Annotated in this window: 53 protein-coding genes and 1 pseudogene (2 of these 54 cut by a window edge); 27 read left to right on the forward strand and 27 right to left on the reverse strand. The window is 60.7% G+C overall.

The features are described from left to right. From AB4N82_RS25850 to AB4N82_RS25860, 3 genes are all read right to left on the reverse strand, one after another. Window positions 1-761: the 5' end (the start) of an amino acid ABC transporter permease/ATP-binding protein gene (locus AB4N82_RS25850; protein ID WP_122765102.1), read on the reverse strand. It extends 784 nt beyond the left edge of the window; 761 of the gene's 1545 nt are visible here — the first part of the coding sequence; the start codon lies at window positions 759-761; the stop codon falls past the left edge of the window. 50 nt (window positions 762-811) lie between these two features. Continuing rightward, entirely contained in the window at window positions 812-1603 is a 792-nt protein-coding gene (locus AB4N82_RS25855; RefSeq protein WP_122765101.1) for an ABC transporter substrate-binding protein, read from the reverse strand. A 109-nt stretch (window positions 1604-1712) separates the two neighbouring features. Continuing rightward, window positions 1713-2468, reverse strand: coding sequence for a class II aldolase/adducin family protein (locus AB4N82_RS25860; RefSeq protein ID WP_122765100.1), 756 nt, complete (start codon window positions 2466-2468; stop codon window positions 1713-1715). Between the two features lie 176 nt (window positions 2469-2644). Here AB4N82_RS25860 and AB4N82_RS25865 point away from each other — a divergent pair, with 176 nt between their 5' ends. Continuing rightward, entirely contained in the window at window positions 2645-3541 is an 897-nt protein-coding gene (locus tag AB4N82_RS25865) for a LysR family transcriptional regulator (protein ID WP_032891518.1), read from the forward strand. A 130-nt stretch (window positions 3542-3671) separates the two neighbouring features. On the opposite strand, the pseudogene AB4N82_RS25870 reads toward AB4N82_RS25865, so the two are convergent. From AB4N82_RS25870 to AB4N82_RS25880, 3 genes and pseudogenes are all read right to left on the reverse strand, one after another. After that, window positions 3672-3839: pseudogene (locus tag AB4N82_RS25870) on the reverse strand (DDE-type integrase/transposase/recombinase); the annotation flags it as partial. A 72-nt stretch (window positions 3840-3911) separates the two neighbouring features. Continuing rightward, window positions 3912-5105 carry a GGDEF domain-containing protein gene (locus AB4N82_RS25875; RefSeq protein ID WP_122765099.1) on the reverse strand — a complete coding sequence of 398 codons (1194 nt, stop codon included), beginning with the start codon at window positions 5103-5105 and terminating at the stop codon, window positions 3912-3914. Window positions 5106-5213: 108 nt separating this feature from the next. After that, the gene (locus AB4N82_RS25880; RefSeq protein ID WP_122753263.1) at window positions 5214-5696 is read right to left on the reverse strand and encodes an Lrp/AsnC family transcriptional regulator; all 483 of its coding nucleotides are present in this window, start codon (window positions 5694-5696) and stop codon (window positions 5214-5216) included. 164 nt (window positions 5697-5860) lie between these two features. Here AB4N82_RS25880 and AB4N82_RS25885 point away from each other — a divergent pair, with 164 nt between their 5' ends. Then, entirely contained in the window at window positions 5861-6901 is a 1041-nt protein-coding gene (locus tag AB4N82_RS25885; protein WP_122765098.1) for a zinc-dependent alcohol dehydrogenase family protein, read from the forward strand. 103 nt (window positions 6902-7004) lie between these two features. Here the strand turns inward: AB4N82_RS25885 and glyA are convergent, their stop codons facing one another. Both glyA and AB4N82_RS25895 read right to left on the reverse strand, forming a co-directional pair. After that, complete coding sequence (glyA, locus tag AB4N82_RS25890) at window positions 7005-8270, reverse strand: serine hydroxymethyltransferase (RefSeq protein WP_122765097.1); 1266 nt, start codon at window positions 8268-8270, stop codon at window positions 7005-7007. A gap of 83 nt (window positions 8271-8353) precedes the next feature. Then, entirely contained in the window at window positions 8354-9649 is a 1296-nt protein-coding gene (locus AB4N82_RS25895; protein WP_241089568.1) for a benzoate/H(+) symporter BenE family transporter, read from the reverse strand. 282 nt (window positions 9650-9931) lie between these two features. Between AB4N82_RS25895 and pdxR the strand changes: the two genes are divergently transcribed. Then, window positions 9932-11428, forward strand: coding sequence for a MocR-like pyridoxine biosynthesis transcription factor PdxR (pdxR, locus tag AB4N82_RS25900; RefSeq protein ID WP_122765096.1), 1497 nt, complete (start codon window positions 9932-9934; stop codon window positions 11426-11428). A 150-nt stretch (window positions 11429-11578) separates the two neighbouring features. Here the strand turns inward: pdxR and AB4N82_RS25905 are convergent, their stop codons facing one another. Continuing rightward, complete coding sequence (locus AB4N82_RS25905) at window positions 11579-11707, reverse strand: hypothetical protein (RefSeq protein ID WP_241152346.1); 129 nt, start codon at window positions 11705-11707, stop codon at window positions 11579-11581. 138 nt (window positions 11708-11845) lie between these two features. Here AB4N82_RS25905 and AB4N82_RS25910 point away from each other — a divergent pair, with 138 nt between their 5' ends. The 7 genes from AB4N82_RS25910 to AB4N82_RS25940 all read left to right on the forward strand — a co-directional run bounded on the left by AB4N82_RS25910 (window position 11846) and on the right by AB4N82_RS25940 (window position 20076). Next, on the forward strand, window positions 11846-13102 hold the full coding sequence (locus AB4N82_RS25910) for a cystathionine gamma-synthase family protein (protein WP_122765095.1): 1257 nt from the start codon (window positions 11846-11848) through the stop codon (window positions 13100-13102). A gap of 111 nt (window positions 13103-13213) precedes the next feature. Further along, the gene (locus tag AB4N82_RS25915; RefSeq protein ID WP_032891407.1) at window positions 13214-14638 is read left to right on the forward strand and encodes an amino acid permease; all 1425 of its coding nucleotides are present in this window, start codon (window positions 13214-13216) and stop codon (window positions 14636-14638) included. A 47-nt stretch (window positions 14639-14685) separates the two neighbouring features. Beyond that, window positions 14686-15576, forward strand: coding sequence for a LysR substrate-binding domain-containing protein (locus AB4N82_RS25920; RefSeq protein WP_122765094.1), 891 nt, complete (start codon window positions 14686-14688; stop codon window positions 15574-15576). A gap of 17 nt (window positions 15577-15593) precedes the next feature. Further along, complete coding sequence (gene thrC / locus AB4N82_RS25925) at window positions 15594-16973, forward strand: threonine synthase (protein ID WP_122765093.1); 1380 nt, start codon at window positions 15594-15596, stop codon at window positions 16971-16973. A 22-nt stretch (window positions 16974-16995) separates the two neighbouring features. Continuing rightward, window positions 16996-17433, forward strand: a complete 438-nt coding sequence (locus AB4N82_RS25930) for an Lrp/AsnC family transcriptional regulator (RefSeq protein WP_032891403.1) — start codon at window positions 16996-16998, stop codon at window positions 17431-17433. Window positions 17434-17609: 176 nt separating this feature from the next. Beyond that, window positions 17610-18659, forward strand: coding sequence for a homoserine dehydrogenase (locus tag AB4N82_RS25935; RefSeq protein ID WP_122681046.1), 1050 nt, complete (start codon window positions 17610-17612; stop codon window positions 18657-18659). 4 nt (window positions 18660-18663) lie between these two features. Continuing rightward, window positions 18664-20076, forward strand: a complete 1413-nt coding sequence (locus AB4N82_RS25940) for an aldehyde dehydrogenase family protein (protein WP_122765092.1) — start codon at window positions 18664-18666, stop codon at window positions 20074-20076. A 60-nt stretch (window positions 20077-20136) separates the two neighbouring features. Here AB4N82_RS25940 and AB4N82_RS25945 read toward each other — a convergent pair whose 3' ends face one another. The 6 genes from AB4N82_RS25945 to hpaA form a co-directional block, all read right to left on the reverse strand. Continuing rightward, window positions 20137-21585, reverse strand: a complete 1449-nt coding sequence (locus AB4N82_RS25945) for an amidase (protein WP_122765091.1) — start codon at window positions 21583-21585, stop codon at window positions 20137-20139. Window positions 21586-21601: 16 nt separating this feature from the next. Next, a complete protein-coding gene (locus AB4N82_RS25950) occupies window positions 21602-22834 on the reverse strand; it encodes an MFS transporter (protein ID WP_460103754.1) in 1233 nt (410 codons plus the stop codon). A 10-nt stretch (window positions 22835-22844) separates the two neighbouring features. Then, window positions 22845-23777, reverse strand: a complete 933-nt coding sequence (locus AB4N82_RS25955) for a SphA family protein (protein ID WP_122765090.1) — start codon at window positions 23775-23777, stop codon at window positions 22845-22847. A gap of 68 nt (window positions 23778-23845) precedes the next feature. Further along, a complete protein-coding gene (locus AB4N82_RS25960) occupies window positions 23846-24838 on the reverse strand; it encodes a helix-turn-helix domain-containing protein (protein WP_122765089.1) in 993 nt (330 codons plus the stop codon). Between the two features lie 153 nt (window positions 24839-24991). Then, entirely contained in the window at window positions 24992-25414 is a 423-nt protein-coding gene (gene hpaR / locus AB4N82_RS25965; RefSeq protein ID WP_032891392.1) for a homoprotocatechuate degradation operon regulator HpaR, read from the reverse strand. Between the two features lie 183 nt (window positions 25415-25597). Continuing rightward, on the reverse strand, window positions 25598-26503 hold the full coding sequence (gene hpaA, locus AB4N82_RS25970; RefSeq protein WP_032891391.1) for a 4-hydroxyphenylacetate catabolism regulatory protein HpaA: 906 nt from the start codon (window positions 26501-26503) through the stop codon (window positions 25598-25600). A gap of 181 nt (window positions 26504-26684) precedes the next feature. Between hpaA and AB4N82_RS25975 the strand changes: the two genes are divergently transcribed. Genes AB4N82_RS25975 through hpaI form a run of 8 tightly spaced genes read left to right on the forward strand, consistent with a single transcriptional unit; the run spans window position 26685 to window position 33927 of the window. Next, entirely contained in the window at window positions 26685-27344 is a 660-nt protein-coding gene (locus AB4N82_RS25975) for a fumarylacetoacetate hydrolase family protein (protein WP_095184844.1), read from the forward strand. An 11-nt stretch (window positions 27345-27355) separates the two neighbouring features. Next, window positions 27356-28126, forward strand: coding sequence for a fumarylacetoacetate hydrolase family protein (locus AB4N82_RS25980; protein ID WP_095184845.1), 771 nt, complete (start codon window positions 27356-27358; stop codon window positions 28124-28126). A 5-nt stretch (window positions 28127-28131) separates the two neighbouring features. Further along, window positions 28132-29592, forward strand: a complete 1461-nt coding sequence (hpaE, locus tag AB4N82_RS25985) for a 5-carboxymethyl-2-hydroxymuconate semialdehyde dehydrogenase (protein ID WP_122765088.1) — start codon at window positions 28132-28134, stop codon at window positions 29590-29592. 48 nt (window positions 29593-29640) lie between these two features. Continuing rightward, window positions 29641-30498 carry a 3,4-dihydroxyphenylacetate 2,3-dioxygenase gene (gene hpaD, locus AB4N82_RS25990; RefSeq protein WP_032891387.1) on the forward strand — a complete coding sequence of 286 codons (858 nt, stop codon included), beginning with the start codon at window positions 29641-29643 and terminating at the stop codon, window positions 30496-30498. A 45-nt stretch (window positions 30499-30543) separates the two neighbouring features. Further along, on the forward strand, window positions 30544-30936 hold the full coding sequence (locus AB4N82_RS25995; RefSeq protein ID WP_099602413.1) for a tautomerase family protein: 393 nt from the start codon (window positions 30544-30546) through the stop codon (window positions 30934-30936). 52 nt (window positions 30937-30988) lie between these two features. Further along, the gene (locus AB4N82_RS26000; RefSeq protein ID WP_099602412.1) at window positions 30989-32293 is read left to right on the forward strand and encodes an MFS transporter; all 1305 of its coding nucleotides are present in this window, start codon (window positions 30989-30991) and stop codon (window positions 32291-32293) included. A 12-nt stretch (window positions 32294-32305) separates the two neighbouring features. After that, a complete protein-coding gene (hpaH, locus tag AB4N82_RS26005; protein ID WP_460103763.1) occupies window positions 32306-33109 on the forward strand; it encodes a 2-oxo-hept-4-ene-1,7-dioate hydratase in 804 nt (267 codons plus the stop codon). Window positions 33110-33123: 14 nt separating this feature from the next. Continuing rightward, window positions 33124-33927: a 4-hydroxy-2-oxoheptanedioate aldolase gene (gene hpaI, locus AB4N82_RS26010; RefSeq protein ID WP_122765087.1), complete on the forward strand. Its 804-nt coding sequence runs from the start codon at window positions 33124-33126 to the stop codon at window positions 33925-33927. Between the two features lie 101 nt (window positions 33928-34028). Here the strand turns inward: hpaI and hpaR (AB4N82_RS26015) are convergent, their stop codons facing one another. After that, window positions 34029-34451, reverse strand: a complete 423-nt coding sequence (hpaR, locus tag AB4N82_RS26015; protein ID WP_032891381.1) for a homoprotocatechuate degradation operon regulator HpaR — start codon at window positions 34449-34451, stop codon at window positions 34029-34031. A 238-nt stretch (window positions 34452-34689) separates the two neighbouring features. Here hpaR (AB4N82_RS26015) and AB4N82_RS26020 point away from each other — a divergent pair, with 238 nt between their 5' ends. The 6 genes from AB4N82_RS26020 to AB4N82_RS26045 all read left to right on the forward strand — a co-directional run bounded on the left by AB4N82_RS26020 (window position 34690) and on the right by AB4N82_RS26045 (window position 39563). Continuing rightward, window positions 34690-35988 (forward strand): NAD(P)/FAD-dependent oxidoreductase, encoded by a 1299-nt coding sequence (locus AB4N82_RS26020; RefSeq protein WP_122765086.1) that lies wholly within the window; start codon window positions 34690-34692, stop codon window positions 35986-35988. A 31-nt stretch (window positions 35989-36019) separates the two neighbouring features. Further along, window positions 36020-36385 (forward strand): cupin domain-containing protein, encoded by a 366-nt coding sequence (locus tag AB4N82_RS26025; RefSeq protein WP_032891378.1) that lies wholly within the window; start codon window positions 36020-36022, stop codon window positions 36383-36385. Window positions 36386-36441: 56 nt separating this feature from the next. Beyond that, on the forward strand, window positions 36442-37101 hold the full coding sequence (locus AB4N82_RS26030; protein WP_122765085.1) for a LuxR C-terminal-related transcriptional regulator: 660 nt from the start codon (window positions 36442-36444) through the stop codon (window positions 37099-37101). Between the two features lie 84 nt (window positions 37102-37185). Beyond that, on the forward strand, window positions 37186-38007 hold the full coding sequence (locus AB4N82_RS26035) for a molybdenum cofactor biosynthesis F family protein (protein WP_122765084.1): 822 nt from the start codon (window positions 37186-37188) through the stop codon (window positions 38005-38007). Continuing rightward, a complete protein-coding gene (locus AB4N82_RS26040) occupies window positions 38000-38800 on the forward strand; it encodes an SDR family NAD(P)-dependent oxidoreductase (RefSeq protein WP_460103770.1) in 801 nt (266 codons plus the stop codon). Before AB4N82_RS26035 ends, AB4N82_RS26040 begins: the two co-directional genes overlap by 8 nt. Beyond that, on the forward strand, window positions 38793-39563 hold the full coding sequence (locus AB4N82_RS26045; protein WP_099602406.1) for an SDR family oxidoreductase: 771 nt from the start codon (window positions 38793-38795) through the stop codon (window positions 39561-39563). Before AB4N82_RS26040 ends, AB4N82_RS26045 begins: the two co-directional genes overlap by 8 nt. Before the next feature lie 62 nt (window positions 39564-39625). Here AB4N82_RS26045 and AB4N82_RS26050 read toward each other — a convergent pair whose 3' ends face one another. The 6 genes from AB4N82_RS26050 to AB4N82_RS26075 all read right to left on the reverse strand — a co-directional run bounded on the left by AB4N82_RS26050 (window position 39626) and on the right by AB4N82_RS26075 (window position 45954). Further along, window positions 39626-40225 carry a TetR/AcrR family transcriptional regulator gene (locus tag AB4N82_RS26050; protein ID WP_122757271.1) on the reverse strand — a complete coding sequence of 200 codons (600 nt, stop codon included), beginning with the start codon at window positions 40223-40225 and terminating at the stop codon, window positions 39626-39628. A gap of 15 nt (window positions 40226-40240) precedes the next feature. Then, complete coding sequence (feaR, locus tag AB4N82_RS26055; protein WP_122753246.1) at window positions 40241-41203, reverse strand: transcriptional regulator FeaR; 963 nt, start codon at window positions 41201-41203, stop codon at window positions 40241-40243. 118 nt (window positions 41204-41321) lie between these two features. Beyond that, entirely contained in the window at window positions 41322-41906 is a 585-nt protein-coding gene (locus AB4N82_RS26060) for a DUF3156 family protein (RefSeq protein WP_122765244.1), read from the reverse strand. Continuing rightward, window positions 41887-43386: an APC family permease gene (locus AB4N82_RS26065; RefSeq protein ID WP_122681059.1), complete on the reverse strand. Its 1500-nt coding sequence runs from the start codon at window positions 43384-43386 to the stop codon at window positions 41887-41889. The genes AB4N82_RS26060 and AB4N82_RS26065 overlap by 20 nt, the downstream gene beginning before the upstream one ends. 409 nt (window positions 43387-43795) lie before the next feature. Then, window positions 43796-44728 carry a p-hydroxyphenylacetate 3-hydroxylase reductase component gene (locus tag AB4N82_RS26070; protein ID WP_122753245.1) on the reverse strand — a complete coding sequence of 311 codons (933 nt, stop codon included), beginning with the start codon at window positions 44726-44728 and terminating at the stop codon, window positions 43796-43798. A 56-nt stretch (window positions 44729-44784) separates the two neighbouring features. After that, a complete protein-coding gene (locus AB4N82_RS26075; RefSeq protein ID WP_032891364.1) occupies window positions 44785-45954 on the reverse strand; it encodes a p-hydroxyphenylacetate 3-hydroxylase oxygenase component in 1170 nt (389 codons plus the stop codon). Between the two features lie 262 nt (window positions 45955-46216). Between AB4N82_RS26075 and AB4N82_RS26080 the strand changes: the two genes are divergently transcribed. From AB4N82_RS26080 to AB4N82_RS26090, 3 genes are all read left to right on the forward strand, one after another. Next, on the forward strand, window positions 46217-47704 hold the full coding sequence (locus AB4N82_RS26080) for an aldehyde dehydrogenase family protein (RefSeq protein ID WP_122765082.1): 1488 nt from the start codon (window positions 46217-46219) through the stop codon (window positions 47702-47704). Window positions 47705-47841: 137 nt separating this feature from the next. After that, on the forward strand, window positions 47842-48903 hold the full coding sequence (locus tag AB4N82_RS26085; protein WP_122765081.1) for a Rieske 2Fe-2S domain-containing protein: 1062 nt from the start codon (window positions 47842-47844) through the stop codon (window positions 48901-48903). Window positions 48904-48932: 29 nt separating this feature from the next. Beyond that, the gene (locus AB4N82_RS26090; RefSeq protein WP_032891362.1) at window positions 48933-49883 is read left to right on the forward strand and encodes a PDR/VanB family oxidoreductase; all 951 of its coding nucleotides are present in this window, start codon (window positions 48933-48935) and stop codon (window positions 49881-49883) included. Between the two features lie 5 nt (window positions 49884-49888). Here the strand turns inward: AB4N82_RS26090 and AB4N82_RS26095 are convergent, their stop codons facing one another. From AB4N82_RS26095 to AB4N82_RS26115, 5 genes are all read right to left on the reverse strand, one after another. Next, entirely contained in the window at window positions 49889-50602 is a 714-nt protein-coding gene (locus AB4N82_RS26095) for a GntR family transcriptional regulator (protein WP_095184855.1), read from the reverse strand. A 55-nt stretch (window positions 50603-50657) separates the two neighbouring features. After that, entirely contained in the window at window positions 50658-52358 is a 1701-nt protein-coding gene (locus tag AB4N82_RS26100) for an acyl-CoA dehydrogenase family protein (RefSeq protein WP_122765080.1), read from the reverse strand. A 34-nt stretch (window positions 52359-52392) separates the two neighbouring features. Continuing rightward, window positions 52393-53634, reverse strand: a complete 1242-nt coding sequence (locus tag AB4N82_RS26105; protein WP_122753241.1) for a thiolase family protein — start codon at window positions 53632-53634, stop codon at window positions 52393-52395. Next, on the reverse strand, window positions 53631-55505 hold the full coding sequence (locus tag AB4N82_RS26110; RefSeq protein ID WP_122753240.1) for a feruloyl-CoA synthase: 1875 nt from the start codon (window positions 55503-55505) through the stop codon (window positions 53631-53633). The genes AB4N82_RS26105 and AB4N82_RS26110 overlap by 4 nt, the downstream gene beginning before the upstream one ends. Before the next feature lie 62 nt (window positions 55506-55567). Next, window positions 55568-56709 carry the 3' portion of an aldehyde dehydrogenase gene (locus AB4N82_RS26115; protein WP_032891356.1) on the reverse strand. 307 nt of this gene lie beyond the right edge of the window, so 1142 of the gene's 1449 nt are visible here — the last part of the coding sequence; its start codon lies beyond the right edge, outside the window; the stop codon is at window positions 55568-55570.

A 56709-nucleotide genomic window follows, 5' to 3' on the forward strand; every position in this document is an offset into this window, starting at 1 on the left:
TATGAACGGCGCAGGCTTTCCTGTTTAAAGTTCTCCGTTGCTTTTCTTAAAGCGTTGGCCTGGTCACTACCCAGGGTATGCGGCTTACGCAGGCTAAGATCCAGTGAGCGCTCGAAACGCTCAAGCATGTATCCGAACACCGTAACGATTAACACGTAATACACCGCAACAGCTGCCAACGTCTCCATCACCAAAAAATTCTGGGAGTACAAGCGCTGACCGACCGTGAGAATCTCTGTGAGGGAGATGACGGATGCCAGCGATGTCAGTTTTACGATGGTGACGTATTCGTTGATCATCGTCGGCAGCGATATACGAATGGCCTGAGGGATGACAATAAGCCATTGCGCGCCGACCGTACCGATGGCCAGCGCCTTTCCGGCCTCCTTTTGCCCCTTGGCAACAGAAATCAGTCCCCCTCGATGAATCTCAGCCATGTACGCCGCTTCGGTGATCACCAGGGCAATGAGGCCCGAATAAAACGGATTCGAAAGCAGTCCACCGGAAGAAGGAATCAGTTGCGGTAGGTTGTAGGTAAAAACGATCAAGACCAACAGGGGAACGCTGCGGAAAAACCATATGTACACCGAAGCTGAGCCGCGAAGTAATGGGGAACTCGACATCTTGGCCAATGCCAGAAGAAACCCCAGAAGACCGCCCAGCAGCCATGCCGCAGTACTGAGCTTGATGACCTGAAGACAGGCTACCCAAAACGAATCCACCGCGAAGAGGGAGACGAAGTAACTCCAATCAAATGACATAGTTGCCCCTTGATAACGCCACCGCTATAAACAGCGGTGGGCTATGCTTGTTATTCTGAGATGGGTTCAAGGCTGTACTTTTTGAGGATGATCTCGTATTCGCCGCTTGCTCTGCTTAGCGACAATGCTTTCATCAGAGCTGCGTGCGTGGCGCTGTTGCCTTTCTTGACGAAGATCCCCAGAGTTTCAGGGTAAATGAGTTCTTTAGAGCTGATGACTACTCGACCTTTGGTTCGCTCGGAAATGATGTGAGCCGCACCTGCGATCTCTACTTGAGCCTGCACGTTGCCGGAAAGCAACGCTTGGGTCGCCTCTGGCGCAGATGGATACTCGCTCACCATCACTGCGGCTTTATTATTGGGTATGCAGTATGCCTCAGACAGTTTTTGCAGCTTCGGAAGCCACGAGTTCCCTTGCTCCAATCCAATCTTTTTGCCACATAGATCTTCCGGAGATTGAGGCTGAAATACGCTGTCCCGTGCCACTAAAATGGCTGATCCTGTTTTGGCGTAGGGAATGACCAGCGCCTGGGTCTGACGCTCGGCTGTGATGTACATACCTGAGATAATCGCGTCGTATTTTCCCGCGTTGAGTCCGTTGATCAGGCTCAGAAACTTTGTGTCGATGAACTCCACTTTCCTGTCCAAAGACTTTCCTATCGAAGCGGCAAGCTCAGGGTCCGCCCCCACAATATTGTTCTCGGCGTCGTAGTATTCAAACGGTGGGTAGGTGATCTCCATGCCAAACTTCAAAGGAGATTGTTCTTCAGCGTGGACTAGCGGCACTCCAAATCCAATGACTGCAACTAAAGAAAAGCTTTTCACGAGGGTGTGCTTGTTCATGGCGCTTCCATTATTGAGAGGGCAGGAACGAAAAGGGCTCTTATATTTTTCTTGTTATGCGCAATAACGGATATAGCAGAAGCCTATTTTTAAACCTATCACTACGCAATCAACGACAGTAGTAATCTTTTTGAGAGGAAATTATGTGCAACCCACCCTGCCAGGCCAGTTCCACGATCCCGTGATCATAATCGCCTGCAAACGTATCATAAGTTTTTTTACACATATGCGGATCCGGAGTAACAATATTTTTATTCATACTGCGGATTTGCACATGTATCTGGCAGGCGCGCTCTAACATATAAATACTGTGAAAAGCTTCGCCAATAGTCCGCCCGCCGACGATGATTCCGTGATTTCGCAAGAGCATGGCGTTGGAATCACCAAGGCTATTAATCATATTTTGCTGTTCCAATTTGGTATCTATGAAAGAGCCGTAGGTGTGGTATTTGAGTTGCTCGTAAAACTTCATTGCATGCTGAGACAATGGCGGTAACCCTTCTTCAAGTGCCGAAACTGTAATTCCTGCCGCAGTGTGGGTATGTATTACGCAGGCCATATCGGGCCGGGCATTATGAATCGAAGAGTGGATCAAGGCACCTGCGATGTTCATCGCTTCGGACGTACCATTGGTACCAACACACAGTCCATCGAATCCAACTTTCACAAGATCACTCGCCTGCATCTTTTCAAACGGCACACCGTAGCGATTGATGAGAAAGACTCCCGGTTCTCCAGGAATGCATGCCGAGGCATGGGAGTCGACGAGGTCTGTCATGCGGTAGTAGGCCAGTAGACGGAAAAGAGCCGCAAGGTCACAACGAGTTGACCACTCCTGCGCGCTGATACCTTCGAGTATGTTCATTTATTGGGCGCTCTCACAGTGTTGTTATTGGCTGACACCATATGAAATTAACTTTTCAGTGCCTATTCGCATTTTGTTATATTGGGTATTGGGCAAACCAATACGAGTACTATTTCATGGGTTTCCGACCGACCACCGCGATAAATTCCGGCGAATTGCGTTCTGTGAGCGAACGAATGGACTGGAATCTGCTGAAAACATTTTGTGTCGTGGCGATCGAGAAAAGCATAAGCAAGGGAGCAGCACGGCTAAATTTGTCTCAGCCCGCCGTGAGTCAGGCGATCAAACGCCTGGAGGAACAGCTTGGAGCTACGTTGATCGAGAGGGATAGTCACAGATTTGAAATTACCGAAGTAGGAATTTCGCTTTTAAAGATCGCTCTAGCGGCCAGAAAAAATATTCAGGAAGTTGATGCAGTCCTGAATGAAAAACGAGGCAACATTAAAGGCGCCATACGCATACTCACGGTCAGCGGTGTAAATTCCCCACTGTACGACAAAGTTTTACGAGAAATGCATTCGGACTTTCCAGAGGTCACATTCAACATTGAAGTTGCAACCACTCAGGAAATAATCAGCGCAATACAACGCAACGTAGTTCCGTTTGGCATTGGAATCAGTCAGCCCGGGGAGGTTGACATAAAACAATCCATACTTACCCGCGAGGAGACATTCTTCTACTGCAGTAACTATCACCCACTTTTCAACGAAGAGTCGGTGACACTTGATCAAATCAAAGCCACAAAACTGGTCAGTTTTTCAGGGGAGTCCTTGGGAGGCACCCTATCTAAGTTGTCTGAGCACTATGGCAGTCATTATATACACCAGCAGATATCTGCCTCATCAGCGAATACGGCAGAGATGTTGCGGCTTGTACTGGCGGGGATAGGGATAGGTTCTCTCCCCGAGCACCTAGGTAGGGAGTATGAGGAGCGAGGGCTTCTGCGAAAGCTCCTACCAGAAACGAGCGTTTGTGAGGTCTTGATTGTAATGATGTGGAGCCCCCACCAAGTACACACTGAAGCCGAGGCTATTTTTCTCGACAGAATGCGGGCTGCATTAAACTTGGAGTGATATCGGCAATATCAGAAATAAGCCATGGATCATCAAGCTTTGCATATTGGCTCAACTTGCATAAGCCGCAGAAGTCGACGACGCTAAAGTAGTCGCAGCCGTGTTTTCATTAAGGGCGGCGCCTCAAAGCGACCTCCTGCTTCGCTTTACGTCTCCAAACCGCCATCAGTAACCCATCAATGACCAAATCGCTGGTCATCTGCGACGTCATTGACCAGCCAACGACTTAACGAGAAAACAGATCCAGCACCACAGCCAAATATAGGCAGCGCTCATACGTGCGAATGCAGGTGATGTCCGGCGATCCGGACAGTCTCCAGGCTCCCTCAGGCACGCTGTTCATCTGATCATTTCCGCCTTGGCCTGCCGTTCAATACTCAATGATATCCATGGCGGCAGTTTCCCCGCGATGCACCTGCGGCGCTGCCAAACACAAGGTATTGCGCCCCAGGCCCTTGGCTTCATACAGAGCGGCATCTGCCCGCGCAAGCAGGCTGGCCGTGGTGTCATCCGGGTTTGGCACCACGCAGCAGACTCCGATACTGATGCGCGCCGAGATGGCTGCCTCGCCAAACCGAGCCGGTGAATCAGCGACCGATGCGCGCAATTCGTCCAGAACCTTCACCGCGTCTTCGGGGCTGGTGCGGGGAAGTAACACCAGGAATTCCTCACCCCCATAACGACCAATACTGTCGGACTCACGAATTCGCTGGGTGAGATGATTGACGCAATGGCAAATCACCTCATCGCCCGCCAGGTGTCCATACACATCATTGATCTGCTTGAAATGGTCGATGTCGACCATCGCCACGGCCAGGTAGGCAGCGTCTCGGCACGCGCGCTCCAACTCTTTGGAAAACTGTTCCAGCACGGCTCTGCGATTGAGAATACCGGTCAGCACGTCGCGTAACGCCAGGCGCTGAAATAACGACTCGCTGCGTTCTTTGGCCAGCAGCACCAGTCCGAGGGAGATCATCATCGCGGTGAACGTGCCGATACTGACGGAGATGGTTTGCTTGAGGTTGCTGACGTCATAGCGCATCTCGGCGGCTCCCCCGCCGATGATGGCGACCACCCGCATGCCAAGGCCGATCAGGCTGATACTTGATCCGATGATCAACAACATGCGCGCGCGCCCCTGAGCGGGTATGTAGCGGCGCGTCCAATAGATGATCAAGGCGCATTGCACCATCAACACCAGCGTGGCGGCGAGCATGCGCGGTTCCAAGGTGTCGATCAGGCTTGCCATCAAGGCAAGCATCAAGGCAGCAGGCGCAAATATCCGCCACCAGGAGACGCGCAACTCAACGATCCGAAAGATGCTGGCCCCATAAAAAGCCAGCGCCACCGCCAGCAATGTGTTGGCAGCCCCATAGGTCAACCACAACGGGGCGTGGCCGAACAAGGTGTATCCAATGTAAGCCAGGGCATGTGCCGCCAAACCAAAGCCAATGGTCAGCAAACCGTCGCGCTGGTTGAACTGGCCGACCAATATCAGACAAAACGCCATGATCGTCGCCACTAAGGCGACGCAGGCAAAAAGCGTGGGGGTATGGGCAATCATGACGTCTCACCAGTCGCTGTCAGGAGCAGCTCTGGTGCAGTTTAGTTGAGTAGGCTGTCAGTTTGTCGGCCATCTGCAGCCTTGTCTTCGCGCCTGTCAGGGCAGCGCTTAGATACTCAAGAGCTCGGCTACGGGCAGTCGATTGGTAGTCTTCACTTCTCGCAGGGACAGGTTCGAGCGAATACTCGAAACGCCAGGAAGCTTCCTGAGTACTTTTTCGACAAAGCGGCTGTAGCTGTCCAAGTCCCGTGCAACCACCTCAAGTAGAAAGTCCGCCTCGCCTGTTGTGTTATGGCAACTCAAAACCTGAGGTGCCGCCTGAATAATCTTTTCAAACGTTGCCGTGGCTTCTTCGCTGTGATCGGTGCAAGAGATCTGGACAAACGCCTTCAGGCCCAGCCCTAGTTTCTTTCGATTGAGAATGGCTTGGTATCCCTCGATAACCCCGCACTCTTCAAGCCGGCGTTGCTTGCGCCAGCAGGACGCTTCGCTGAGGGACAGCTGCTCAGCCAGCTTGACGTTCGACAGCTTGCCGTCGCGCTGCAACCGTTCCGATATTGCAATGTCCGCCTTATCAAGCTGCTCAAGCATGAAATAACTCCTCAAATTAAGACTTAAAAATGAAGGTTAATTTCAATTTCCGGGTGACGTCAATTGCAACTTGAAGGGCAATTTCAAGGGGTTCATCCATAATAGAAATGCCTGGATCGTGACACTTCAACGTCACATCGCCCATCCAAACATAGGTCATTTGAATGAAAGCAGTCGTCTACGAAGCCTTTTCCAAGCCGCCGCGCCTGATGAACGTGGCAGACCCGTCCCCGGAACGTCATGGTGTGGTTATCCAGGTGCTTGGCACAGGGGTATGTCGCAGCGACTGGCATGGTTGGAAAGGTCATGACCCCGACATTGAGCTGCCCCATGTACCGGGTCATGAGCTGGCAGGCATCGTGGCCGAGGTGGGCAACGACGTCACGCAATGGAAGGTCGGCGACCGTGTGACCGTGCCGTTCGTGGGCGGATGTGGTGCCTGCGCCGAGTGCAATAGCGGCAATCAGCAGGTATGCCACACGCAGTTCCAGCCAGGCTTTACTCATTGGGGTTCTTTTGCCGAATACGTCGGTATCCATCAGGCCGATCTGAACCTGGTCGCGTTGCCTGAGAGCATGGATTTCGCTACCGCTGCAAGTCTGGGTTGTCGATTCGCCACCTCGTTCCGCGCAGTCGTTGACCAAGGAAAAGTCAGTGCCGGTCAATGGGTCGCGGTTCACGGTTGCGGAGGCATAGGCCTGTCTGCCGTGATGATCGCCCAAGCCATTGGCGCGAACGTGATCGCCATCGATATTTCCCAGGACAAACTCGACCTGGCACGCGCGCTCGGCGCTGTCGCCACGATCAATGCCCAGTGCGTGGCGGACGTCGCCGAAGCCGTGCTGGAAATCACTCAGGGCGGTGCCCACGTATCGCTGGACGCATTGGGCCACCCAACCACCTGCTTCAACTCCATCAACAACCTGCGCCGTCGCGGCAAGCACGTTCAGGTGGGGCTGATGCTCGCTGATCACGCCACGCCGGCAATCCCCATGAGCAAGGTCATCGCCCACGAACTTGAGATCTACGGGAGCCACGGCATGCAAGCGCACCGCTATGACGCCATGATCGAAATGATCACCTCCGGCAAGCTGGCGCCTGAAAAACTCGTGGGCAAGACCATCAGCCTGGAGCAGTCGATCGATGCATTGATCCATATGGACCGGTTTGAGACGGCGGGCGTCACCGTCATCACCGAGTTTTAATGCATGGCGCCACGTTGAGCCGCGCTGAAATCACTAAAAACCCAGCGTTCACATGGGTGATCGCGCCCGCTGAAAACACGCGGACACCCTCCCCCTTACTGACTCAGCGATAGACCGGAAAACGACGGCACAGCGCGACCACGTGTTCGCGCACACGCTGCCCGACCTTGTCGCTGTCGCCGTTTTCCAGTGCGTCCAGCACGTCGCACAACCAGCCAGCCACTTGCTTGCAAGTCTCCACGTCAAACCCGCGGGTGGTCACCGCCGGGGTGCCGATGCGAAGGCCGGAGGTCACAAACGGTGAGCGCGGGTCATTGGGCACCGAGTTTTTGTTGGTGGTGATGTAGGCACGGCTCAGCGCCACGTCGGCGTCCTTGCCGGTGTAGGGTTTGTCGGACAGGTCGATCAGCATCATGTGGTTGTCGGTGCCGCCCGACACGATTTTGTACCCGCGCTGTTGCAACACTCCGGCCATGGCCCTGGCGTTGATTACCACGCGGGTCTGGTAGACGCTGAACTCCGGCGTAAGCGCCTCCTTGAATGCCACGGCCTTGGCCGCGATCTGGTGCATCAGCGGGCCGCCCTGCACGCCGGGAAACACCGCGGAGTCGAGCTTTTTGTAGAAGGTTTCATCCTGACCTTTGGACAAAATCAAACCGCCCCGTGGCCCGCGCAGGGTTTTGTGCGTGGTGCTGGTGACCACATGCGCATGGGGAAGTGGGTCCGGGTATTCGCCCGCAGCGACCAGCCCGGCGACATGGGCCATATCGACCCAGAAAATCGCCCCGACCTTGTCGGCAATGCTGCGCATGCGTGCCCAGTCCTTGTAGCGCGAATACGCGGAAAAACCACCGATCAACATTTTGGGGCGCGCTTGCAGCGCGATTCGCTCCATCTCGTCATAGTCGAGAAAGCCGGTTTCCGGGTTCAGTCCGTAAGGCACGATGGTGTAGTGACGCCCCGAGAAATTGGCGGGGTTGCCGTGGGTCAAATGACCGCCCTGGGCCAGGTTCATGCCCATCACCGTATCGCCGGGGTTGATCAGTGCGAGGAAGACCGCCGCGTTGGCCTGGGCGCCCGCATGGGGTTGCACGTTGGCGTAGTCGCAGTTGAACAGCGCCTTGACCCGCTTGATGGCAAGCCGCTCGGCGACGTCGACGTACTCGCAGCCGCTGTAATAGCGCTTGCCGGGGTAGCCTTCGGCGTACTTGTTGGTGAGCACCGAGCTCTGCGTTTTCATCACCAGCGGGCTGGCATAGTTTTCCGAGGCTATCAGCTCGATATGGTCTTCCTGACGATGTGCTTCGTTCTGAATGGATTCATACAGCTCAGGGTCGAAAGCGTTCAGGGTCAGCGTCGAGTCGTACATGTGCAAAGTGTCCTTGGTCAAGAATTCAAACGGTCGGTGACAGCAGGCGCGTGATGCGTACGGCGATGTCGTCGATCTGTGCGTCATTGCAGGTCAGCGGTGGCATCAGGCGCACGGTGGTGGCCCGTCTGACGGTGATCAGCAGACGTTGTCGCAACCGTTTCGGCCTGTGGGGCCGCCGTCTTTTCACGGCGCGGCAACTGCCCATTGAGCACGGCGTAGGCCGCCAGGCCGATGACCAGGCCCCAGAACGCGCCGCCGATGCCCAGCACGGTGATATTGGCCGCGCAGGCCAGAAAGGTGATCAGCGACGCTTCCCGGGATTTCACGTCCGCCATGGCATTGGCCAGGCTCGCGCCGAGTGTGCCCAACAGCGCCAGCCCGGCCAGGGTGGTGATGAAGGTCGCCGGGAAGGCCATGAACACCGCGGCCAGGGTCACGCCGAAGATCCCCACCAGGATGTAGAAGATGCCCGCGGCCACGCCTGCGACCCAGCGCTTGGACGGGTCTTCGGAGGCTTCCTTGCCCGTGCAGATGGCGGCCGTGATGGCGGCGATGTTGAAGGCATGGGAACCGAACGGCGCCATCAGCAGAGAACCCAGCCCGGTCACGCTGAGGATCGGGTTGGCACTGGTGTTGAAGCCGTCACTGCGCAGCACCAGCATGCCCGGCATGTACTGCCCCGTGAGGGTGATCAGAAACAGCGGCAGCGCGACGCTCAACAACGCATTGACCGAGAACTCGGGGCGTGTGAACACCGGAGTCGCGAACTCCAGCGCCAATCCCGTGAAGTCCACGCGCTCCTGCATCAGCAAAAAGCCAAGCCCCAGCACCAGAATGCCGACCACCGCGTAGCGCGCACTCAAGCGCTTGAACAGGATGTAGGCGCCGATCAACACACCGACCAATAGCGGGTCGACGCTCATGCTGGCGAACGCACCGATGCCAAACTGCAGCAGGATGCCGCCCAACAAGCCCGCTGCCACACCTGGCGGGATCAGCCGCACGGCTTTCTCAAAGTAACCGGACACGCCCAACAGCACGAACGCTGCCGCCGAAATCATGTAGGCGCCGATGGCCTCGGCGTAGGGCGTGGTCCCCAGGGCGACGATCAAAAACGCCGCCGCAGGCGTCGACCAGGCGGTGATGATCGGCTCGCGGCTCACCCCACTGAGAAACATCCCGGTCACCCCTACCCCGATCGACACAGACCAAACCCACGACGCCGTCAACTCAGGGCTGAGCCCGGCAACCTTGGCGGCCTGAAACACCAGGATGAACGTGCCGCCGTAATTGACGATCACTGAAATCAACCCGGCAACCACCGGGTGCAGCAGGTCCCGCAGATGCACGGACGAGGGGGATTGAGTAGATGACATAGGTCTTGGCTCCTTGCTGGACGATGTATCCATCCGGTCGCTGTTAAGCGGTCATTTATAGCGTTTGAATGGCAGGTTTAACCCCTACGCTTTAGCGCAGCCGACCAGACCACTTGGCGTGGTCCGTCAAGCATGCTCTCGCGCAAACGCGCTCATGAACCCCCATAACGCCTCGAACGCCGGCACTGAAACGGCGTTGAAACCGTGGGATGGCGAGGGCCAGAGTCTACGGATAAACTGGCCTGCCACTACCTGCCATTTCATGGAATGAGAGCAGACCACATGGCAAAGACCTTCGAGCTTGAAACCCTGAAGATGCGCCTCAACGACGCCGAGTTTCAGCTGCTGGATCTGCACCAGCGGATCCAACGTGCATTACGTGCGCTGATCCTCGACGGCGCCCTCGGCCCCGGCTTGAAACTGCCCGCCACGCGGGTGCTGTCCAAGTCATTGGGGTGCGCACGCGACACCGTTGAGAACGCCTATGTGCAGCTGCATCGGGACGGGTTTATCGTGCGCCGCGAAGGCGCCGGCAGTTACGTCTGCGACACGGTGGGCGTCGAATTGCGCGGTGCCGGCCGCCGACGCCTCAAGGCTCAGGAAACCAGGAGCAGCGTCGCCGCACCGGGCGCCGAACTCAGCCAGCGCGGGCGGATGATCTTCGACACCGGCGGCGTGCGCGATCAGCAAGTCATCAAGGCATTCGCCACCGGCCTGCCGGAAACCCGCAGCTTCCCGACGGATGTGTGGGAGCGTTTGCAGCGCCAGGTCATGAAGGACTATCGCGCCAGCGTGCTGCTGCATGGCGACCCACAAGGCGCCGAGCCCCTGCGCAAAGCGATTGCCACCTACCTGAACCTCGAACGCGGCGCCAAATGCTCACCCGACCAGGTGCTGGTGTTGAGCAGCACACGTCAGGCGTTGTACCTGTGCGCGCAATTGCTGGTGGACGCCGGCAAGCCGATCCTGCTGGAAAACCCCGGCTATTACGGCGCCCGCAAGGCCTTCCAAATTGCCGAAACCAAGGTGATGCCCATTGATGTCGATGAACACGGCATCCGCACCGACCTGCTTTATGCCGACCGCAGCGGAGCCAACTGTGTGTATGTCACGCCCTCTCACCAGTACCCCACCGGCGCGACCTTGCCCCTGGAGCGGCGACTTGAGTTGATCAATTGGGCGGCGCAAAAAGGCAAGTGGATCATCGAGGATGACTACGACAGCGAGTTCCATTACGACGGGCAACCCACGGCCTGCGTGCAGGGCCTGGACAAGTATCAGCGCACGCTCTACATCGGCACCTTCAGCAAGACCCTCTACCCCGGCCTGCGCATGGGGTACATGGTGCTGCCCTCTGCGCTGGTGAAGCCCTTTGCCTATGCCCGCAGCATGATGGACGGCCACACACCGCAAACACTGCAACTGACTCTGGCGCGTTTTATGGAAGACGGTCATTACAACGCCCATGTGCGGGCCATGCGCAAGCTGTATGCCGGACGCCGCTCGATCATGCACGACGCGATCGGCAAGTACCTGAGCACCGTGGTCACCGCCGAATTGCCGCCGGGCGGGTTGCAGATCCCCTGCCTGCTGAAAGCCGGATGGTCCGAGGAGAAAACCATCCGCCAGGCGGCTACTGCCGGCGTGCAACTGTCCGGCCTCAGCGGCTTGTACGCGGGCGAACCGAAGCAACAAGGCTGGCTGCTGGGCTACTCCTCCCTGACCGCGCATGAAATAGAAGCCGCCATGTTGCGCCTGGCCAGCGCCCTGAAAATCTAATGGCCCAGCGCGCAGTTCAGCAGCAGTTGCCGGGCTTGTGCGGCCATCCGCGCGCGCCGGGGTAAGCGCCTGGGCAAGCGCCTGGGATGATCAGGTGTGGACGTTCCTGTCGGGCGATCTGCTCGACCTGATCCAGGTCGACCCTGCGCGTCACCGGATGTACGCCATAGTTGAGGGCCTGGAGAAGTTGAACGCAGCGCCATGGGACAAATGCCCACCTGACTTGAGGTCCAGGCCCAGGATCTTGTCCCCCGGTTCCAGCAAAAACAAAACCAGCATATCCCCCCGCCAACCATTAAAAAAAGCAGCCCTTTGGCACCGATAACATCGTTTCTCGGGGGCACCGCTTATCCCTATATTGATCCGCACTATCTGTGTGAACGACTCAACGTTCACCCCTCAGTGCGAGTAGTCTCAATGAACAAAAAACCTGACAGCGCAGGGCTTGATAATGCGGGCGCCGGGACACGGGCGGTCTGGGGTGGAGAGCAAGTCAGGCATCCCTATAACGCCACGCAGGCGCCTATTGTGCTCAGTGCGGCGTATGGTTACGACGATATCGACGTCTGGTACGACGTCGCCATGGGTAAAGCCCCGGGCTTTATCTATAGCCGCATGAGCAACCCGACGGTCGAGACCCTCGAAGCCAAGATTGGTGAGTTGGAGAATGCCGAATCCGCAGTCGCATTCAGCAGTGGCATGGCGGCTATCAGCAGTGTGCTTTATACCTTCCTGGCCCAGGGTGACCGCGTGGTGTCGACCAAGGACAGTTACGGCGGCACCAACAAGATTTTCGAGGAGTTCCTGCCGCGCACGGGGGTGGAGGTGACCTTGTGCGAGACGTTCGATCACGAGGCGATCGAACGGGAAATCGCCAGGGGCTGTAAGGTGGTGTACCTGGAAACGCCGACCAATCCGACCCTGAAGATCCTTGATATCCAACGCCTGGTTGCGGCGGCCAAACGCGTGGGCGCGCTAGTGGTAGCCGACAACACGTTTGCCACACCACTCAATCAAAACCCCTTGGCCCTGGGGGTCGATGTGGTCATTCACAGCGCGACCAAATTCCTCAGTGGTCATGGTGACGTATTGGGCGGCCTGGTCTGCGGCAGTGAAGCCCTGATGGCCAAGGTTCGGCATTACCGTGAAATCAACGGTGCCACCCTTGATCCACTCTCGGCTTACATGATCATTCGCGGCATGAAAACCCTGGTGCTGCGCATGCGTCAGCAGCAACACAGCGCCCGTGCCCTGGCAGAATTTCTCTGCACAGAGCCGCTGGTGGCTTCGGTCAATTATCCCGGCCTGGCCGACCACCCGAACCACGCGGTGGCGTGTGCGCAGATGGGCGGTTTTGGCGCCATTGTCAGCTTCGTACTTGTTGGCGGCATGGACTCGGTCAAGCTGCTGCTGCCACGCCTGCGATTTGCACACTGTGCGGGCAATCTCGGTGCGGTGGAAACCATTTACGGCCCTGCGCGCACCACCAGTCATGTGGAAAACACGCTGGAGGAGCGCCAGGCGCTGGGAATCTCGGAAGGATTAGTGCGGGTTTCGGTGGGTATCGAAGACACCGACGATCTGCTCGACGATTTAAAGCAGGCGTTCGCATTTGTCAGGGGTTTGCGCGATGAAAAAAGTCAGCAGCCCGCCTTCAGCGAGGGCGTGAACTAACCTTTCAAACCTCACGACAGGGCCGTCTGTGAGGCGTTTCATGAAGAGGAATAATAATAAAACTGTGTGGCGACGCTTCTATCTGCCCTCACTACTTTCATGAGAACAACCATGTCCATAACAGAAGAAAAAACCAACACGCGTGCCGGCTTCAAACAGGAAATGCAGACGCGCCACATTGTCATGCTGGCCTTGGGTGGCGTGATTGGCACCGGACTCTTTCTAACCTCCGGCTATACCGTTAACCAGGCAGGCCCGCTGGGTGCGGTGATCGCCTACATCATCGGCGCACTCATGGTGTACATGGTGATGATGTGCCTCGGCGAGCTCGCAGTGCAGATGCCGGAAACCGGCTCGTTCAGCACGTACGCGACCCGTTTTCTCGGCCCAGGCACCGGCTACACCGTGGCCTGGCTGTATTGGCTGACGTGGACGGTGGCGATTGGTTCGGAGTTCACCGCCGCCGGCATCCTGATGACGCGCTGGTTTCCTGACACGCCCGTGTGGATCTGGAGTGCATTGTTTGCCGGGGCGGTATTTTTTACCAACGTGGTCTCGGTCCGTTTGTTCGCCGAGACTGAGTTCTGGCTGTCCCTGATCAAAGTGGTGACGGTCGTGGTGTTCCTGATCATCGGCGGCGGCGCCATTCTCGGCCTGCTCAATATCGATCAGGCCCACAGTATCGGCCTCGGTAACTTCACACGCGAAGGCTTGTTCCCCACCGGTTTCATGTCGATTGCCATGACCTTGCTGGCGGTTTCGTTCGCGTTTTCAGGCACCGAACTGATCGGTATCGCCGCCGGTGAAACCAAGGACCCGCAACGCAATGTGCCACGGGCCATCCGCACCACCGTGCTGCGCCTGGCTATCTTTTTCGTCGGGACCATTTTCGTGCTGGCGACGTTGCTGCCGCGTGAGCAGGCCGGTCTGGTCGAAAGCCCCTTCGTCACCGTGTTCACCTACATCGGTATCCCCTACTCCGCCGACATCATGAACTTCGTGATCATCACCGCGCTGTTGTCGGCGGCCAACTCCGGGCTGTACGCCGCCTCACGGATGCTCTGGACCCTGAGCGACCAAGGGCACCTGCCCAAGCAGTTCTCCCACTTGACCCGCATGGGCACCCCATTGAACGCCATCGTACTGAGCATGGTCGGTGGCGGCGCATCCCTGCTCAGCAGCGTGTTTGCCGCCGACACGGTGTACCTGGCGCTGGTGTCGATTTCCGGGTTGGCGGTGGTGGTGGTGTGGATGAGTATCGCCGCGAGTCAAATTGCATTCCGCCGTCAGTTCGTGGCCAATGGCGGCGACGTGCGCGACCTCAAATTCAGGGTCCGGGGTTACCCGTGGGTGCCTTTGGGCGCACTGGTGTGCTGCAGCCTTGCTTGTGTGGGGATCGCGTTCGACCCGGAACAGCGCGTCGCGTTGTACTTCGGTTTGCCCTTCATCGCCTGGTGCTACTTCGTGTATTACATTACCCGTAACAGCCGCGAACGACGCTTGTCGCTCGCCACCACGGTTCAGCCGTCCCCCTAGACGGTGTGGGCAAGCGTGCTGAGTACCGCGTCAATAAGGTCCAGACCATGAAGCAAAAGCCGCTCCCTCCGTTGAACTGGCTGCGCGCGTTCGAGGTGTCCGCCCGGAGCCTGAACTTTACTCACGCCGCCGACGAACTGTGCCTGACCCAGGGCGCGGTCAGCCAGCAGATCCGCCAACTGGAAAGTCATCTGGGCGTGGCGCTGTTCAAGCGCCTGCCCCGGGGACTGGGGCTGACCGAAGAAGGCCAGGCTTATCTGCCGGTGGTGCAGGATGCAATTACACGGCTGGCGGTGGGCACCAACGAGATTTTTGGCCAGCACAAACGGCGGCCGATCAAGGTGCGCGGCAGCCTGGCGTTTTTCGTCCACTGGCTGGCGCCCAAGCTGGTGGACTTTAGTCAGGCTCACCCCCACGTCGATATCCGCTACATCAGCAATATCTGGATCAAGGAACTGGATGGCGAAGACGATATGGAAATTCGCTGGGGCCATGGTCAATGGCCTGGCCTCGTGTCCCAGCGGCTGACCTGGGACACCTTGTTCCCGGTCTGCTCACCCGCCCTGATGGCGCGATCACCGCTGACGGTGGCGAGCGACGTTGCGCGGCATACGCTGTTGCATGTGCTGGGTTACGAAGAGGGTTGGGGATACTGGCTGAAGATGGTCGGCGCGGACGACGTCGATTCGTCCCGTGGCATGCAGTTCGACACATTGATCTCGACGTTGCGCATGGCCGAACTCGGGCAAGGGATTGCGCTGGCACGCTCCTCAATGGTTGACGAGATGCTCCAGGACGGGCGTTTGATCGAGCCCTTCGACCAGCGCATCGAAGCCAGCGAGTCGTTCTACCTGGTACGCGGCTCCGGGGCAGACCAGCACCCCGACGCCATGATGTTTTCTACCTGGCTGGTCGAGCAGGCTCATCGCTACAAATAAATGGCCGGAGCCAAACCATGCACTACATAAGCACTCGAAGTTCGACCGTGCAGGCCGACTTTGAAAAGGTCGTGTTGTCCGGCCTGGCCGACGACGGCGGACTGTTCGTACCCACCGACCTGCCGCTGTTCGAGCCCCAGGATATCGCCAACTGGTCAACCTTGCCCTACGACGAACTGGCGTATCGGATCATACGTCCGTTTGTTGGCGGGACCATCCCCGAAGCGGACCTCAAGCGCCTGCTCAAAGAAGCCAGCAGTCAGTTCAAGCACCGTGCGGTGGCGCCGCTGCATCAGGTCGATCGCAACGAATGGGTGCTTGAGCTGTTCCACGGTCCGACCCGCTCCTCGAAGGATTTCGCCGCGCAGTTGCAGGCGCAACTGGTGCAGTACTTTCTGCATAAGCACCCGCGACGCGCAGTGGTGCTCGGCGCCACCAACGGAGACACTGGGCTCGCGGCGATCGATGCGTTCAAACACAGTAACGACACCCACGTGGTGCTGCTATACCCGGAGTCCGCGGTCGCACAGCATCAACTGCACGAGTTGCAAGGGGTTGCGCATCCCAATGTGCATACGTTCGCAGTCGCCGGTAGCTTTGACGACTGCCAGCAACTCGCGAACCGCTTGTTCAGGCATTGGCCCAACCCGCGCCATGAGGCGATCAGCTTCAATTCCAGCAACTGGGTCAACGTGCTGGCGCAGCTCGTGTTTTATTTCTACGCCGTGCTGCAATTGGGCGCAGGTCAACGATCTGTCGGCTTCAGCGTGCCGGCGGCGAGTTTCGCCGAAGTCTACGCAGGCTACATCGCGCAAAAAATGGGCCTGCCGATTACCCAAATCATCGTCGCGACCAACAAAAATGACGCCCTGCATCAGTTGTTCCTCAAGAACCATTACAGCCGCCAGCGCGCTGACAAGACCCTGTCACCGGCCATGGACTTGTCGATTTTCTCCAACCTCGAACGTTTTCTCTGGGAGTTGTATGGACACGACGCTGCGGCAGTCAGTGCGCTGATGGCCGAATTCGAAGCCAGCGGCGAGATGACCATCGCCAACGACTGCTGGTTGCAGGCCCGGATGATCATCGACTCCTATGCGGTCAGCGATGAAGAAACCCTGGCCGAAATCGCCTCGCTCTACCGTGACACGGGCTACCTGATTGACCCCCACACGGCCACCGGAGTACTCGCCGCAAGGCTTTATCGGCGCAGCCTGGTCGCGCCAATGGTCACCCTCGGGGAAACTTCACCGGCCAAATCCGCTGCGCTGCTCAACGAACTGGGCATCAATGTGCCGGGGCAACACGGCCAGGCGACAGCGCACTTACACGCGCAGCGTTACCGGATAACGCCCGACGACGCCGGCCTCCTTTATCAACTGCTCGATACGCTGTGAACGACGGGAGGCAGGGGGCCACATGAAGCGCATTCTGGATCCGCTCGATGAGCGCATCATCGCCGAGTTGCGGCTCAATGCCCGCGCCGCCCACGCTGAGCTGGCGGCCAAGGTCAACCTGTCCCGCAACGCCGTGCGCCAACGGATCGAACGGCTGGAACGTGACGGTGCAATCCTGGGCTATACGGTACTGACCGGCGACGGGCGCCAAGCCTCATCCCAGATCAACGCAGTGATTTTCGTCTATCGCTATGACCGCATGCGCGGCGAGGATGTCTTGCAGGCCCTGCGGGCAATTCCTGAAGTGATCCAGTGCGACGTCATGAGCGGCGAATTCGACCTGATGCTGCGCGTCGGCGCATCAAGCCCGCAGCGGGTGCATCAGGTCTGGACTCAAATCTCGGCCCTGGCGGGGGTGGAAAATACCGTGACGTCATTCGTTCTATCGTCCGTTGTCTAAACCGGTTTCGCGGTAAAAAAAAGCCAACGATCGTTGGCTTTTTTTGTTCCCCACGCAGCACCTACCCCTTGGTCAAAACGCCCATGAAATAGAGCAAATTGGCATATTTCACTGCCATGGTCGCGCCCCTAATCTTATGCCAGACCACTCATCACACAGATCAAGGGCATAAAAAAATGACTGAATATAAAATTGCGCTGGTGGGCTTCGGTGGCGTCAACCGAGCGTTGGCCCAGTTGATTGCCGAACGCAACGAAGACTGGAAAAACGCACTGGGTTTTACCCTGAAAATCGTCGGTGTCACCGACCTCTTCCTCGGCTCACTGATCAACCGCCAAGGGCTGGATGCCGCCTCACTGGCCGCGCTGCCGGTGACCAAGGGCGCCCTGGCAAACCTACCGGGGGGCGACGCGGTCGCGCGCACTGAAGCCGTGATCAAAGACTCCGGCGCAGACATCATTGCCGAAGCGACCTTCACCAACCCGGTGGACGGCGAACCTGCGACCACGTTCTGTCGCTGGGCCCTGGAAAACGGCCAGCACGTGGTGACCACCAACAAAGGACCGATTGCCCTGCACGGCGCGGCGTTGAAGGCCCTGGCTCAGCGCAACCACGTGGCGTTTGAATACGAAGGCTCGGTGATGAGTGGCACGCCTGTGATCCGCCTGGCCAGGCAATTGCTGGCCGGCAGCAGCATCAACAGCTTCGAAGGCATTCTCAACGGCACCTCCAATTTCGTCCTGACCCGCATGGAAAATGGCCTGGGCTTTACCGAAGCCGTCGAGCAGGCGCAGGCCCTGGGGTACGCCGAAGCCGACCCGACGGCGGATGTCGAAGGCCATGATGTACGTCTCAAAGTGGTGATCCTGGCCAACGAGCTGCTGGATGCATCACTCACCGTCAGCGATGTGCGCTGCAACGGTATCAGCGCCCTCACCCTTGAGGACATCGATCAGGCCCGCCAGAACAATGCACGCTGGAAACTCATTGGCGCCGCCACACGGCATGCCGATGGCTCGGTCAGTGCCAGCGTCGAACCGCGCCTGTTGGGCAACGATCATCCGCTCTCCAGCATCGGCGGCGCCACGAATGCAGTGTCGTTCAGCAGCGACCTGATTGGCACGGTGACGGTTTCGGGACCGGGTGCCGGTCGTACAGAAACAGCCTTTGCGCTGCTGTCGGACATCATCAGCCTTCATCAATCCGCTGCACAGGGTCGGGAGTAAGCCAATGAACGTATCGAATTTGGCCCGTACGGTTGGGGCAGCACAAATACAGGTGTTCAATCCCTTTGACGGTGCGCTTGTCGGCAGCGTAGCCGACGTGTGTGCGTCCCAGGTTCCGCACTTGCTGGAACAGGGTCGCCAGGGCGTTCGGGCCAGTGCGGGCTTGCCGCGTTATCGCAGGGCACAGATTCTCGAACAGACGGCCTTGAACATCGAACGCGATGCATCGGCATTTGCCCGACTGATCGTCGACGAAGCCGGCAAGACCCTCAAGCAGGCGCAAAAAGAGGTCAAGCGCTGCGTCAACACCCTCAAGCTGTCAGCCGAAGAAGCCCGGCGCAATGCCGGCGAGGTGATCCCTTTTGATGCCTATGAAGGTTCAGAGTCTCGCCAGGGTTGGTTCTCCCGCGAGCCCCTTGGCTTGATCGTCGCCATCACGCCATACAACGATCCCTTGAACCTGGTGGCGCACAAGCTCGGCCCAGCCATCGCCGGCGGCAACGCGGTGATTCTCAAACCGTCGCAATTGGCGCCGTTGTCAGCCATGAAACTGGTGGCGTACCTGATCGACGCTGGCTTGCCCGAATCGGTGGTCACGGTTGCCACCGGTGGTGCCGAACTGGGCAAAGCCCTGGTCGCGGCGCGTGACGTGCGCATGATTTCCTTCACCGGAGGCTTTGTCACCGGTGAGCAGATCTCCCGCACCGCAGGCTTGAAGAAACTGGCAATGGACTTGGGCGGCAATGCGCCCGTAATCGTCATGGACGACTGCGACCTTGAGGCCGCAGTGGCGTGTTGCGTGTCCGGCGCCTTTTGGGCGGCAGGACAAAATTGCATCGGCACTCAGCGACTGCTGGTTCATGGGTCCGTTTATGCCGCGTTCCGCGAACGTTTTGTCAGCCAGGCCCAGGCCCTGTTGGTCGGCGACCCGTTGCTTGCCAGCACCGATATCGGCCCGATGATTACCCGACAAGCGGCGCAGAATGCCGAGCGCGTGGTAGCCGACGCGTTGGCCCAAGGCGCAACCTTGCTGTGCGGGCACACACGACAGGATTCGTGTTACGCCGCCACCGTATTGGAAAACGTCGATCACGCCAGCGCACTCTGGCGCAACGAAGTCTTTGCGCCCGTGGTGGTATTGCAACGGGTTGAGTCCTTCGATGAGGCCATCGCGCTGGCCAACGAGCCTGACTACAGCCTGCACGCCGGTATCTTTACGAGCGACCTGGCGACGGCCTTGAGCGCCGCCCGCAGGATTGAGGCGGGAGGTGTGATGATCAACGACTCGTCCGACTATCGCTTTGATGCAATGCCCTTTGGCGGTTCCAAATACGGCAGCCTCGGCCGTGAGGGCGTGCGTTTCGCCTACGAGGAGATGACCCAACCCAAGGTGGTGTGCCTGAATATCCGCGCTTGATCGATCCACGGTAGTCAGCAGTGGGAGCGGCTGCCTCCCATTGCCAACCGTCCCAGGCACTCACCGCTGACAGGCATTGATCGGCGGTACTCGCCGACGCCAGGGTTGCGCACGCTCCAACTGCGCAGCGAGGGCGAACAGCGTACTTTCCTCGCCAAAACGGCCCGCGAAGTGGGCGCCCATCGGCAGGCCGGCGGCGCTCCAGTACAGCGGCACCGACATCGCCGGTTGCCCGCTGGCGTTGAACAACGCGGTAAACGGTGAGTAGCTGTGAAACTGCTCAATCAGTTCATCCAGGCTCAAGCGGTCGTCCTGCACATCCAGCTCGCCAATCGCTGCCGGCTCACGGGCCAGGGTCGGCGTGAGGATCAGGTCGTATTCCTGCATGAACATCGCCAACTGCCGGCCCAAGCCATGAATCCACTCCACCGCGCCCGCGTAATTTGCCCCGCTGACATCGCCCTTGCTGCGCAAAATGATCCGGGTGCGCGCCTCAAGCTCCTCGGGCTGCACCGCAAAGCCGCGCATCTGTCCCAGCACGTCGAGATAGTGACGGGTACTGGCGCCAATGATGGTGAAGACCTGATCGAGAAATTCCGGCAGTGACACCGGCAACTTCACCGGCTCAACCCGATGGCCCAGGGATTGGCACAATCTGGCGGCCTCCTGCACCGATGCCAGCGCTTCGCTGGACGTGGGCCAAGGCCCGAGTTGCTCCACCAGTGCGATGCGCAGCGGCCTTGGGTCACGCTGTAACGCCGAAACATAGGGCTGCACCTGCACCGGTGCGGCATAGGGTGCGCCGAGGTCGATCCCGGCCGTTGCATCCAACAAGGCGGCGCTGTCACGTACCGACAAGGTGATCCCATGGGGCGTGCCCATGCCGGCCCAGCCTTCGCCGACCATCGGCCCTGATGGCAACAACCCGCGACTGGGCTTGAGGCCAAACACCCCGCAGCAGGACGCCGGCACGCGCAAGGAGCCGCCGCCGTCGTTGCCATGGGCAAACGGGACGACACGCGCCGCCACCAAGGCGGCCGCGCCACCGCTGGAGCCGCCCGCACTGTGGCCGGTGTTCCAGGGGTTGCGTGTGGCGCCAAAGCGCGTGGACTCGGTGGAGTACGATGTGCCGAATTCGGGCGAGGTACTGGTGCCGGCAATCACGCAACCGGCACGGCGCAAACGGGTCACCAGTTCGGCTTCAAAATCTGCGCGAAACCCTCCCAGTGCCTGGGAACCGTTGGTCATCGCCGCGCCGTTGACTGGCGAAAACAGATCTTTGATCAAGGTCGGTACGCCCGCGAATACGCCGTGGCCGGGCTGCACGGTGCGTGCAGCTTCACGGGCCGACGTGTACAGCCGTTCGGCCACGGCATTGAGCTGCGGCTCGACCCACTCAATCCGGTCAATCACCGCTTCAAGCAACTCGCCGGGGTGCACTTCGCCACGGCGGACCCACTCGGCCAGGCCGGTGGCATCCTCGCTGTCCAACAGATTCTGGATGTTCATGTTTATCTCCTTTTAGTTACGAATGACTTGACCGGAAGGCACCCGGAGCCCCTTTACGTCGGGCGTGCAGGCCTGCCAGCGCCCAGATCGCCGCCGAGGCAAAGCTGGCCAGCGCCAGCCACTGGATGGAGGTGCGCAGGTCACCGGCGTAGACACTGAGCAGCGCCACCACCAGCGGGCTGACAAATTGGCCGAAATACAGGCAAGCCGTGAACCCGCCCAGGCCGCGCCCGCGCGTCCGGGCACTCAGGGCATTCATCACCGGCGCCATCACGTTGGGCACCAGCAGCCCGGCGCCCAGGCCGTGAATCAGCACCGCCACCAGCACCGCGATGTAGCTTTGCCCGCGCATCAGCAGCCACAGCCCCAACCCCAGCAGAGCCAGCAACAGCGCGTTGCAACCGACGATGCCGAAGCGTCGACGCAGCAATGGCCAGGCCAGCGAACCGCCCAGGGTCGCGAGCAAACCCAGGCCCGCCGACAGCCCGATCAGCGTGCTAGAGGTCACTCCCAGGCCGACCAGCAGAATCGGGGCCTGGATCGGCACGATAAAACTCAGGACCATCCCGCTGAGAATCAGCAAATAACCCAGTACCAACGGCACCACGGCTACCCTGCCCGGCTCGGGTTCGTCGAGGGACTGCGGGCGGCTAGCCGGTTCCCACAGCACCTTCATCATCAGCGGCACCAACAGCAATGGCAGCAGGTACAGCAGGAACGGCAGGCGCCAGGAATGCTCGCCCAGCGCGCCGCCCACCACAAAGAACAGCGAGCCCACCAGGCCGATGGTTACTACCTGCCGATTGATGTAGCGCAGCCGTTCCTCACCGTGCCAATAGTCGGCAATCAAGGTGGCGCAACAGGTCATCACGGCGGCTTCGGCGCAGCCGAACAACAGGCGCACGCCCACGATGGCCTGCAAGTTATCCAGCAGTGCCGGCAAGGCGCCGAGCACGGCGTATAACAAGGTCGCGATAACCAGCAACGCCTTGCGCCCGACCCGGTCGGCCAACCAGCCGGCCAACGGCGCGCACAGTGCAATCGCCAGCGCCGGCCCGGTGACCGCCAAGGGCACCAGCAAGTCGGCGCGCGGCTCCAGCGGACCAAACGTGGCGCCAAGCTTGGCCAGGATCGGCGCAACCATGACCGCGCCCATGATCGTCAGGCTGCTGCCGAGCATCAGCACCAACCCTTCACGACGACCGCTGGCTTGCCGGGGTGGTGCGTATTCAGAACGTGATGGATTCATGGCCAGCCCCTTAAAAGCTTTGAGAAATACGCAGCGCCACGGTGTAACCCTCGGCACGGTTGCGCGCGTCGGTTTCCTTGTAGGCATGCAGCCAGACCGGTGGCAGGCCCGGCTTGAAGTAACTCACCGCCGGCCCCACTGCCAGCACCCGTGCCCGGTTGCCCGACTGCAACCCTGGCGCATCGTCGTCGCTGAACTGGCGGTAGTAATAACCGCCCAGGCCCAACGTCCACGGGCCGATGTGCTGGCCCACGGCAAACTCGTGGCGGTACTCGACACCGTTTTTGTAATCGGTTGCGGGGTTGCGGGTGTTGACGTCGACTTCAAAGCTTGAGGAAACCTCGAAGCCACTGTCGGTGAGGTAGGTGGCGTTGACGATCGGCGAGAACGTCCAGTGATTGAGACCGGGGGAAACCAGACGGTTCTTGTCGTAGTCACCGGTAGGCGCCTGGATCTGCAATTGGGTGTTAATGAACAGATTCGGCGATGGGTTCCATTGCAGGATCACCGGCAGGAATTGCACATCGGCCAGTCGAAACGGATCAGCCTCCAGGCTCAGCGGCCCAATGGGGGTCGGCACCTTGACGGAAGCGTCCATCTTGAAAAACGGCACCACCACGCCAAACCCATAGTGGGCGCCCAGTACCGTGTGATCAGTCATGCGCATATAGGCGACGCCAATCGACAAGACATCCAACGAGAAGTGGTTGTCGATCGACCGGCCGTTGCGGTCCTTCTGCACATTGGCCGAGTAGAACGCCGTACGCAGCCCGATGGTGCCGAACGGCGTGGCCGGTGGCATCATCCCCGCGCCGAAGTCATACACGCCGACCGCTGTGGTCGGCGCGCCGTTCTCGGTCGCCTGGACGCCGGCGCAGCAACCGAGCAGCCCCAGGGTGAACAACGTCTTGCGTGCAGCGCTTGCGTTATTGTTATTGCTCATCGAATGCCCCTCCCAGCAAGTGGTGTGGGTCATCCTAGGCAGCAGCGCCGTGGGCGGGTTATCCGTTTTCAGCAGAGTTGCGTACGGCGCAGGGTCTGTGAAGGGGTTTCACCAAACAGGGTGCGATAGTCACCGGAGAAGCGGCTCAAATGCCAGAACCCCCAGCGTGCCGCGACGTCCTGTACGTTCAGGGATTGGGTGCTCATTCGCAGTTCACGACGCACTGCATTGAGGCGCAACGCACGCAAATACGCCACCGGATTGATCCCCAGGGTTTCCTGGAAACAATATTGGAGTTTGCGCCGGCTGGCGCCGATGTGGTTACACAGGTCGAGGATCGACAACGGCTCGTCGAGGTGACTCAGCGCGTATTCCCGTGCGCGGTCGACCATCCTTTTGCGCGCGGTGGGGTTGAGCGGTGGCGCGTGATCCGGCGCAATCAGCTCCAGCACATGCAGCATCACCGAATCCCGCAGGCCACGGCGGATCGAATCATGGCCAAGCAACGCATCCCGCGCTTGCTCGGAGCCGGACAGTGCCTCGAACAGCGCCGCGAGTTCAGCCTGCGCAGACGAGTCACCCAAGCGGTAACACTTGGGAAGATCGGTAATTCGAAAGTGGCTGCCCTGACGCTCCAGCACATGCTCAAGGACGTACTCGTCAATGGCCACACTGAGCAAATCCAGGTGTTGGGGAGTGTGCAACTCAGGAAGATGCTCACCGTGGGCGACCAACAGGCTTGGCTCATGGATCGGATGCCCCGAGCAATACACCGGGCCATCGGCACTCAAGGGGATGCTGAAGGTGATCGCGCCTTTCCACGCCATGCCACTTTTGATCATGGCCTGATTAGAGCGGTCGCGGGCCAATTGCATCCAGTCCGACCGGAACGCCACCAACTCCCCTTCAAAGGCCCCCGCAGACACTTGATCGTAGCGAACCTGCCAGCCGTGCATATTGCGAGCGTGCTCGTCGATATCGCGGGTCAGAAAACGTTGGAGCGCTGGCGCCCCTCGGGCAACCACCGCGGCCTCAGGCATCAGCACATTATTGTTGTTCATTGACCCAACCTTTTTCAGTTGCAAGGCTTACCGGTCAGGTACAAGGCAAGTTCCATTCCGAACTCAGGTGATGCGGCACATTTGTGCCGAAAACGGATAGCGATCGGTGCTGCGCGGGGCGAACACATTCACTTATTAACTAAATTTAGCCCATCAAGGCTTTATGTTTTTCAGCTCGTTGAGCAAACCCAGCAGTTGCTCCATTTTTTCCGCGCCAAACTGTTCCTCGATTTTCTGGTAGTTGCTTTCCATGCCTTCACTCATGGAAACGAAGCACTGCTGGCCGCGTTCGGTGAGGGCGACGAACACGCGGCGCTGATCCTGGCTGGACTTCTGCCGACGCACCAGGCCGTCACGCTCAAGGCGACTCAGCACGCCAGTCATGCTCGGTTTGAGAATGCATGCCTGCTGGGCGAGTTGATGGCTTTCAAGTTCCCCCTGCTGGCGCAGTATGCGAATGACGCGCCACTGTTGTTCAGTCAGTTCGTGCTGGTTCAGGGCGGGTCGGAAAAAAGCCATTGCGGCTTCACGGGCTTGCAGCAAGGTCAGGGTCAGCGAAGGTCGGGGGTTGGCCATATCGGCACCACTTGAGGGGGCGAGTCGGCAGCTTAGTGTCGCCGGCCTGTCCGTGCAAGCCGCGCGCAAGCCTGTGAAAAGTGCAATCGGTTCCGTGTAAAAGCCATTCTGTCGCACCGCTGCGCTGGTCATGCTGATCCGTACAAGATCAACAAGATCAAGGCGCAGTTCCCCATGCCTGTCTCAACGCAGCCCCAATTGTCGCTGACGGTACTCCCCCGGAGTGAGCTGTGCGTAGCGCTGGAAAAACCGACTGAAGTAGGCCGGGTCCTTGAAGCCGAGCTGGTAGCAGATCTCGTTGGCGGAGCTGCCCGTGAACATCAGCAGCCGCTTGGCCTCCTGCATGAGCCGCTCCAGGATCAGGCGCTTGGACGGCAGGTCGGCGATGCGCCGGCACACATCGTTGAGTCGCGCCTCGGTCACCCCGATGCCTTGCGCATACCGGGACAAGGGCCAGTGTTGCTGGTAGTGCGCTTCGATCAGCTCGTTGAAACGGTGGAAAATCCTCAAGTCTTCGTGCCGCGCAGGCGTGGCTTTCAGCGAGTGGGAGCACAGCCGCAGCAGGCTGATCATGATCAAGCGCGTCAGGCTGTCCAGGGCCGCACTGTGCCCTGGGCGCTGGGCCTCGACCTCTGCACTGAGTTCCTCGAACAGAAAATCCAATCGACGGACCTCACTCGCGTCATGCAGGCCCAACTGCGCCAGCGCCACGCACGCGGCCGGGAGTTGCGCGCCCGCCGGCGCCAGGCTGGGATCAGCATCGATCAGTTGCCAGACCAGTTGCTGGCGCACCGTCAACACATGCCCGTCACTGTCGGCCTCGGTCACAAAGGAGTGCGGCACCGTGGGCGGCGTGAGAAAGAACATCGGCCCCGACTCGACGTATTGCTGGTCGTCCAGATACACCCGCACCGTACCGCTTTTCACGTAGTGAACCTGGAAGAACCGGTCGTGCCGGTGGATCGGCATATTGCGCCCGAAGAAACCCGCGAGGTTGGCCAGCCGGTCGTAGTGGACCTGCGCGTCGCTGTAGCGCTGGTCGTACACCTGGCCAATGTTGATGTTGGGAATGGGTTGTCGGTCGGTCATCGCACGCTACTCATTTTTATTCTGATTGCCGGGGTGCTGCCACGCTCATCCTGCACCGATTTGGGCAGCGCAACCACCGCGAGAACAGTCTGCCACGCTTGACGATAGTTAACATCTTAATTATAACTGTTAACACATTAACAATATTCAGAGCCTCCCCATGGCTCTGCCAGGAGAAAGCATGAGCCATGCCTTGCATGACGTCGCGACCGGCACTCTTTTCGGTGTGGCGCTCAACTACCAAGGGCTGCTGAAACAGCGCCTCGCCGAATTCGAACAGCCGCCATATCAGAAGCCGCCGGTCAAACCGGTGCTGTTTATCAAGACGCCCAATACGCGCAATCAGCACGGTGCAGCGGTGGTGCATCCAGGCCAGGGCGAGCGCCTGCAACCCGGCCCAGCCCTGGGCGTGGTGATGGGCAAGAGCGCCAGCCGCGTCAGCCAGGGCGACGCACTCGATTACGTTGCCGGATTCACCGTCATCAATGAATTCAGCCTGCCGGAAGACAGCTACTACCGCCCCGCCGTCAAAGCCAAATGCCGGGATGGCTTCTGTTCCGTCGGGCCCGAATTGATCCCTACCGCTCAAGTCACAGACCCGCACAGCCTGGCGATCACGCTGTACGTCAACGGCGAGATTCGCCAGCAAAACACCACGGCTAACTTCGTGCGCAACATTCCTTTGCTCATCGCCGAAATCAGCGAGTTCATGACCCTGCACGCTGGCGATGTGTTGATCACTGGCACTCCGGAAGGTCGCGTGGATGTGCTGCCGGGTGACACCGTCGAAGTCGAAATCAGCGGTTTGGGCCGCCTCGTCAACCACGTCGTGGCCGAGTAACAGGAGCTTCCATGAAACACGCCCGTATCCAGTTTGAAGGCGAAGTGCACCTCGCCCATGTCGAAGACCACAACGCCGTGCGCCTGGCCGATGGCCGCCTGCTGGCCGAACATCAAGTGCAATGGCTGCCACCGGCCACAGGCAGCATGTTTGCCCTGGGCCTGAACTATGCCGATCACGCCGCCGAGCTGGCGTTCACGCCGCCGACCGAGCCGCTGGCCTTCATTAAATCTCCAGGCACTTACACCGGTCACAACCAAGTGACATGGCGCCCGGACAACGTCGCCTACATGCACTACGAGTGCGAGCTGGTGGCCGTCATCGGCAAGCCCGCGCGCAACGTCAAGCGCGAAGACGCCCTGGACTACGTGGCGGGCTACACGGTGTGCAACGACTACGCGATTCGCGACTACCTGGAAAACTACTACCGCCCCAACCTGCGGGTGAAAAACCGCGACGCCACCACGCCTGTCGGCCCGTGGATCGTCGATGTGGCCGATGTGCCGGACCCAAGCAACCTGACCCTGCGCACGTGGATCAACGGTGAACTGCGCCAGGAAGGCAGTACCAGAGACATGATTTTCGACATCCCCTACCTGATCGAATACCTGTCCAGCTTCATGACCTTGCAGCCCGGCGACATGATCGCCACCGGCACGCCGGAAGGCCTGGCCGACGTGGTGCCCGGTGATGAAGTGATCGTGGAAGTCGAAGGCGTCGGCCGCCTGGTCAATCGAATTGTCAGCGAAGCGGCGTTCTTCAACGCCCGTAAAGAGGCTTGAGCAGCATGATCAAACATTGGATCAACGGCCGTGAGGTCGAAAGTAAAGACGTGTTCGTCAACTACAACCCAGCCACCGGTGAAGCCATCGGCGAAGTCGCCAGCGGCGGTGCCGAGGAAGTCGCGCAAGCTGTGGCCGCCGCCAAGGAAGCCTTTCCCAAATGGGCTGGCACACCGGCCAAAGAGCGTGCGCGCTTGATGCGCAAGCTGGGCGAACTGATCGAACAGAACGTGCCGCACCTGGCCGAACTGGAAACCCTCGACACCGGCCTGCCGATTCACCAGACCAAAAACGTGCTGATCCCCCGCGCCTCGCACAACTTCGATTTCTTCGCCGAAGTCTGCACCCGCATGGACGGGCACAGCTACCCGGTCGATGACCAGATGCTCAATTACACCCTGTACCAGCCAGTGGGTGTATGCGCGCTGGTCTCGCCGTGGAACGTGCCGTTCATGACGGCTACCTGGAAGACCGCGCCGTGCCTGGCGCTGGGTAATACTGCCGTGCTGAAAATGTCTGAATTGTCGCCATTGACCGCTAACGAACTGGGGCGCCTGGCCGTCGAAGCCGGCATCCCCAACGGCGTCTTGAACGTGATCCAAGGCTATGGCGCAACGGCGGGTGATGCGTTGGTGCGTCACACGGACGTGCGCGCGATTTCCTTCACCGGCGGCACCGCCACCGGCAAGAAAATCATGCAGACCGCCGGCCTGAAAAAGTACTCCATGGAACTGGGCGGCAAGTCGCCGGTGCTGATCTTTGAAGATGCCGACCTGGAACGCGCCCTCGATGCCGCCCTGTTCACGATCTTCTCCCTCAATGGCGAGCGCTGCACCGCCGGCAGCCGCATCTTTATCCAGGAAAGCGTCTATCCGCAGTTCGTCGCCGAGTTTGCTGCGCGCGCCAAACGCTTGATCGTCGGCGACCCGCAAGACCCGAAAACCCAGGTCGGCTCGATGATCACCCAGGCCCACTACGACAAGGTCACCGGCTACATCAAGATCGGCCTCGAAGAGGGCGCCACCCTCCTCGCCGGCGGCCTCGAACGTCCGGCCAACTTGCCGGCGCACTTGAGCAAAGGCCAGTTCATCCAACCGACGGTGTTCGCTGACGTGAACAACAACATGCGTATTGCCCAGGAAGAAATCTTCGGCCCGGTGGTGTGCCTCATTCCCTTCAAGGACGAAGCCGAAGCCCTCAAACTCGCCAACGAAACCGACTATGGCCTGGCGTCGTACATCTGGACCCAGGACATCGGCAAGGCGCATCGTCTGGCCTATGGCATCGAAGCCGGGATGGTGTTCATCAACAGCCAGAACGTGCGCGACCTGCGTCAGCCGTTCGGCGGTGTGAAAGGCTCCGGCACCGGCCGTGAAGGCGGCCAGTACAGCTTCGAAGTGTTCGCCGAGATCAAGAATGTGTGCATCTCGATGGGCAGCCATCACATTCCACGCTGGGGCGTTTGAGTCACACCAGCCCCCTAAGACAACAACAATAATTTCAGGAGAATCATCATGGGCGAAGTCGTCCTGGCGGCGAAAATCTGCCACGTTCCCTCGATGTATTTATCGGAGCTGCCCGGCAAGCACCATGGCTGCCGTGAAGCAGCGATTGCCGGTCACAAAGAGATCGGCCGCCGCGCCCGCGAACTGGGCGCCGACACCGCCGTAGTGTTTGACGTGCACTGGCTGGTCAACAGCGCCTATCACGTCAACAGCGGTGAGCACTTCAAGGGCACCTACACCAGTAACGAGCTGCCGCACTTCATCAAGAACATGGACTACGAATACCCAGGCTGCCCGGAACTTGGCGAGTTGATCGCCGCCGAGGCCAATGCGGCCGACGTGCGTACCCTGGCCCACAACATCCCCAGCCTGGAGCTGGAATACGGCACCCTGGTACCGATGCGCTACATGCACATGGGCGTACCGGACGCGCAGAAATTCAATGTGGTATCGATTGCCGCCTGGTGTGCCTGGCATCGCCTGCAAGACAGCTTCACGTTCGGCGCCGCCGTGCGCCGGGCCATCGAGAAGAGCGACCGCAAAGTCGTGGTGCTGGCTTCCGGCTCGCTGTCGCACCGGTTCTCCGACGACCGTAATGCCGAAGCCAATATCCATAACTGGACGCGCGAGTTCGACAAACAGGTCGACCTGCATGTGGTGGAGCTCTGGCGCCAAGGCCGCTGGAAAGAGTTCTGCGCGATGCTTCCGGACTACGCCGAACACTGCTTCGGCGAAGGCAAGATGCACGACACCGCGATGCTTCTCGGGTTACTCGGCGGGCCGGATTACGACAAGCCTGCCGAAATCATCACCGCCCCGTTCGGCAGCTCCGGCACCGGGCAGATCAACGCCATTTTCCCCGTTTGACCGTATGGCCGCACGGTGTCCCCGCGCGGTCTGAAGGAGCCGTCCATGCCCCACTTCATCGCTGAATACACCGACAACATCGAGCAGCAGGCGGACTTGCCTGGCCTGTTTGAAAAAGTCCATGCCACCCTGGGTGACAGCGGTGTGTTCCCGCTGGGCGGCATCCGCAGCCGTGGCGTGCGCCTGGATACCTGGCGCATGGCCGACGGCAAGCACGACTACGCCTTCGTGCACATGACGCTCAAGGTCGGCCATGGCCGCGACCTGGCGACCCGTCAGCAAGTCGCCGAACACCTCTTCGAGGTGATCACCGCGCACTTTGCCGAGCTTCAGGCCCAACGCCTGCTGGCCCTGTCGTTTGAAATGATCGAGCTGCACGAGCAGCTCAACTTCAAGCAGAACAACGTGCACGCCTTCCTCAAGGCCCAGCTGGGCTAGCACGCCCTGCCCGTTCACTCCATCGGCCTTCTCAGACAAAAAGTATAAAACCATGAGCACAGCCAATATCGCCGACAGCCTCGGCAGCGTCGCCCGCGACCGCACCCACAGCACCATCACCTGGCGGCTGATGCCGCTGTTGTTGATCTGCTACCTCTTTGCCCACCTCGACCGCATCAACATCGGCTTCGCCAAGATGCAAATGAGCGCCGACCTGAATTTCAGCGACACGGTCTACGGCTTCGGCGCCGGTCTGTTCTTTGTCGCTTACGCGCTGTTCGGCGTACCGAGCAACATGGCCCTGGACCGTGTGGGTCCCAGGCGCTGGATCGCCACGTTGATGGTGGTGTGGGGCGCGCTGTCGACCTGCATGTTCATGGTCGACAGCGCCACGGGCTTCTATGTGCTGCGCTTTTTGCTCGGAGTGGCCGAGGCGGGTTTCTTCCCAGGCATCCTGGTCTTCCTCAACCGCTGGTACCCGGCTGGTCGGCGTGCGCAAGTCACTGCCTTGTTTGCGATTGCGGTGCCCATGGCCGGGGTGATTGGAGGGCCACTGTCGGGCGGCATTCTTGAGCACTTCCATGACCTGGGCAGCCTGCGCGGCTGGCAGTGGATGTTTGTCATTGAGGGCGCGCCGGTCATCCTGCTCGGGCTGGTGGTGCTCAAGTGCCTGCCGGACAGTTTCGAGACCGTTACCTGGCTGACGCCCGCGCAGAAGCAACAACTGCGCGAACAACTGACGAAGGAAGAACAGCGCAAATCGATCACCTCGTTCTCCGCGATTCTGCGTAACCCGCAAGTCTGGCTGTTGGTGGCGGTGTATTTCGCGGTGATGCTGGCGGTCAACACCCTGGCGTTCTGGATGCCAACACTGATCCACGGCGCCGGGGTCGGCAGCGACGGCAAGGTCGGACTGCTCAGTGCAGTGCCGTATCTGGCGGGTTGCTTTTTCATGATCGGCTGCGGGCGTTCGTCGGATCGCCAGCGTGAACGCCGCTGGCACCTGTGCGTGCCGTTGCTGATGGCGGCTGCCGGTATTGCCATCGCCGGGCTCGCTCCAGCCAACCCGACCCTGGTGCTGAGCGGCCTGATCCTCGCCGGCATGGGCGCCAGCGCGGCATTGCCGATGTTCTGGCAGTTACCTCCGGCGTTTCTCTCCAACACCACTCAGGCCGCCGGCATCGCCTTGATCAGTTCCTTCGGCAGCATCGCGTCTTTCTTTGCGCCCTATCTGATTGGCTGGATGCGCGACACCACCCACAGCGCCAGCCTGGCCCTTTACGCCCTGGCGCTGCTTATTGCACTCGGTGGCCTGCTGGTGCTGCGCACCCAGGCCGCCATCGTCAACCCTCACTGAGAGACCTTTGTCATGCTTGATCAACAGCTCATCCAGCAAGCCGCCGCCCGTCTTGACCAGGCCGAAGGTCACGGGAACAGGTGCGCCAGTTTTCCCTGGAGCACCCGACGATCACTGATCGAAGACGCCTACGCCATCCAGCGCGCCTGGGTCGCCCAAAAGATCAAGGACGGGCGCAAGCTGGTCGGCCACAAGATCGGCTTGACCTCCCGCGCCATGCAAGTGTCGTCCAACATCACCGAGCCGGATTACGGCGCGCTGCTCGATGACATGTTCTTCGATGAAGGCACCGACATCCCCTTCGAGCGCTTTATCGTGCCGAGGGTCGAGGTGGAGTTGGCGTTCATCCTGGGCAAACCGCTTAAAGGCCCGAATGTGACGGTGTTCGATGTGCTGGACGCCACCGAGTGGGTGATCCCGGCGCTGGAGATCATCGACGCGCGTATCCAACAGGTCGACCCGCACACCAACGCCACCCGCAAGGTGTTTGACACCATCTCCGACAATGCCGCCAACGCGGGCGTGGTCATGGGCGGACGCGCCGTGCGCCCCACTGAAATCGACCTGCGCAAAGTGCCGGCAGTGCTCTACCGCAATGGCGTGATCGAAGAATCCGGCGTATCGGCCGCCGTGCTCAATCACCCGGCCAAGGGCGTGGCCTGGCTCGCCAATAAACTCGCCGCGTATGACGTGACCCTGCAACCTGGGCAAATCATCCTCGGCGGTTCCTTCACTCGGCCGGTGGCGGCCAACCCTGGCGATACCTTTCATGTCGACTACGACATGCTTGGCTCGATTGCCTGCCGCTTCGTTTAACAGGAGATCGCTCGATGGACATGCCTATCAACACCTTCAAGCAACGCCTGCACAGCGGTGAGGCCCAGATCGGCCTGTGGTTGGGTTTATCCGATGCCTATTGCGCAGAACTGGCCGCCAACGCCGGGTTTGACTGGCTGCTGATCGACGGCGAACACGCGCCCAACGACCTGCGCGGCATGCTCGGCCAGCTCCAGGCCGTGGCGCCCTACCCCAGCCACCCGGTGATCCGCCCGGTCATCGGTGACACCGCGCTGATCAAACAAGTGCTCGATATCGGCGTACAAACCTTGCTGGTGCCCATGGTGGAAAGCGCAGCGCAGGCACGGGAACTGGTCAAGGCGATCCACTACCCGCCCAACGGCGTGCGCGGCGTCGGCAGCGCGCTGGCACGGGCGTCGCGCTGGAACAGCATCCCCGATTACCTCGACAAAGCCGACGAGCAGATGTGCTTGCTGGTGCAGATCGAAAGCCGTGAAGGCCTGGCCAACCTGGATGCGATTGCGGTGGTAGAGGGCGTGGATGGTGTGTTTATCGGCCCGGCGGACCTGAGCGCCTCGATGGGTTTTCGCGGCAACCCCGGCCATCCTGACGTGCAGGCGGCGATTGAACACGCCATCGCCCGTATCCGCAGCGCCGGCAAGGCCGCCGGCATCCTCAGCGCCGACCAGGCCTTGGCGCGGCGTTACATCGAACTGGGCGCGGCGTTCGTCGCAGTGGGCGTCGACACCACCGTGCTGATGCGCGGATTGCAAAGCCTCGCGGCGGCCTTCAAAGATGCACCGGCGCCCACAAGCACTGCCGGTGCTATCTACTGACGCTGCGGTATTCGCGTTTGCTTTGGCTTTGCCGTCAAACACGCTGTCCGAACGCAGGCTTGAATCCGTGGGCAACCCGGCAGGACGCCGGGTTAGCCCTATCAACGCTTGAGCGTCTTCAGCTCATTGAGCAACGCCAGCAACGTCTGCAACTTCTCCTCACCAAAGCCCGCCTGCAAGCGCTGATAATTCGCCTCCATGCACTGACTCATCGAGGCAAAACACGCCTGACCTTTGTCGGCCAACCGCACCAGCACACGCCGTTGGTCCTGTTGCGCCTTGCGCCGCTCAACCATCCCCGCGGCCTCCATACGAACCAGCACACCGGTCATGCTCGGTTTGAGGATGCACGCAAGCTCCGCCAGACGATTAATCTCCAGCTCATCGTGCTGGCTCAGGATGCGAATGACCCGCCATTGCTGCTCGGTCAAACCGTGTTGGTTAAGCGAAGGACGAAAAAACCCCATGGCGGCTTCACGCGCTTGGAGCAAAGTAAGGGTCAGGGATTGGCGCGGTTTGGGCATGGGTGCAGGCGTCGCAATTAGTTAACAGATTAACAACATTCTAGCACCCGCGACTGATCACCGTGTGCCGCTTTACCGCCTGGCCGGCTCCAGGGTGGACAGTGGCAGCCAGGGTCAAGACCGACGGCACACAGAATCAAGACACCTACCGCTCGGAAGGCAGTTAATACACCCCAACAGGCACAGAGCTTCTTGTCGGCTCTGCAGTGAGTTCCCCTTCACTTTTCCAGGCTGCGCCATGATCAATATCGAAACGCCGACCTACTACTCGGCAACCAAAAAATACAACCTCAGTTTCCCAACCCTCGAACAGGACGTGGAAGCGGATGTGGTAGTGATTGGCGGCGGTTTCTCCGGCATCAACACCGCGCTGGAACTCGCTGAAAAAGGCATCACCAACATTGTGGTGCTCGAAGCGCGCTACCTGGGCTTCGGTGGCACGGGCCGCAATGGCGGGCAGATCATGGCGGGGATCGGCCATGACTTGGAGAAGATCAAGCAACAAGTGGGCGACGAAGGCCTGCGCCAGATCTTTGAAATCAGCGAGCTGGGCGCCGGGATCATCAAGGACCGCATCGCCAAATACTCGATTGACGCCGACTTCTGCCACGGCTACGGCTACATGGGCTTCAACGCCCGCCAGGAAAAAACCCTGCGCGCTTGGGAGAAAGACTTCAAGTCGATCAATACCAAAGACGAAATCCGCTTTATGGCAGGGTCCGAGGTCAAGCAGATCATCGGGTCCGACGCCTATACCAGCGCGCTGCTGCACATGGGCGGCGGCCACGTGCACTCGCTCAATCTGCTGCTGGGCGAAGCCAAGGCACTGGCCGGCCATGGCGTGCACATCTTTGAGCACAGCCCGGCCCTGGACGTCAGTTATGGCGAGCGCATCACCGTGCGCACCGGCCGCGGCTCGGTCAAGGCGTCCAAGTTGCTGTGGGCCTGCGACAGTTTCCTCAACAAGCTCGAACCCGAACTGCACAAGACGACCGTTAACACCTACGCCTTTCAGTTGATGACCGAACCGTTGTCGGACGAGATGATCCATCGCATCAGCCCGATACGCGGCGCCTACAGCGATATTCGGCCGGTGATCGACTACTACCGCGTCACCAATGAAAACCGCCTGCTGTTCGGTGCCGCCACGCCGTTTGTCGAGCACATCCCGCTGGACCTCAAAGCCTGGAACCGCAACCTGATGCTGAAGATTTTCCCGTACCTCAAGGACGTGAAGATCGACCTGGCGTGGGGCGGGCCAATGGCGACCGGGGCCAACCTGTTTCCGCAGATCGGCACCCTCAGTGGTCGCCCCAACGCCTTCTATGTGCAGGGTTACGCCGGCTTTGGCGTCACGCCCAGCCACATCATCTGCAAGGTCCTGGCCGAAGGCATGAGCGAGGGTTCATCGCGCTATGACCTGATCAGCTCGGTCAAGCATGCGCAGATCCTGGGCAAGGACCATATCCGCCCACTGCTGCTGACCGCCGGTAAAAGCCTTCATCAACTGTCGGGTTACTTCAACGGTCGCCGTTGATGCCCACCGTTTCATTCTCAGGAGAACTGCCATGCCCGTTACGACGCTCAAGAAAGACATCCAATTATCCGACCTCGATGCCTGGGGCACCGTCGCCGACCTTGGTTCCGAGATCCTCGAAGGTGAAGTCAACGCCTTCGGCAAAATGACCTTTGGCGCACCGACCGACCCGGTCAGCAGTGCCTATTTCGGCACCACCCAAGGCAAGTTCCGCATGGTCTATCCGTTTGCCGAACAGGCCACCGTGGTCACCGGCGAAGTGGTATTGACCGATGAAAGCACCGGCCAGAGCAGCCGTTACAAAGCCGGCGACAGCTGGTTCGTGACCAAGGGCACGCCGGTGCTGTGGGAGATTGTGAGCGAGAGCTTTGTGAAGCACTATTTCGCGGTTGTTTGATGGTTCTGCCTGCCGGCTTCGGTCGGCAGCATTTTCTACGGCGCAGGTGACCGACCATGCACGCCATCCCCGCTCAGGAAGTCGCCGGCCATTGCCTGCAGGCTTTCACCCAGCTCGTCCCCGCCAGCCAGGCCGCGTTTTATTGTGTCGACCGCCAACTCCAAGCCCGCGATTTCCAACTGCAAGGCATGAGTGGCGAGATGCACCGCGACTACCTGGACAACTACCGGCAATTCGACCCGTTGCAGCCGCGCAATTGCCTGTCCACCGGGCTGGCCGTGGTGCCGCTGGGTTTGGCCATGGCCCGCCAACCCCAGCGTGACAGCCGCCGCTATCGCGACTTCCTGCAGCGCTACGGTGTAATCGATGTGGTGGAGATCGTTGCCCATCGCGCCGACCACCCCCAGGCGGCCATCTCGTTACTGCGCACTGCCGAACAAGGCGCCTTCACCCCCGACCAATTGGCGCAGCTCACTGCGTTGCAGGCCCTGCTGCAAATGGCAGTGGCCAATATGCAGCCCTGTGAGGATGCATTCGCCGCCTTCACGCCCAAGGAGCGCCAGATCGCGTGGTTATTGCGTCAAGGCGCGAGCAACAAGCAACTGGCCCTGGAACTGGACGTGGGCCTGCCCACCATCAAGACCCACCTGATCCACCTGTTCCGCAAGGCGGGCGTGAGCAGCCGCACCGAACTGGTGGCGGCGCTGTTTCTGTAGCGGCCTCAACCCTTCGGTTGATAGGCGCGCGCCCTGCTCCACCTCATGCTCCGGGTTGTCCATTCAACCCACCGGAGCCATGCAATGACCACCCCATCCGACTGGATCACCGTAGGCGCCCTCGCCGACGGTTTCGCCCCCGCAGCGTTCATCCTGCCTAACCTCGCCGACCTCAACGGCAAAACCTTCACCCTGCACTTTGCCAACGGCTGGCAGATCGAGCATCGCTTTGAAGCCGACGCGCTGCACTGGCACGCCGCCGACGGCCACTCCAGCGGTTCGGCCGCGTACCGCGCTACATCGGTGCGGCCGGGGCTGTACCTGGTCGATTTCATCAAACGCGAAGCAGGCCAGGCGTGGTCGATCAGCCTGGTGCTGGACACCGCCACGTCGTCGTTCACCGCCGTGATCGGCCGCATGCCGCGCCGCGAGCACACCGAAGAAGGCCTCTACAGCCGCGCCCTGGCCGGCAAAGCGTTGACCTCGGTTGAGGTGGATTTCCTCCACGGCAGCCTGGACCAACCCTGGCAACCTGGCCATTGCCCCCACGCGCCCACCCAGGAGCTGACCGGCTTGCGCAACCTGTACCGCTACAGCCCGAGCGAAGTCTACGAGCACATCTACCTGAACGATCAGTTCTACGCCTGGCAATGCATCAAGGGCGTGGAGCAAGGCCTGTGCGATACCGACCGCTGCCACTACTACAAGATCGCCGACCAGTTGTACCTGTTTGTCTGGCGCGAAAAGATCATCCCGACCTTGGGCCTGGTATTGATCGACCTGCAACAGCACCGCAGCGACGGCAAGATCTTCGGTTATGCCGACGCGTCCTTTGCTGAGCTGTCGAACTTTCCGGTCAGTTCCTACTGCCAGGTACTCAACCGCACGGAGTATCCCGATGCCTGATCCACGCACCGTCGTCATCACGGGCGCCGGCACCGGCATCGGCGCCGCCTGCGCCAGGCTGTACGCCGCCGAAGGGGCCAATCTGGTCCTGATCGGCCGGCGTCGTGAGCCGTTGGAGCAGGTGGCGGCCCAAGCCGGTGGCCTGATCCTGGTCGGCGATGCGGCCTGCCCGGACACCTGGGAAGGCTTTATCGCGCAGATTCGCGCGCACCATGGCCGCCTTGATGTATTGCTGGCGTGTGCCGGTGGGCATGGCGTGGGCAGTGCCAGCCAAACCAGCCCGGCCACCTGGGAAGCCGCGTTGCGCAGCAACCTGGACAGCGCGTTTTATAGCGCCCGGGCTTGCCTGCCGCTGCTGATCGAAAGCGCCGGCAATATCGTGCTGCTCGGCTCCATCGCCTCCCTGGCCGCCGGGCCTGAAGTCTGCGGCTACACCACCGCCAAGCATGCGCTGCTCGGGCTTAACCGCTCGCTGGCACGGGACTACGGGCCGAGTGGGGTGCGGGTAAACGCGGTGTGCCCCGGCTGGGTTACCACGCCGATGGCCGATCAGGAAATGCAGCCGTTGATGGAGGCTTACGGCGACACGTTGCAGCAAGCCTATGTCCGCGTATGCGCCGACGTACCGTTGCGCCGCCCCGCCAGCGCCGACGAAATCGCCAAGGTGTGCCGCTTCCTCGCCAGCCCTGACGCCTCAATCATCACCGGCGCAAGCATGGTGGCCGACGGCGGTTCGAGCATCGTGGATGTGCCGACGCTGGCCTATGCCCATATGGAGAACGCCCATGCCTGAAGATTTAAATTTCAGCGGCAAAACCGTGCTGGTCACCGGCGGCGCCCAAGGCATCGGCCAGGCCATTGTCGAGGCGTTTGCCTGGCGCGGCGCGCGCGTGATGATCGCCGACCTGCGCCTGGCGCAAGCCCAAGCGCTGGCCGAAGCGCTGCGCGTGCGAGGCTGTCAGGTCGAAGCCATGGAACTTGATCTGGCTGACGCCGCTGCCGTGTTCGACGGTATCAGGACCATAGACCTGGACTGGGGCCGCCTGGATGTTCTGGTGCACAACGCCGGCTATTTCCCGCTGACACCCTTCGCGCAGATCACCCCCGCCGTCCTGGAACGCACCCTGGCGGTCAACCTCTGCGCATTGTTCTGGCTGACCCAGGCCGCCTTGCCCATGTTTCAGCGCCAGGGCGGTGGCTGTGTGTTGGTCACGTCATCGGTCACCGGGCCACGGGTTGCCTATCCGGGCCTCAGTCACTACGCGGCGTCCAAAGCCGGGGTCAACGGTTTTATCCGCAACACAGCGCTGGAGTTGGCCTGCGACGGAGTGCGGGTCAATGGCGTCGAGCCAGGGATGATCGCCACGCCGGCCATGGGCAATCTGGGCGACGAACAAGTCAACGCCGACATCGCCAGCCGCGTTCCTCTGGGACGACTCGGCGCCCCGGAAGATATTGCCGCAGCCATGTTGTTTCTGGCGTCTGACCTGGCCGCCTACATCACTGGCCAGACCCTCGTGGTGGATGGCGGATCGACGTTACCTGAGGTGAAATAGCCTCTGGGTATCTGTAAACCGAATCAACTGTGGGAGGGGCTTGCCCCCTCCCACAGGTTGATCTAGCGCTCGGCCCTTTCGAGCATCGACAGTGAGTCACCGAACACCCGCGACAACGCCGCTAGCCGTTTGACGTACCCCTGAGACGTCGAATAAATCAACTCCACATGCAAGCTGTCGACAATCCCCAGATAGGCATCACAAAACACCTCAAGCGCCTCGGGCTCTACCCGGCTGTACCGACTGCGCGCTGCATGCTGAAAACCCTCGCGTATGCAGGCCAGATACCCCTCGAATCCCGCCGTAATCACGCTGCGAATCCGCGCCGGCGGAAAGTACGCCGTACGCAACAGAAAGCGCAGATGCGCAGAGCCTTCATAGCGGCCGATCAAGCGCTCAAGGTGCAAATAACCCGGCATCCCCGTGTACCCGGCCTCGTCCTGAAAGCACCCAGCGATAGAGTGGTGTTCATGATCCAGGGCAATCTGGAAGACTGTCTGAAACAACGCATCCTTGCTCACAAAGTGCGCATACAACGACGCCTTGCGCATACCCGCCCCCACCGCGATATCGTTCAGCGACGAGGCGTCATACCCATGATCGGCAAAGTGTTCGACCGCCACCGCACAAATGTTACTGGCCGACAGGCTGAGCGCTTTCATTGATCGACGGACAACCTACGCCGCACCGACCGCTTGCTGCAGATGGGTCGAACGAAAGTCCTTGGGCGACAGCTCGAATTGCTTCTTGAACGAGCGACTGAAGTGAGCCGAATCGGTGAACCCCCACTTATAGGCAATCGAGGTAATCGACTCACTCTTGAGGAACGGGTTGGTCAGGTCATCCGCGCTACGCTTTAGCCGCGCCCGCTGGATGTAGCGGCAGACGCTGTCGTCCTGTTCTTCAAACAGGCGGTATAAGTGTCGCACCGAGATGTTCAGCCGATTGGCCAGGCCCACGGGGCTCAGGCCCGGCTGGGTCAGGGACTCATCAATAACTTTCTGCACATAGCTGCGCAGGTTGCTGCCGTGCAACGAGGCGGTGCTGTCACCTTGGGTGTCATGCGCGTCAAACGCCGAGCCCAGCAAGGAGACAAAGGCCGCCTGCAGTGCCTGCGCCTCTTCCTCTGAATCCTGGCCTTCCAGCCCTTCCCTGCACAGTTGGTCCATCAACACATGGAGCATCCGCCCACAGGCTTTACTCGACGAGATCTTGCCGAAGGTTTTCGAGGCGTTGCCCAGCTGTTTGCACACTGCGTTGCGCGAAAGAGACAGGGATGCATGTTCAATCAGGCCGAAGGGGCTGATTTCGATTGAACCGGTGGAATCCATCAGCAGCATGTCACCGGGGGCCAACTGGATGACCTCGTCGTTCTGGGTGATCTGGCAATAGCCGCTGCGCTGGCTGACAAGGAAGCAATGCTGGTCAATGTCGTGATCGGCGTTGGGCCGTGGGCGCTTGATCAGGCCGGCATTGGTCCGCAGGGAGGCCAGTGAGAGGCAACCACGGGAGAGCGTGGAGACTTCACCGATGAACAGCGAGCGGTTGAAGGCCAGTTCAGTGTCGAAATGGCCACAGGCCGCTCGCAAATCCTGAGTCCAGGTGTCCAATCCAGTGTGCGCAGATTGATAGGTGCTCATGGCAACTCCACAGTGGCTTCTTGTTTTTGTTGGCCAATAGTTAACATGTTATCTATATAGGCGCAACAAGTACGTAGTGCCGACTGTGGAAGCAGTATTGATGCCAAGTCGCCAAAAATCAGAGCGCGCCCAGCACCCGGTGTAACCCCGCCAGAACATCGAACAAAGCCCCTCGCTGCGCGCCGCTCAAGGCGATGTAGCGACGAAACGCTGGCATGCGGTTGACCACTTCGCTGCCGCCCATATGTTCAAGCCGAACGTGCCACTGCTGGCCGTCCAGTGCGATGCACAGGCGCTTGAAGTCCAGCGCCATCAACGCTTGATGCAGGGCTTTATCCTGCGTCAACGCAGCCTCAAGCCTGGGCAGCAAGCTCGGCGTACCAGCGCGTTGCCGACATACCAGCCCCGTGCGCCGAATCGACCCGCGGTGGTGCAGCTCGAAGCGTGCATTGCCCTGCTCTGAGGCGGGCACGTTGACCATGAATTCGGTCATGACCAAGTGCATCAGCAATTGCGATTCGGTGCGCTCGCCAACCGCCACCTGCACGTCGCTATCGCCCAAACCGAACACTGCGCTTGTCGGCCCCGTCGAGGTAAAACTCGCCAGGCCAAGGTTGCGTCGCAGGTACTCAAGCGTGACGCCGGGACGATAACCGGCCGGGGCACGTTTGGCACTGAACAGCTCAGACAGCTTTTGCAGCATGCTCGATATACCCAGGGTGAGGGTTGCCAGGCTCATGGGAAAACTCCTTGGCCAGCACGTCTTCTACCGACGCGGGCTTGAATGGATTGACCTTCTGCACCACCAGTGTCCAGAACAGCGCATAGCTCGCGGTGATCCCAAGCATCACGCCAAACGGCACATAAATGTCGGCGGGGTTCATGCCCGGTGGGGTGATGAACCACATGCCCAGCAAGATGCCGACGCTGGACAGGATCTGCGGCAACGGGAAAAACGGCGAGCGATAGGCCCGTGGCAGATCAGGGCGACGAATCCGCAGGATCACCACCGACAGCGTCACCAGCAGGTAGGAGAAACTCCACGCACACACCGCCGCCAGCACCAGGTGCATGATGTTATCGGTGTTGCCACCCAGCCACAGGGCATACAGGCACGGGATCAGCATCGCCACGAGGATGCACAGCAGCGGCGTCTTGAAGCGCGGGTGCAAGTAGGTGAACACCTTGGGCAACGCACCGTCCACCGCCATGCCGTAGAGAATCCGCGGTACACCGGCCATCAACGTGTTAATGGTGGCGGCGCCCGCGAACAGAAAACCGATCCCCAGCCACAGCGGGCCTACCTGGCCCATGACCTGCTCGGCAAACTTGGGAATTGCCATCGGCGTGTCGAGCAGGTGCACGCCCGACGCGGCGTCCAGCAGCACGTTTTCGACCTGGCGCTTCATCGCCGCGCCATAGATAAACATGCAGGTTGCCACGCTCAGCAATCCAAGAATCATCGCCTTGGGCATGACCTTGGCCGAGTTGCGAAGGTCCGGGGCCAACGGTGTAACGAACTCGCAACCGACGAACATGAACATGGCCATGCCCACCAGCGACAGAATGGTGATCAGGTCAGTGCCCACCAGCGACACACCGAACCAGCCCTCCAGCTGCACCGCCGGTGCGGCGATCAGGCCCATCACGCCAAACACCATCAACGTGGTCCACATGCCGAAGGTCAGGATGATCTCGGCCCGGCCAAAGGCACTGACGCCGAAAGCATTGAGAATGCCGAACACCACCACGAACCCGACCCCCAGCAACCAGGAGCCGCCGGCCGACTCCGCCAGGGTATTGAGGTGCTCGAAGTTCACCAGGGCCATGACCCCGGACAGAATGGTCTCGGCCGTGCCCGCGAACACGTGCACGATCAGGTACGCCGACAAAGTGCCGGTAATCGCGAAGAATCGACCCATGCCGCAATTGATGTAGTCGTACACCGAACCGGTGGTCGGCAGGATCGAAGCCGCCTCGGCAAAGGTAGTCGCCTGGGCCAGCATCATCACCACTGCGATCAGCATGGCCACCGCAAAGGCGCTGCCGCCGATCCCGAAACCCATGGTCGCGGTAAGAATCACCGGGCTTGCCATGATCAGGCCAATGGTGCTGGCCAGCGCGGTTGGAAAGCCGACGCTGCCTCGTTTCAAATGCTGCGTGAGCCGGTCATTGATCGACATGGTGCGGATCCTCGAAAGCGGATTTCTTAGTGGATGCATCGAGCCCTACAGGGAGCCGGCTATAACGCCCTCCCCAACCAGTCCCTGATCAAAACGGCATCGAGCGAAATCACTGTGCGCCCATGACCTATCGAGCGTCTTGCCCATCTCTGCCGTCACTTTTGTTGCTGCCTGCCACGGGCAAAGTAAACAGATAACTCAAATTGATCAGGTGTAACACCCATAAAATGCGGGAGGGGGCTTGCCCCCGATAGCGGTGGATCAGCCATCACATCAGTGACTGACACACTGTCATCGGGGGCAAGCCCCTCCCACATCTGACCGACTGCGCCTGCCCGCTCGGTGAACGGCTCACCACCTATAGCGCCAGCCCTGCAACATTTCAGATCGGCTTACACTCACCCGCCCATCAGCATTGGCTGATCAACTGCTTAAGCACGGCCTTGAACGTTTCGACCTGAGCTTGGCTGAACTCGGCAAACACCTTTTCCTGCTGCTCCCGTGCAATCGCCCACAGATCTTCGGTTTGCTCGACACCGGCAGCGGTCAGATGCACGCCCTGCTCATCATCATCCACCAACCCCTTGCGCTTGAGGTTGGCCACCGCGTCGTCGATTTCCCGCACCGGCATCGCGACTTCCCGCAGCAGGTCGCCGGGGCTCAGGCGGGCGTCGTTCTCCAGCACCATCAACATCCGCGCCTCGTTGGTGCGCAGGCCGGTGGACAGCTGTCGGGGTTGGTAGCTGGATTGGTAGGCGCGCACCGCCTGGGTCATCAAGTAGTAGAGGTTGTGGCGCAGGCGCCCCTGGAAATGGCTGCTCGGCGGCTGGCTTTCGTCACGCTTGGTCATGCGGGTATGGGGCAAGACCATGGAATAGGCGCCCTGATGGTAGAGCAGCGGCGCACGGCCAAAATCGTCGAAGGCCACCACCTTGCCGATCATGATCCAGTGATCGCCGCCGTCCACTTGTTGGTAGTTCTCGCAGTGAAAGCGCGCCGCACAATCGGCAAATACTGGCGCGCCACCCTCTCCCGGTTCGTATTCGATCTCAGCGAAGCGATCGTCCTTGGGCCGCGCAAAATTGTTCGACAGGTCGATCTGGTCCGCCGCCAGCACGTTGACGGCGAAATGGCTGGCCTGCTCGAACACCTCATGGCTGTTGGAGCGTTTGTCGATGCTCCAGAGCACCAGCGGTGGGTCAAGGGACACCGAATTGAAACTGTTGGCGGTAACGCCCACCTTGCGCCCGCAGGCGTCAGCGGCGGTGACCACGGTGACGCCCGTGGCGAAGTTGCCCAGGGCGCGGCGAAAGGCCCGTGGATCGAAGGTCGATTCAGACATGCAAGACTCCCGGACTGCGTCATGCGCAGCCCCTATTGTTGTTTTCAAAAGCGGGTTCAGATCATGCTCGGATCGGGCTCCAGGCCCATCAGCTCACGCCCGAGGATCTGTGCACAGACGTCGTAGTCGGTGTAGGCATGGGCGCCGGTCATGTGCGAATCGCGGAACAGGCGCTGCATCTCGTTATGTTCAAACCAGGCATTGCCGCCAGCGGCTTCGAACAGGCGGTCCACCGCCTGGATGCACATCTTGGTGGCGTAGGCTTGGTTGGTGCGCCAGAACGCCAGGGTTTCGCGGCTTGGGTAGCGTTGCTGCTCACTGTGCTCGGCGTGTTCGGCCCAGGTCTTTTCCAGGAACGCTCGCGCGGCACCCACCTGGTGCGTCGACTCGGCCAGCCGCATCAGCGCCGGGGTGGCGGCACCGACTGCGGCACCGGTGTAGGCGCGCACTCGCGTCTTGGTCTTTTCGCGGAACACTTCCAGCATCCGCTCGGCGACGCCCAGGCTCACAGTGGAAAAACCGCTGGCGAAATAGGGGCGATACGGCGAGTAGAACACCTTGCTGTCGGGGTACAAGCCGAAGCCTGCGGACTTGCCTTCCATCATGTCCTTGGCCTTCTGGATACGGTGCTCCGGCACCCTGGCCTTGTCGATGATCAAGGTCTTGGTGCCGCTGCCTTTCATGCCCGCCGCGAACCAGTCATCGCGGATCTGATAGTCACTGCGCGGCAGCACCGCAAAGCAGTAATCCTGAGTGCCCTCGGCATTGGGCCGACGGAACCCGACAATCGCCCATTCGGCGTGATCGCAGCCGCTGCTCCAACCCATCTCACCGCTGAACAGCACGCCACCCTCAACCTCTTCGGTGCGACCGAACGGCGCGATACTGCTGCTGGCCGTGGCATTCGGGTCCAAACCCCAGACTTCCTGCTGCAACTGGGCAGAAAACAGTGCCAGTTGATGGCTGTGCGTACACAGCAGGCTCATGGCCCAGGCCGTGCTGGCGCAGGCTCCGGCGAGCAACGCGATGCAGTCGGCAAACTGTGGCAGCGACAACTCCATGCCACCGAACGCCTTGGGCTGGAACGCACGGTGCAGGCCGATGCCTTTGAGCAGCGCAATATTCTCGGCGGGCACCTTGCGATCCTGCTCGGCCTGGAAGGCATTGGCGGCAATGGTCGGCAAGACGGACTTGAGATCTTCGAGGAGCGGGTTTGGCTTTTTCATGGATGGCCCTGCTTATTATTGGATGTCCGGGCAACCCCAAAAAGCGAGGCGTGGCGCCGGATGCAGGGCCAGTATGGAGCGCAGTTTGCCGGCCGAACATGCACCTTCCAGAGTCAAGATTGTACTTTTCAAAGGCTCAGACTGATCCGTCGCGCACAGGTGTTGGCAGCCACAGACATGCCACTCGGCAGCCAGAGTCAAGCCCGTTCCGGCCACTGCAATTAACCTCGGGCTTTTCAATGTCTGCCACCAGGAAAAACCCATGAGCGATATTCCACTGCTGCCCCAGGTTGAAGCCTTCCTCCGTCGAAACCATACGTTGTTCATCGATGGTGGCTACGTCGAGAGCCATTCGAGCCGGCGGTTGGAGGTGATCAACCCGGCGACCGGCCAGGTCATCGCCGATGTCGCCGACGCCGACCCGGCCGACATCGACGCAGCCGTGGCGTCGGCGAGCCGAGGCTTCAAGCAGTGGTCGCAGGTCGCACCGGCGGTGCGCGGCAATGTACTGCTCAAACTGGCCGACCTGCTGGAGCAACACCGCGAAGAACTGGCACAGATCGAAACCTGCCAGTCGGGGAAGATCATCCAGATTTCCCGTGCTTTCGAAGTCGACCAGGCCGCGCATTTCCTGCGTTACTACGCCGGCTGGGCTACCAAGATCAGCGGCCAGACCATCACCCCGTCGCTGCCCTCCTTCGCCGGCGAGCGCTACACCGCGTTCACCCTGCGCGAGCCGGTCGGGGTGGTGGTCGGCATCGTGCCGTGGAACTTCTCGACCATGATCGCCATCTGGAAACTCGCCTCGGCGCTGGTAACCGGTTGCAGCATCATCATCAAGCCCAGCGAGTTCACGCCGCTGACCATCCTGCGCATCGCCGAGCTGGCGATTGACGCCGGCCTTCCCGCCGGTGCGCTGAACGTATTGACCGGTGGCGGCAGCGTAGGCAAAGGCCTGATCGAACACCCCGGCACCGACAAGGTGTCGTTCACCGGCTCCGTGCCGACCGGGATTGCGGTGGGCCAGAGTGCCATGGGCGCCGGACTGACCCGGGCCACCCTTGAGCTGGGCGGGAAAAACTCGGCCGGGTTCCTGCGCGATGTGGACCTGGACAAGGCCGTCAACGGCATCATCGAAGCGGGCTTTTTGCACTCCGGGCAAATCTGCGCCGCCGCCGAACGCTTCTTTGTGCACCGTTCGCAGATCGAAGCAGTCATGGGCAAACTGGCCCAGCGCCTGAGCGCGCTGAACATCGGCTCGCCCCTGGATGAGCGCACCGAATTCGGCCCGGTCACCAACCGCCAGCATCAACTGAAACTCGGCGAGTTTTTCGCCAAAGCCCGCGCCGAAAACAACAGCATCATTCACGGGGGCAACCTGATCGACCGTCCTGGCTGTTACGTCGAACCGACGATCATCCTCGCCAACAACGTCAACGACACCCTGCTCAACGAAGAGACCTTCGGCCCCATTGCCACGTTCTTGCCGTACGACAGCGAAGAAGAACTGCTGGCCTTGATGAACAACACGCCCTACGGCTTGAGCGCCAGCCTCTGGACCAACGACTTGGGCAAGGCCCTGCGCATGGTGCCCGCCATCGAGGCCGGCACGGTGTGGGTGAACATGCACACGATGCTCGACCCGGCGGTGCCGTTTGGCGGCAACAAATCCTCAGGTGTGGGTCGTGAGTTTGGCGGCGCCTTTATCGAGGATTACACCGAGCTGAAGTCAGTGATGATTCGTTACTGAAAACTCTTTATTGGATCCACTGGAGCATATCGACCGATAATCGCCCAACAAAATATCAATACAAGATTGACTCTCCATCCTACGGCCCATTTAATGGATCCATTAAATAAAAATAATCCGTTGCCTGGAGAGTCATCATGTACCCCAAGAACACGTGGTATGTCGCCTGCACCCCCGATGAAATCGCGCACAAGCCCCTGGGTCGTCAGATCTGCGGCGAAAAAATGGTGTTTTATCGTGGCCAGGAAGGCGCCGTGATGGCGGTCGAGGACTTCTGCCCCCATCGCGGTGCGCCGCTGTCGCTGGGTTATGTCGAGAACGGCAACCTGGTCTGCGGCTACCACGGCCTTGTCATGGGCGGCGACGGCAAGACCGTGGAAATGCCCGGTCAGCGGGTACGCGGCTTTCCGTGCAACAAAACCTTTGCCGCGGTTGAACGCTACGGCTTCATTTGGGTGTGGCCCGGCGATCAGGCCCAGGCCGACCCGGCGCTGATCCACCACTTGGAATGGGCCGTGAGTGACCAATGGGCCTATGGCGGCGGGCTGTTTGACATCCAGTGCGACTACCGCCTGATGATCGACAACCTGATGGACCTGACCCACGAAACCTACGTGCACGCCTCCAGCATCGGCCAGAAGGAAATCGACGAAGCGCCGCCCATGACCACGGTGGACGGCGATGAGGTCGTCACTGCCCGGCACATGGAAAACATCATGGCCCCGCCGTTCTGGCGCATGGCCTTGCGTGGCAACAACCTGGCCGACGATGTGCCGGTAGACCGCTGGCAGATCTGCCGCTTCACCCCGCCCAGCCATGTGCTGATCGAAGTCGGCGTGGCCCACGCCGGCAAGGGTGGCTATAACGCCGCCCCCGAGCATAAGGCTGCGAGCATTGTGGTCGACTTCATCACCCCGCAAACCGAGACCTCGATCTGGTACTTCTGGGGCATGGCGCGCAACTTCAACCCCCACGATGAGGCACTGACCGCAAGCATTCGCGAGGGCCAGGGCAAGATTTTCAGCGAAGACCTGGAAATGCTCGAACGCCAGCAACAGAACCTGCTGGCCCATCCGCAGCGCAACCTGCTCAAGTTGAATATCGACGCGGGTGGCGTGCAGTCACGCAAGATCCTGGAGCGACTGATTGCCAAGGAACGCGCCCTCGAACCGCAACTGATCGCCACCACCACCGCCTGAACAGCACGACAACTTTGCGAGGACTGAACATGATCGATGTGGTGGTGGTATCCCGTAACAACGAAGCCCAGGACATTTGCAGCTATGAACTGGCCAGTGTCGATGGCCAGCCGCTGCCGGCCTTCAGTGCCGGCGCGCATATTGACGTGCACCTGCCCGATGGGGTGATCCGGCAATATTCCCTGTGCAATCACCCCGAAGAACGTCATCGCTACCTGATCGGCGTGCTCAAGGACCCGACCTCCCGGGGTGGCTCGCGCAGCTTGCACGAGCAGGTTCACGAGGGCGCACACCTGACCATCAGCGAACCCCGCAACCTATTTCCCTTGGTCCACGATGCGCGTCGCAGCCTGCTGTTTGCCGGTGGCATCGGCATCACTCCGATCCTGTGCATGGCCGAACGCCTGGCCCATGCGGGGGCCGACTTCGAACTGCATTACTGCGCCCGCGCCAGCGAGCGTGCGGCGTTTGTGCAGCGACTCAAGGCGTCGCCGTTTGCAGAGCGAGTGTTCCTGCATTTCGATGAGCAGCCGCACACGGCCTTGAATGCTGCCGAGGTGCTGGCGGCGCCCGCTGACGACGTACACCTGTATGTCTGCGGCCCTGGCGGGTTCATGCAGCATGTACTCGACAGCGCACGCGCACAGGGCTGGCAGGAAGACTGCCTGCACCGCGAATACTTTAGTGCGGCACCGGTGGACAGCAGCCTCGACGGCGGCTTTTCGGTGAAGCTCGGCAGCAGCGGCCAGGTCTTCGAAATTCCCGCCGACAAGACCGTGGTCCAGGTCCTGGAAAGCCACGGTATCGAGATTGCGGTGTCCTGCGAACAGGGGATTTGCGGCACCTGCCTGACCCGTGTGCTGGAAGGCATACCGGAGCACCGCGATCTGTTTCTCACCGAGCAGGAGCAGGCGCTGAATGATCAGTTCACGCCCTGCTGTTCGCGGGCGAAAACGCCCTTGCTGGTACTCGATATCTAACCGGGTTACGACGCGGGCAGGATCACCTTCATGCGCGCGTCGGCGGTGGCTGAACTGAAAATCTCGGCATAGCGCAGGGTCGCGTTGGCATGCTCGCGCATGATGGCTTCGGCCCGTGCGCCCTGGCGATTGACCAGGGCGTCGAAGACCGAGTGATGCTGCATGTGGGCATAGTTGAAGCGTCGGTACTCGCGGGCCATGTCCTCGCGATCCACCGCCAGCGCGGTCACCGAGGCGAACGGCAAGTGATCATTGCGCGCCAGGGCATCGGCGATCGCCGGGTTGTGGCTGCCTTCGACGATGACCTGGTGAAAGCGCATGTTCAGGTCGTGATAGACCTCAAGGTCGTCTTCGGTCACGTAGCCCTTTTCGAACAGTTGATCGCCCTCGACCAGGCAGCGCTCCAGCGCGGCGCGGGCCTCGTTGGATAACCCAAGCTCCGCAGTTTGACGCGCGGCCAGGCCTTCGAGCACGCCGCGCACTTCAACCGCGCCGGCAATGTCGCTGGGGCTGACCGAACGCACCTGATAGCCGCGCCCGCCAAACGGCACCAGCAGTCCTTCTTGTTCGAGGGTACGAAAGGCCATGCGCACGGGCATGCGCGACACGCCGAACAACTGCGCCGTGGGAATTTCCATCAGCCGCTCGCCCGCCGCCAACTCCCCGCTGGCAATCATCTTGCGCAGTGCAACCAGCACCAATTGACCGGGCTTACTCATCCAGGCAACTTCCAGAAAACGTGGGTCGCCATAGTACCGCAAGCCTCTGCCGCCGTCAGACGAATGCCAGTGCCGCCCGCGCCCCGTCTATCGCACCCAAGTGCTGGGCCAGCCTTGATGGCAGGTAATCAAAAAAGAACCCGGCGCTTTGCAGCTTGGCGGCGCGCAACGGATCCCCTTCGGGCAATGCCCTGGACACCCGTGCCGCCCGCGCCCAGGCAAAGGCCAGCAGCGCAACGCCACACAGCTGGAGGAAATCCGGCGCAGCGCGATACGGGTATTCGCTGTCTTCCAGGGAGCGTTCACGGATGGCACTCACCACCGTGTCCAAGGTATCGCACAGGCTGCCAAGTGCCCGGGAGAAGGCCGCGCATTCGACGAACTCGCTGCCCTGCCCGGCCTCTGCACGCAACTCGCCCAGCAGCAGGCCGAACACCCGACCGTCATCCCCAAGCACCTTGCGCAGCAACAGGTCATTGGCCTGGATATCATTGCTACCCTCGTAGATCATCGCGATGCGACTGTCGCGCAAGGTTTGCTCGATGGCGAACTCGGCGACGTAACCGTAACCGCCGAAGACCTGCAAGGCATTGCTGGCCTGGCGGAAGCCCTGTTCAGTGAAAAACGCCTTGATGATAGGGGTCAGCAACGGCGCCAATGGGTCGTCCCGATCCAGCAGGTGCGCCGCCCAGTAACCGATAGCGCGCATGCCCTCGCTGGTGGTGCGCAGCTCCAGCAATACACGCCGCATGGCCGGGTGATAGCAGATCGGATCGGCCGCCTGGGCCGCCACTTCTTCAGGCCTGATCGGCGCGCGCATCTGCACACGTTCGGCGGCGTATTGGCGGGCGTTCTGCCACGCCGCCTCGGCATGCCCCAGGCCTTGCAGGCCCACGTGCAGGCGCGCCGAATTCATCATCACAAACATTGCCGCCAGGCCGCGATTGGCCTCGCCGATCAGCCAGCCCTGGGCAGCTTCGAACGTCAGCGAACAGGTGGCGCTGCCCTTGATGCCCATCTTGTGCTCAAGGCCGTCACAGCGCACGCCATTGACGTGGCCATCGTCCAATCGCTTGGGCACCAGAAAAAGGGAAATACCGCGACTGCCGGGCGGCGCATCGGGCAGGCGCGCCAGCACCAGGTGCAGGATGTTGGCCGTGAGGTCGTGCTCGCCACCGGAGATAAACAGCTTGCTGCCGCTCAGGCGATAACTGCCATCCGCCTGGGGTTCGGCGCGACAGCGCAGCAAGCCGACGTCGCTGCCGGCCTGGGGCTCGGTCAGGCACATGGTGGGCAAGGCCTGGCCGCTGACGATTTCAGGCAAGTAGCGCGCCTGCAACCACTGCTCGGCGTGGGTCTTGAGGCACAGGTAGGCGCCATGGGCGATGCCGGTGTACATGGCCCAGGCGTGGTTGCTGGCGTAGAGCATTTCTTGCAACGCCGCGTCGAGCAATTGCGGCAAGCCCTGCCCGCCCACTGCCTCGGCGCACGCCAGCCCTGGCCAGCCACCGTCCACATAGGCCTGGTAAGCCTCGACAAAACCATCCGGGGTGCTGACCTGCCCCGCCTGCCAACGGCAGCCCTGACGATCACCTTGACTGTTCAGCGGCGCCAGCACGCCCTGACTGAAGCGTGCAGCCTCCTCCAGCACCTGCATCGCCAGGGACAGGTCCAAGGCCTGCCATGCAGAGGGCGCCTGCAGCCAATGCTCCAGGACAAATTGCATATCGCGCAGGGGCGCCTCATAGCTCCACATCGGGACACCTCATCATCGAATAAAACGTGTGTGTTCAAGCGCGCCAGTCAGGGTTCTCGATCAGCAGCGCCATGCCCTGCCCGCCGCCCACGCACGCAGCAGCAATGCCGTAGCGCAGGTTGTGCTGACGCAGTTGCCGGGCCAGGCTCATGACCAGGCGCAGACCGCTGGCAGCCAAAGGGTGCCCCAGCGCAAGGGAGCCGCCCTGGACGTTGAGCCGGGTGCTGTCCAGCTCCAGCTCCTGGGCCACAGCGAGTACCTGGGCCGACTGCGCTTCGTTGATCTCGAAACGGCCGATATCGCTCAGGTTCAACCCGCTGCGGTGCAGCAACAGACGGATCGCCGGTGCCGGGCCGATGCCCATGAATTCGGGGGCCACGCCGACCACCGCGCTGGCCACCAACCGGGCCAGGGCCGGGCGCGTGCAGTCTGAGGCGCGCCCCACCAACGCGGCCGCCGCACCATCGACCACCGCACAACTATTACCGGCGGTCTGCACGCCGTCCGCATGCACGGCGCGCAAACGCGCGAGTGCCGCAAGGTCGGTGGGCCGTGGGTGACTGTCCTCGGTCACCGCAGCGGCGCGACGTGCCAGGGTGAGGCGTCGGGGTTGATAACCGTCAAGTTCGAACACCTGGTTATCGACGCTGACGATCTCTTGCGCCCAGGCCCCCTCACGCTGCGCCTGCAACGCACGCTGATGGCTGTCACAGGCATACCGGTCCACCGCCTCGCGGCTCAGGCCATAACGGCGCGCCAGGTTATCGGCGGTGGCGATCATGTCCAGGCCGGGAGCCGGGTCGTACAGTGCCTCCCACAGAAAATCCTTGAATTGCACCTCGCCTCCCAGGCGAAACCCGCCCCGGTGGGTGTAAGCAGCAATCGGATTGCGCGACATGGATTCAGCCGCCACGCACAGGGCCAGTTGCACCTCGTCGCGCAGTTGTTCAGCGGCCTGGCGCAACAGCTCGAAACCGGTGGCGCAGATGCGCTGCACCCCCAGCGCCGGGACTGATTGCGCCACACCGCTGTACAACCCGATATGCCGTGGCAGCAAGTAGGCATCGAAGCTGGCCTGGGCCATGGAACCCGCCAACACGCTGTCCACCGCCTGCGGATCGATATCCGCCCGGGCCAGCACTTCACGGCCGACCTTGATCCCCAGGTCGATGGGCGAGACCTGGGACAGCGCACCACCGAGGTCGACCCACGGCGTGCGCACCGCCTCGAAAATCGCCGCGTCGGCAAATGCCGAATACTGCCCTGCGCCGCTCAAGGCTTGGGCCCGGCGCGCAGGATGGTGGGGTCTTCACCGCGATACAACGCCTCGACCTTGGCCGCGCGCCACTGCAGTACCGCCCGCTGGTTGATCGAACCTTTATCGGTGATTTCCCCACGGTCGATGGACGCGGGTTCGTCGAGCACGGCAATCCATTCCAGGCGACTGGCATTGCCGGTGGCGTCGCGATTAAGGCGTTGCAACCAATCGCCGAACCATTGGCGCACCGGCTCGCTGGCCAATACCTGGGCGTCGCTGGCGTCGGCGCTCAAACCCGCCAAACGGCGGCATTCGTAGGCTCTGGGGAACACCAGCGCCCCCAGGCATTCGCGGTCCGGCGCGGCAATGACCAGGTCTTGCACGTAGGGCGAGCCTTCCAGTACCGCGCGATTGCGCAACGGGCCAACGCTGACAAACACCCCGGAAGACAGCTTGAAGTCTTCGGCAATGCGCCCGTCGAACATCAGCCCCAATTGCGGCTGGTGGGGATCGGCGAGTTTGATCGCGTCTCCGGAACAGTAGAAACCCTGGTCATCGAACACCTCGGCGGTTTGCTCGGGCGCGCGCCAGTAACCCGGCATGATGTGCGGCCCGCGAAAGCGCCCTTCGAACTTGCCGTCCACCGGCACCAGTCGCACTTCGCATCCCGGCGCGGGCAAGCCGATATAACCGGCCATGGACAACGGCCCAGTGGTGAACGTGCAGGACGGCGCGGCTTCGGTCATGCCCAGCCCGGCCATCATGCGGATGCGTTCACCGCAATGCAGCTCGGCCACGCGATCGAGGCGATCCCAGATGCTCTGTGACAGGCCCGCAGCGGCAAAGAAGAACAGTGTCATCCGCGCAAAAAAGCGCTCGCGCAACTCGGCATCCTGCTCCAGGGCGCTGACCAGTTCTTCCCAGCCTTTGGGAACGGTCAGGTAGGCCGTTGGCGAAATTTCCTTGAGGTTGCGCAGGGTCTCGGCAAAGCCCTGGACCGTGGGTTTGCCGTCGTCGAGGTAAAAAGTGCCGCCGTTATAGAGCACGATGCCGACGTTGTGGCTGCCGCCAAAGGTGTGATTCCACGGTAGCCAGTCCACCAGCACCGGCGGTTCCTCGCCGAACACCGGAAAGGTCTGCAACAGCATTTGCTGGTTGGCGCAGAGCATCCGTTGAGTGGTGATCACCGCCTTGGGCAGTTTGGTCGAGCCCGAAGTGAAGAGGAACTTGGCAATGCTGTCCGGGCCGGTGGCGTCAAACGCCGCTTCAGCCTCGGCGCCACTCGGCGTTTGAAGCAGGCTGTCGAAGCTCACCCGAGTGCGCCCAGGCACTTCACCGCGCACACTGATCAACGGCGTTTCGGCGGGCAACACCGCCTCGATTGCGCGCTGGTAGGCGGCCGCATCGCTGACGAACACCAGCCCCGGTTGCAGCAGGCCACACACATGCCGCAGCTTGGCGAAATCCTGGGACAGCAGCGAATACGCGGGCGATACCGGGCAATACGGAATACCGGCATACATGGCGCCCAGCGCCACCTGCAAATGCTCGATATCGTTGCCCGACAACAATGCCAGCGGCTTGTCCGCCGACAGTCCGTAACTCAACAGGCCTTGGGCAATAGAGCGCACGCTGTCGAGCATCTCCCTGTAGCTCACGCGGCGCCAGTCACCACCGCCCTGGCGTGCGGCGATAAACGTCTGCTCGGGGCGCACCCGGGCCCAATGCACAAGGCGATCGAGCAAGCGCGCAGGCAACTCGGCCAACGGCTCCAGGGAACGCATATGCAGCACGCCCTGCTCTTCGGTGACCTGCACCGGTGCGTGGCCGATGGACACTTCGCGGTATCGCGACGCGGACTGGGGTTGCGGTCTGAATTCGGAACTCACAAGGACGTCCTCCATCAAGGCGAATCAACGCCGCCTTGTTATTGTTATGTCGCAGCGCCTGCTCAGATCGGGTAGTGCCGTGGCCCGTTTTGCAAGGTCACCCAGCGCAATTGCGTGAAGTGTTCAATGGACGCCTTGCCGCCAAAACTGCCGTAGCCGCTGGACTTGACCCCACCGAAGGGCATCTGCGCCTCGTCGTGTACGGTCGGGCCGTTGATATGGCAAATGCCCGATTCGACCCGCTGTGCCAGGGCCAGGGCACGGCCGGTGTCACGGCTGAAAATCGCCGCCGACAGGCCGAATTCCGAATCGTTGGCGAGGCGCAGCAAGGCTTCGTCGCCGTCACCACGCAACAGCACCGCCACCGGACCGAAGGACTCTTCGCGGTACAAACGCATGTCTTCGGTAACGCCATCGATCAGCGTCGGTTGCAGGATGCTGCCGTCCAGTTGCCCTCCGGCCACCAGCCGCGCGCCTTTGCCCAGCGCATCGTCGATCAGGGCCTTGATGCGCGTACCGGCGCTGGCGTCCACCAAGGAACCCAGTACCGAGTCCGCCGCCGTGGGATCACCGGCGCGCAGGGTCGCGACCTTGGCCGCCAGCTTGGCGACAAAGGCATCGGCGACCTTGGCGTCGACAATCAGGCGCTCGGTGGACATGCAGATCTGCCCTTGGTTGAAGTAGGCGCCAAAGGCTGCTGCCGATACGGCGGCGTCCAGGTCGGCGTCGTCCAGCACCAGCAACGGCGCCTTGCCGCCCAGTTCCAGCAAGGCCGGCTTGAGGTGACGGGCCGAGAGTTCACCGACGATCCGCCCGACATGGGTCGAGCCGGTGAAGTTGACCCGACGCACCGCCGGGTTGGCGATCAGCCGTTCGACAATTGCCGCCGCATCCGCCGGGGCGTTGCTGATGACGTTGACCACGCCATCGCCCAGGCCGGCGTCCTGCAGCACCTGGCCGATCAGGCGGTGCACTGCCGGGCTCAGTTCCGAGGCTTTGAGCACTACGGTATTGCCGCAGGCGAGCGGCATGGCAATGGCGCGGGTAGCGAGGATCACCGGAGCATTCCACGGCGCGATGCCCAGCACCACGCCGCAGGGCTGACGCAGGGCCATGGCGAAGCTGCCAGGCACATCGGAAGGGATCACGTCGCCGGTGATCTGGGTAGTCATCGAAGCCGCTTCGCGCAGGATATTGGCCGCCA

This window comes from Pseudomonas sp. H1_D04 (assembly GCF_054683855.1).

What these genes read in the sequence shown, in the direction of transcription:
- AB4N82_RS26100 (WP_122765080.1), bottom strand. Translation starts at nt 52,358, where the DNA reads ATGTGGAGCTATGAGGCGCCCCTGCGCGATATGCAATTTGTCCTGGAG.
- AB4N82_RS26025 (WP_032891378.1), top strand. Translation starts at nt 36,020, where the DNA reads ATGCCCGTTACGACGCTCAAGAAAGACATCCAATTATCCGACCTCGAT.
- AB4N82_RS26080 (WP_122765082.1), top strand. Translation starts at nt 46,217, where the DNA reads ATGAGCGATATTCCACTGCTGCCCCAGGTTGAAGCCTTCCTCCGTCGA.
- hpaA (WP_032891391.1), bottom strand. Translation starts at nt 26,503, where the DNA reads ATGACCGACCGACAACCCATTCCCAACATCAACATTGGCCAGGTGTAC.
- AB4N82_RS25910 (WP_122765095.1), top strand. Translation starts at nt 11,846, where the DNA reads ATGAACAAAAAACCTGACAGCGCAGGGCTTGATAATGCGGGCGCCGGG.
- glyA (WP_122765097.1), bottom strand. Translation starts at nt 8,270, where the DNA reads ATGTACGACTCGACGCTGACCCTGAACGCTTTCGACCCTGAGCTGTAT.
- AB4N82_RS25875 (WP_122765099.1), bottom strand. Translation starts at nt 5,105, where the DNA reads ATGATTGCCCATACCCCCACGCTTTTTGCCTGCGTCGCCTTAGTGGCG.
- AB4N82_RS25865 (WP_032891518.1), top strand. Translation starts at nt 2,645, where the DNA reads ATGGACTGGAATCTGCTGAAAACATTTTGTGTCGTGGCGATCGAGAAA.
- AB4N82_RS26030 (WP_122765085.1), top strand. Translation starts at nt 36,442, where the DNA reads ATGCACGCCATCCCCGCTCAGGAAGTCGCCGGCCATTGCCTGCAGGCT.
- AB4N82_RS25930 (WP_032891403.1), top strand. Translation starts at nt 16,996, where the DNA reads ATGAAGCGCATTCTGGATCCGCTCGATGAGCGCATCATCGCCGAGTTG.
- AB4N82_RS25885 (WP_122765098.1), top strand. Translation starts at nt 5,861, where the DNA reads ATGAAAGCAGTCGTCTACGAAGCCTTTTCCAAGCCGCCGCGCCTGATG.
- feaR (WP_122753246.1), bottom strand. Translation starts at nt 41,203, where the DNA reads ATGAGCACCTATCAATCTGCGCACACTGGATTGGACACCTGGACTCAG.
- AB4N82_RS25995 (WP_099602413.1), top strand. Translation starts at nt 30,544, where the DNA reads ATGCCCCACTTCATCGCTGAATACACCGACAACATCGAGCAGCAGGCG.
- AB4N82_RS25940 (WP_122765092.1), top strand. Translation starts at nt 18,664, where the DNA reads ATGAACGTATCGAATTTGGCCCGTACGGTTGGGGCAGCACAAATACAG.
- AB4N82_RS25950 (WP_460103754.1), bottom strand. Translation starts at nt 22,834, where the DNA reads ATGAATCCATCACGTTCTGAATACGCACCACCCCGGCAAGCCAGCGGT.
- AB4N82_RS25895 (WP_241089568.1), bottom strand. Translation starts at nt 9,649, where the DNA reads ATGTCATCTACTCAATCCCCCTCGTCCGTGCATCTGCGGGACCTGCTG.
- hpaR (WP_032891381.1), bottom strand. Translation starts at nt 34,451, where the DNA reads ATGCCCAAACCGCGCCAATCCCTGACCCTTACTTTGCTCCAAGCGCGT.
- AB4N82_RS26045 (WP_099602406.1), top strand. Translation starts at nt 38,793, where the DNA reads ATGCCTGAAGATTTAAATTTCAGCGGCAAAACCGTGCTGGTCACCGGC.
- AB4N82_RS25955 (WP_122765090.1), bottom strand. Translation starts at nt 23,777, where the DNA reads ATGAGCAATAACAATAACGCAAGCGCTGCACGCAAGACGTTGTTCACC.
- AB4N82_RS26095 (WP_095184855.1), bottom strand. Translation starts at nt 50,602, where the DNA reads ATGAGTAAGCCCGGTCAATTGGTGCTGGTTGCACTGCGCAAGATGATT.
- AB4N82_RS26090 (WP_032891362.1), top strand. Translation starts at nt 48,933, where the DNA reads ATGATCGATGTGGTGGTGGTATCCCGTAACAACGAAGCCCAGGACATT.
- AB4N82_RS25945 (WP_122765091.1), bottom strand. Translation starts at nt 21,585, where the DNA reads ATGAACATCCAGAATCTGTTGGACAGCGAGGATGCCACCGGCCTGGCC.
- hpaD (WP_032891387.1), top strand. Translation starts at nt 29,641, where the DNA reads ATGGGCGAAGTCGTCCTGGCGGCGAAAATCTGCCACGTTCCCTCGATG.
- hpaH (WP_460103763.1), top strand. Translation starts at nt 32,306, where the DNA reads ATGCTTGATCAACAGCTCATCCAGCAAGCCGCCGCCCGTCTTGACCAG.
- AB4N82_RS25860 (WP_122765100.1), bottom strand. Translation starts at nt 2,468, where the DNA reads ATGAACATACTCGAAGGTATCAGCGCGCAGGAGTGGTCAACTCGTTGT.
- AB4N82_RS25935 (WP_122681046.1), top strand. Translation starts at nt 17,610, where the DNA reads ATGACTGAATATAAAATTGCGCTGGTGGGCTTCGGTGGCGTCAACCGA.
- pdxR (WP_122765096.1), top strand. Translation starts at nt 9,932, where the DNA reads ATGGCAAAGACCTTCGAGCTTGAAACCCTGAAGATGCGCCTCAACGAC.
- AB4N82_RS25920 (WP_122765094.1), top strand. Translation starts at nt 14,686, where the DNA reads ATGAAGCAAAAGCCGCTCCCTCCGTTGAACTGGCTGCGCGCGTTCGAG.
- AB4N82_RS26060 (WP_122765244.1), bottom strand. Translation starts at nt 41,906, where the DNA reads ATGCTGCAAAAGCTGTCTGAGCTGTTCAGTGCCAAACGTGCCCCGGCC.
- AB4N82_RS25975 (WP_095184844.1), top strand. Translation starts at nt 26,685, where the DNA reads ATGAGCCATGCCTTGCATGACGTCGCGACCGGCACTCTTTTCGGTGTG.
- AB4N82_RS26050 (WP_122757271.1), bottom strand. Translation starts at nt 40,225, where the DNA reads ATGAAAGCGCTCAGCCTGTCGGCCAGTAACATTTGTGCGGTGGCGGTC.
- hpaE (WP_122765088.1), top strand. Translation starts at nt 28,132, where the DNA reads ATGATCAAACATTGGATCAACGGCCGTGAGGTCGAAAGTAAAGACGTG.
- AB4N82_RS26035 (WP_122765084.1), top strand. Translation starts at nt 37,186, where the DNA reads ATGACCACCCCATCCGACTGGATCACCGTAGGCGCCCTCGCCGACGGT.
- AB4N82_RS26070 (WP_122753245.1), bottom strand. Translation starts at nt 44,728, where the DNA reads ATGTCTGAATCGACCTTCGATCCACGGGCCTTTCGCCGCGCCCTGGGC.
- AB4N82_RS26075 (WP_032891364.1), bottom strand. Translation starts at nt 45,954, where the DNA reads ATGAAAAAGCCAAACCCGCTCCTCGAAGATCTCAAGTCCGTCTTGCCG.
- AB4N82_RS26000 (WP_099602412.1), top strand. Translation starts at nt 30,989, where the DNA reads ATGAGCACAGCCAATATCGCCGACAGCCTCGGCAGCGTCGCCCGCGAC.
- AB4N82_RS25960 (WP_122765089.1), bottom strand. Translation starts at nt 24,838, where the DNA reads ATGAACAACAATAATGTGCTGATGCCTGAGGCCGCGGTGGTTGCCCGA.
- AB4N82_RS25880 (WP_122753263.1), bottom strand. Translation starts at nt 5,696, where the DNA reads ATGCTTGAGCAGCTTGATAAGGCGGACATTGCAATATCGGAACGGTTG.
- AB4N82_RS25915 (WP_032891407.1), top strand. Translation starts at nt 13,214, where the DNA reads ATGTCCATAACAGAAGAAAAAACCAACACGCGTGCCGGCTTCAAACAG.
- thrC (WP_122765093.1), top strand. Translation starts at nt 15,594, where the DNA reads ATGCACTACATAAGCACTCGAAGTTCGACCGTGCAGGCCGACTTTGAA.
- AB4N82_RS26040 (WP_460103770.1), top strand. Translation starts at nt 38,000, where the DNA reads ATGCCTGATCCACGCACCGTCGTCATCACGGGCGCCGGCACCGGCATC.
- AB4N82_RS26020 (WP_122765086.1), top strand. Translation starts at nt 34,690, where the DNA reads ATGATCAATATCGAAACGCCGACCTACTACTCGGCAACCAAAAAATAC.
- AB4N82_RS26085 (WP_122765081.1), top strand. Translation starts at nt 47,842, where the DNA reads ATGTACCCCAAGAACACGTGGTATGTCGCCTGCACCCCCGATGAAATC.
- hpaR (WP_032891392.1), bottom strand. Translation starts at nt 25,414, where the DNA reads ATGGCCAACCCCCGACCTTCGCTGACCCTGACCTTGCTGCAAGCCCGT.
- AB4N82_RS25905 (WP_241152346.1), bottom strand. Translation starts at nt 11,707, where the DNA reads ATGCTGGTTTTGTTTTTGCTGGAACCGGGGGACAAGATCCTGGGCCTG.
- AB4N82_RS25855 (WP_122765101.1), bottom strand. Translation starts at nt 1,603, where the DNA reads ATGAACAAGCACACCCTCGTGAAAAGCTTTTCTTTAGTTGCAGTCATT.
- hpaI (WP_122765087.1), top strand. Translation starts at nt 33,124, where the DNA reads ATGGACATGCCTATCAACACCTTCAAGCAACGCCTGCACAGCGGTGAG.
- AB4N82_RS26065 (WP_122681059.1), bottom strand. Translation starts at nt 43,386, where the DNA reads ATGTCGATCAATGACCGGCTCACGCAGCATTTGAAACGAGGCAGCGTC.
- AB4N82_RS25980 (WP_095184845.1), top strand. Translation starts at nt 27,356, where the DNA reads ATGAAACACGCCCGTATCCAGTTTGAAGGCGAAGTGCACCTCGCCCAT.